The sequence below is a fragment of the Pseudotabrizicola sediminis genome (assembly GCF_004745575.1).
Classification (GTDB): Bacteria; Pseudomonadota; Alphaproteobacteria; order Rhodobacterales; family Rhodobacteraceae; genus Pseudotabrizicola; species Pseudotabrizicola sediminis.
On sequence record NZ_RPEM01000005.1, the window covers coordinates 169,514 to 225,429 of the forward strand.

The window sequence follows — 55,916 nt, forward strand, 5'->3', positions numbered from 1 at the left end:
CGGCGGGGATGCTGGGGCCGTCGGTCATTGGGTCGGGGCTGGCGTTCGATATGGAAATCCGGGTGGGCGCGGGGGCCTATGTCTGCGGCGAGGAGACGAGCCTGCTCAACAGCCTTGAGGGCAAGCGCGGTGTGGTGCGCGCCAAGCCGCCACTGCCGGCGCTGGAAGGCTTCATGGGCAAGCCTACGGTCGTGAACAACGTGATCAGCCTTGCGACCATACCGGTGATCTTTGAACGCGGGGCTGCCGCCTATGCGGCGCTTGGGATCGGGCGGTCGCGTGGGACGATCCCGTTGCAGATCGCCGGGAACGTGGCGCGGGGCGGGTTGTTCGAGGCGGCCTTTGGCATGTCGCTGGGGGGGATTGTGGACGGGTTGGCCGGTGGCACGGCGACCGGGCGGCCGGTGAAGGCGGTGCAGGTCGGTGGTCCGCTGGGGGCTTACTTCCCGCGCGCGTTGTTCGATGTGCCCTTTGGCTACGAAGACTATGCCGGGCAGGGCGGGTTGATCGGCCATGCCGGAATCGTGGTGTTTGACGACACTGCCGACATGCTGGCGCAGGCGCGCTTTGCCTTTGAATTCTGCGCGGTGGAATCCTGTGGCAAGTGCACGCCGTGCCGTATCGGGGCGGTGCGCGGGGTGGAAACCGTGGACCGGATTGCACGCGGCGACGCCAGTGCCATCCCGTTGCTGACGGACCTGTGCGATACGATGAAGGCCGGGTCGCTGTGTGCGCTGGGGGGCTTTACGCCCTACCCGGTGCTGTCGGCGCTGACCCATTTCCCGGGTGATTTCGCCTGTGCAAGAGAGGCTGCCGAATGAAGGATTTCATCATTCCCGACCGCGACTTCGGTACGCCTGCGGCGAAGTCGAAGGTGATGGTCACGCTGACGATTGACGGGTTTGATGTGACAGTGCCCGAAGGTACCAGCATCATGCGGGCGGCGGCAGAGGCGGGGATTTCGGTGCCAAAGCTCTGCGCCACCGACTCGGTGGACGCCTTTGGGTCGTGCCGGTTGTGTCTGGTGGAGATCGAGGGGCGCAGTGGCACGCCCGCCAGCTGCACCACGCCGGTGGCGGCGGGGCTGAAGGTTTCTACCCAGAACGACCGGCTGAAAAAGCTGCGGCGCGGGGTGATGGAGCTGTATATCAGCGACCATCCGCTGGATTGCCTGACCTGTTCGGCCAATGGCGATTGCGAGTTGCAGGATATGGCGGGGGCGGTGGGTCTGCGCGATGTGCGCTATGAGGCTGTGGAGACCCATTTCCGCGCCAAGAACACCAGCGGAGAGGACAATCCGCACTGGGTGCCGAAAGACGATTCCAACCCCTATTTCACCTATGACCCGGCCAAATGCATCGTCTGCAGCCGCTGCGTGCGGGCCTGCGAGGAAGTGCAGGGCACCTTCGCGCTGACGATTGAAGGGCGGGGATTTGACAGCCGGGTGTCGTTCGGGGCCAAGACCGATACCGCGCTGACCAGCGATTGCGTGTCCTGCGGGGCCTGCGTGCAGGCCTGCCCGACCGCGACCTTGCAGGAAAACTCCATCATAGACATCGGCACGCCGGAACGATCAGTCATCACGACCTGCGCCTATTGCGGGGTGGGGTGCAGCTTCAAGGCGGAAATGCGCGGCGACGAGCTGGTGCGGATGGTGCCCTATAAGCACGGCAAGGCGAACCGGGGGCATTCTTGCGTCAAGGGCCGCTTTGCCTATGGTTATGCCACCCACAAGGATCGCATCCTGAAACCCATGATCCGCGAGGCGATCACCGATCCGTGGCGCGAGGTATCGTGGGGCGAGGCGATGGAATTTGCCGCCAATCGGATGAGGGGCATTCAGGAGCAATACGGGCGGCAGTCGGTGGGGGTTATCACGTCAAGCCGCTGCACCAACGAAGAAGCCTATCTGGTGCAGAAGCTGACGCGGGCGGTGTTTCTGAACAACAACACCGACACCTGCGCGCGGGTGTGCCATTCGCCCACCGGGTACGGTCTGGGGCAGACCTTTGGCACCTCTGCGGGCACGCAGGATTTCGACTCGGTCGAGGAAACCGATGTGGTGATCGTGATCGGCGCGAACCCGGTGAATGGCCACCCGGTCTTTGCCAGCCGGTTGCGCAAACGCCTGCGGCAGGGCGCGAAGCTGATCGTGATCGACCCGCGCCGGACCGAGATGGTGGAAGGGCCGCATTACAAGGCCTGCCATCATCTGGCACTGAAGCCCGGCACCAATGTCGCCATTGTCTCGGCCATGGCGCATGTGATCGTGACGGAAGGGCTGATGGATGAGGCGTTCATCCGTGCGCGGTGTGACTGGGATGCGTTTCAGGATTATGCCGAGTTCATCGCCGCCCCCCATCACGCCCCCGAGGCGGTGGAACTGCTGACCGGCGTTCCAGCGGCAGAGGTGCGCGCGGCGGCGCGGTTGTTTGCCAAGGGCGGCAATGGCGCGATCTACTACGGGCTGGGGGTGACGGAACATTCCCAAGGCTCGACCACGGTGATTGCCATTGCTAACCTTGCCATGCTGACCGGCAATATCGGGCGGCCCGGCGTGGGGGTGAACCCGCTGCGCGGGCAGAACAATGTGCAGGGGTCCTGCGACATGGGGTCGTTCCCGCATGAACTGCCGGGCTATCGCCATGTGAAACTGGATGACGCCCGCGCGGTGTTTGAACGGGTCTGGGGCGTGCAGATCGACAATGAACCCGGATTGCGCATTCCCAACATGCTGGATGCGGCGGTCGAGGGCACGTTCAAGGGGCTGTATTGTCAGGGCGAAGACATCCTGCAATCGGACCCCGATACCAAACACGTGGCGGCGGGGCTTGCCGCGATGGACTGCGTGATCGTGCACGACCTGTTCCTGAACGAAACTGCGAATTACGCGCATGTGTTCTTTCCCGGCAGCACGTTTCTTGAGAAAGACGGCACTTTTACCAATGCCGAACGCCGCATCAACCGCGTGCGCAAGGTGATGGCCCCCAAGCAGGGCTATGCCGATTGGGAGGTGACGCAGCTTTTCGCCAATGCGATGCTGGCAAAGACGGGCGGCGCGACGTGGGGCTACACCCACCCAAGCCATATCATGGACGAAATCGCCCTGACCACGCCCAGCTTTGCCGGGGTGTCTTATGAACGGCTGGAAACGCTGGGATCGGTGCAATGGCCCTGCAATGAGGCCAACCCCGAGGGTACGCCCTTGATGCACGTGGATGGCTTTGTACGCGGCAAGGGGCGGTTCATTCGCACCGAATATGTGGCGACGGATGAGAAAACCGGCCCGCGCTTTCCGCTGCTGCTGACCACCGGGCGGATACTGTCGCAATACAACGTCGGCGCGCAGACCCGGCGCACAGCCAATGTGATCTGGCATGCCGAGGATGTGCTGGAAGTGCACCCGCACGACGCCGAGGTGCGGGGCATCCGCGATGGCGACTGGGTGCGGCTGGCCTCGCGCTCGGGCGAGACGACGTTGCGGGCAGAGATCACCGACAAGGTGTCGCCCGGCGTGGTCTACACCACCTTCCATCACCCCGAAACGCAGGCCAATGTCATCACCACCGATTTCAGCGACTGGGCGACGAATTGCCCGGAATACAAGGTGACGGCGGTACAGGTCAGCCCGTCGAACGGGCCTTCGGAATGGCAGGAAGACTATGCCGGGCAAGCAGCCCTTGCCCGGCGTATTCTGCCAGCGGCGGAATGATGCAAGATCATGCGTCCTTTCCGCGCCTGTCATTTTCAGGAGGCGTCGCGCGGGAAAGCCAGCGGGTATTGCCTGCGGAAGTGGCGGTGGCGCTGTCCTATAACGCGTCTACCCATGCGGTGATGATGGCCACCCCCGCCGACCTGACCGATTTCGCGCGCGGGTTTACGCTGGCAGAAGGGCTCGCGGCGCTGGAGGAAATCGAGCGAATTGATGTGGTGGAAACTGCGCTGGGTGTCGATCTGCAGATCTGGCTGACGGAGGGCGCCGCGGCACGCCAACAGCAGCGGCGGCGCAGCATGGCTGGGCCAATAGGGTGCGGGCTGTGCGGGCTGGACAGTCTGGAAGAGGCGGTGCGTGACGCGCCGGCGGTGCAGGGCACGCTGCGGATGTCTCCCGCGCAGGTGATGGCGGCGGTGGCTGCTTTGCCACAGCACCAGCCCCTGCATGACCTGACCCGTGCCGCGCATTGTGCGGCGCTGTGGACGCGCGGCAGTATTGCGCTGTCGCGGGAAGACGTGGGGCGGCACAATGCGGTCGACAAGCTGGTCGGCGCGATGGCGCAACCGGCGCAGGGGGCTGCGCTGATCCTGACCAGCCGGGTGTCGATTGATCTGGTGCAAAAGGCATGCACGGCGGGGTTTCCGGTGCTGATCGCCGCCTCGGCCCCGACGGCGGCGGCGGTGCAGATGGCCGATGGGGCGGGTCTGACGCTGATTGCCAATGCCCGTCCGGACGGGTTTGACTGCTATACCCACCCCCATCGTCTGACCGATTGCAAAGAGGTGGCGCATGTCGCTTGAAACCCATCCCGCCCGTTCTTCGCCACAGGACAAGCTGGTCACCATGGCCAACCAGATCGCGCGCTTCATGGAAAGCAAGCCATATGCCGAGGGACGGGAAGGGCTGGCCAGCCATATCAACGACTTCTGGGAGCCGCGCATGCGGCGGCAATTGTTTGACATGCTGGACGCGGGGGGCGCGGGTTTGCGACCGCTGGTCATTGACGCGGCGCCGCTGATCCGCCGTCCCAGTGCCTGAAACCGCCATCTGCCCCCTTGCCGTCAGATGTTTCGCGCGCGAAGCATTGGGGAACGGGAGGAATCAAAATGTTTGCCATTGTCACAGCCGGGCCATCGGCCATCGGGCGCAGGCTGGTCACGGCGCTGGCCGGGGCCGGGTATGATGTGGCCTTCACCCATCTGAATGCAGCCGACGCCGCCGCCGATCTGGTGGCTCAGGTGCAGGCGCTGGGGCGTCGTGCCCATGCGTGGGAATCGGATGCGGGCGATGAGGGGGCTGTGCACCGCATGCACGCCGAGGCGGCCGACTGGGCCGGGGACGCGCCTGATGTGCTGGTGAACAATGCGGGCATCCAGACCTGGGCGGGCCTGCTGGATCTGCGGGCCGATCAGTGGGACGCGGTGATGCATACCAATCTGCGCGGCACGTTCCTCAACACGCAGGCGGCGGGGCGCGCCATGGTCGCGGCGCGCAAGGGTGGCAGCATCGTTACCCTTGGCTCGGGCTGCAACAAGCTCGCCTTTCCGAAACTGGTGGACTACACCGCCAGCAAGGGCGGGATCGAGCAGTTTACCAAATCGGCGGCCGTGGAACTGGGGCCGCATGGCATCCGCGTCAACTGCATTGCGCCTGGTGCCATCGCGACCGAACGCACGGCGGCAGAGGCGGGCGATTACGCGGCCACCTGGTCCAAGGTCACGCCGCTGCGCCGGGTTGGCACGCCCGATGATCTTGCGGGGCCGTTGCTGTTCTTGTGCTCGGATGCCGCCAGTTTTGTCACCGGGCAGACGATCTGGGTCGATGGCGGGGTGTTTTCGCAAGCGACATGGCCGTATGAGCTGTGATGCGGCCCGCGTGTCAGGCTGTGGCTCCGATAATCCTTGCAACGCGAAAACGCGCGCCTAGATCACGCCCATGACACAAACCGCCCTGATCGTGGCCCACGGCCAGCCTTCCGACCCCGAACCCGCCGAGGCAGCGCTGGCCGCGCTTGCCGCTGATGTTGCCGGGCATCTGCCGGGCTGGCAGGTGGGGTCGGCTACGCTGGCGGCCGAGGGCAGGCTTGCGGCAGCTCTGCTGCGCGCTGGCGATGCGGGCGGGCTGGTCTACCCGATGTTCATGGCCGATGGCTGGTTTACCCGTCAGCATCTGCCGGAACGGCTTGCCAAGGCCTGTGCTGCGGCCCTGTTTGACACGGGGCACTGTGACCGGATCGGCTGCGGCGGCGCGGCGGGATGCGCACGCTGGCGCTGCCTGCCCCCCTTCGGCCTTGACCCTGACGTCCAGAATCTGGCGCTGCGGGTGCTGCATGAGGCCGGGGTGCCGCCGGGGGGCGAGGTTTTGTTGGCGGCCCATGGCTCGGGTCGCAGTTCGGCCCCGTCGGATGTGGCCAATGCGGTTGCCGGGCGGTTGAAGGAAGGCCTTTTGCTGGCCCGATGTGACACCGCCTTTATCGACCAGCACCCGCGACTGGCCGAGGCAAGCGGCTATCGCGCTGACGCGGTCTGCCTACCCTTTTTTGCGGCGGAGGGCGAGCATGTGACCGACGACCTGCCCGCAGCCCTGACAGAGGCGGGGTTTGTGGGCCGTGTCCTGCCAGCACTGGGGCGCGATGCGCGGGTGCCGGGGCTGATTGCAGGTGCCTTGCGCCGTGCGGCACAGGGATCAGGCGACCAGTGATCCGCTGCGTGCGGCCAGGGCCTGCCGGGTCTCTGCCCAGAGCGCGGGCAGGGTTGCAGCCAGCCGCACAGCCTCGTCATGATCGGCACTGCTGATTGCCCGTTCCAGACCCGATAGCGCATCACGCAGGGCGATCGCGCCAAAGATGGTGCAACTGCCTGCCAGATGGTGAGCGATCCGGGCGGTTTCGGCATCGGGCCTGGGCTGCGCGCTGATCGCGACCATTGTTTCATCGCCTTCGGCCAGCATCCGGTCGATCAGAGAGGCCGCAAAGGGTTTTCCCACGCCTTCGGCAAGTGCGTCCAGATCGGTCTGTTCAATCGCAGCACCCACCCCGTTTTCTGGCACTTGTGTATCGCCAGACAACTGTGCCAGCAGCCGTTCACGGCTGACCGGTTTGGTCAGGCAGACGTCCAGCCCCGCTTGGCGGAACGCCTCGACATCTTCGGGCAGGGCATGGGCGGTCAGCGCGATGATCCGGGCCTGCATCGATGCGCCGCCGGCGCGGATGCGGCGGGCGGCCTCGACCCCGTCAAGTCGGGGCATCGAGATATCGGTGATGATCACGTCAAACCGGATCTTTGCCGCGAGGGCAACGCCTTCGATGCCATCCGTCGCCTCGGTGACCCGGTGGTTCAGATCGCTCAAGGTGCGGCGCAACAGAAAGCGGTTGATCTCGTTATCCTCAATCAGCAGGATATCCATGCCCTGTTGGGCGGATGGCAATTGAAGGACAGGTTCGCGCGGGGTCTGTGCCGGCAGCGGGGCCGGGTCGGCGGCGGGCAGCGGCAGGCGCAGCCAGAACAGGCTGCCTTCGCCGGGTTCGCTTTCGGCACCGATAGTGCCTCCCATGGCCTGCGCAAGCCGCCGCGCGATGCCCAGCCCAAGCCCGGTGCCGCCCGCTTCGCGGCCAAACGAGGAATCGACGGTGGCAAAATCGTCAAACACCCGGCCCAGATCGGCCTGGGGTATGCCGATGCCGGTATCAATGACCCGGAATTCGATCATCTGCGTCACAGTATTGCCTGCCCGTTTGAACAGGCGTTCGCTTTCCACAGTAATGGTGCCGTTGCGGGTGAACTTGACCGCATTGCCGATCAGGTTCAGCAATATCTGCTGCAACCGCCCCGGATCACCCCGTACGGTGCCAAGCGGGCCAGACAACTGCACGTGGCGCAGGCTGTTGCCGCCGGTGCGGGCGACACCTGCCTGATTGGCCAGACAATCCTCGATCAACTGATCCAGCGCAAAGGGCGTGTCAGACAGCCGGACCTGACCGGCAGCGGTGCGCGACAGGTCCAGCACGGAATCGACATGACCCAGCAGGATGGTGCCCGACACTTCCATGATCCGCAGCAGTTCCCGCTGATTGTCGTCAAGAGCTGTGTCGTTCATCAGCTCCATCGACCCGATCAGCCCGTTCAGCGGGGTGCGCATCTCGTGGCTCATCACGGCCAGAAAGTCGGCCTTGGCCTTTTCGCCCGCCTGCGCCCGGGTCAGGGCCTCTTCCAGCGCCTGCCGGTCTTCCAGCCGCTGTGAAATATCGCGCAGGAAGCTGACGATCAAAGCCCCCCGGTTCAGGTCACGGATGGCCAGCGACGCCTCCAGCGGAATGGCTTTGCCATCTGCGCGGCGGGCGGTCATTTCAAAGCGTTGCGGGCCGGAGCTGGCCGCAGCAGTCGTGATATCACGCAGACGCGCCTGATAGGCCTCGTGATGCTCTGGCGCAAACAGGATGGGCACGATCTGTCGGCCCAGAACCTGACCGCGTGACAGGCCGAACATCGCCTCGGCCACATGGTTGAACTCGACCACCCAGCCGCCCCGGTTTGTCACCACAATGGCGTCGGGAGAGGTGGCGATGATCAGTTGAAGCCGTTCGCCCGCGATCTGGTTTTCGCGCGCCTGTTGCTGGGTCACGCGGAACAGGCGGGTTGCCATGACAGCCAGCAAGACCAGCAGCAGGATGGTGCCCGCGATGGCCGTGGCCAGAAGCGTCAGGGTTCTCTGGACCGCCGCGCGTGACGCATCCGTGTTTGCCGAAAACATCAGCAGCGAGTCGAGCGACAGATCCCGCGCCAGCTGCTGCACCCGGTCGCTTTGCGCCTCCATTTCTGGCAGGGCCGCAGAAAGCGTCGTATCATCGGCGTCAATCGTGCTGACCCACTGATCGGCATAGGCCTGCATGGCATTCAGCCGGCTCAGGTTCTCGGGCCGCTGGATGAACCAGGCGTAGAGCGGGCTTCGTTCCAGCATCTGCAGGCGGCTGTAAATCACGTTGAACCAACGCCGCACCTCCGCAAGGCTTGCCTGTCCAGCGCGCGCCTTGACGAGGGTGCTTTGCAGCCGCAACACCTCTACTTCGGTCTGCATCATGACCCATTGGCCATTGTCACTGTCGGCCAGATCAAGGTCATCCAGCCGGTGGCGCACATCCAGCGCAAGCGCGCCGATGATGGCCAGCAACCCCAGCACGAGGCCTGCAATCGCCAGGGTGCGCAGCGACGCGAACACCGGCCTGAGCGGAGTGAATGGTGAAATTGTCATCGCAACCCTTGCATCTGTGGGCCAAAGTCAGGCTAGGATACATTCTAGTACACTTTGATGGCAAAGTGACGCCCATGAAAATGCGGCTGTCCGCTGCAGAAAAGGAAAATGCCCCCGTGCGGATGCTTTTGGCTGATGATCATGATCTGTTCCGTGAATCGGTCTCGGCGATGGTGGGGGCGGATGGCGGCATTGTGGTTGTATCGGTCGCCGGGGTGCAGACCGCCCTCGACAGTCTGGCACAACAGTCTTTTGATCTGGTGTTGCTGGATTACCAGATGCCGGGGATGGACGGTCTTGAAGGATTGAAAAAGATCCGCGCTGCTGCGCCGACGGTGCCCGTTGCGGTGATGTCGGGAACCATCCGCCGCGATCTGGCGCAAGAGGCACTTGCCTGTGGCGCTGTCGGCTTTGTGCCGAAAACCCTGGGCATCAAGGCGTTGATCGCCGCCATCAAGCGGATGGCAACGGGTGAGATTTTTGCCCCGATGTCGATGCTGGAAGACCCGCCGCCCCCCAACGCCGTCCTGGAAGATCTGACCCGGCGTGAGCGCGAGGTGCTGGAGGGGATCTGCGACGGCAAATCCAACAAGGAAATCGCCCGCGATCTGGATGTTCAGGAAGTGACGATCAAGCTGCACGTCAAGACATTGGCGCGCAAACTGGGCGCGCGGAACCGCACCCATGCCGCCATGATCGCGCGCAACGCCGGGATGATCCGGCCCTGACCGCGGGGCTGGGGGGGGAAAGGCCAGAGGCCGGGCGAAGGCAGGCGGCGGGACGAATTTCTTCCCCGCCCCCTGCACGGCCCCGGTTGACCCTGACACTGCGATCCTCTATTTCCCACAACAGAGCGCGGGCGTTGTGTAATGGTAAGACCTTAGCCTTCCAAGCTAAAGACGCGGGTTCGATTCCCGCCGCCCGCTCCAGTCACTCTCCCACCGATTGTTCTGCCGCGTTGGTCCTGTTCCAGCGATTGGACGACCACAGCGCGATCCCGATCAGGGTTGCGCCGCCCAGGCCCGTGATCACTTCGGGAATGTGGAACAGCGTCTGCACATACATGATCACAGACAGGATCAGGATCGCATAGAACGCGCCGTGCTCCAGATACCGGTATTGCGCCAACGTGCCGCGTTCGACCAGCATGATGGTCATCGACCGCACATACATGGCCCCGATGCCCAGCCCGATGGCAATGATGAACAGGTTGGACGACAGGGCAAAGGCCCCGATCACGCCGTCAAAGCTGAAGCTGGCATCCAGCACTTCCAGATACAGGAATGCCCCCAGACCGCCCTGCGCAGCCCCCGTCAGCGTTTGCTGGCTGCGGTCCAGCACGCCGCCCAGCACCTCTACCAGCAAAAATGTCAGCAGGCCCCAGATTGCTGCATGAAAGAAGGTCGTTGCATAGGCTGCACCCTTCTGGCCTTCGATCACCTTGGAAAACGCCAGCATCACCACCAGCACAAAGGCAATCTCGATGCCCTTGACCGAAGAATAGGTGGACACTTTTTCTTCCAGCCAGCGAACCCAGTGCACATCTTTTTCATGGTCGAAAAAGAACGACAGCGCCACCATCATCAGGAAGGTGCCGCCAAAGGCCGCAATCGGCAGATGCGCCTCCATCATGATGCGGCTGTATTCCTCGGGCTGGCTGGCGGCCATCACCAGCGCCGACCATGGGCCGACATTGGCGGCGATCACCACGATCAGCAGCGGGAATACAATCCGCATGCCGAAGACCGCAATCAGGATGCCCCAGGTCAGGAACCGCTGTTGCCAGACCGGGGTCATGTCTTTGAGCTTGTTGGCATTGACGATTGCATTGTCAAAGGACAGCGAGATTTCCAGCACCGCCAGCACCGACACGATGAAGAACACCTTCATGGCACCGGCAAAGGTATGTTCGGTGGAAAAGCCCAGCCAGAGGCCAAGGCCAAGGCCGATTGCCGTGACGATGAAGGCCCATGTAAAATAAGACAGGGACGAGCGCTGGGGTGCATCTGTTGATGACATAAGAAGGTGACCGCGCGGCATGTGGCGGTTCAGGTGCCGACATCGCAGGATTGCCGCAAAGTCCTGCCAGAGGGGCCCGGTCACCCGTAGGGGCGAGTCTATGCGCCTAACTGGCCAATCTTGCAAGTATGGGCTTTGAGGGCAAGCAAGGGGCACTTTGCAGCGTGTTACGCACTGCGGTCTCAAAAGAGGGGGCCGCTGCTGCCAGCGGCCCCAAGGGGGCAGATGCCGTTATTTACGGGTGATGCGCCCGTCGAGATAGGGAGTATAGGGCTGGGCCTTGGCCAGATGCTCCGCCATCACATCGGCCAGATCGGGGCCGAAGTCATAGGCGTTGCTGGCATCCACAAACATGCGATATCCATCGCCGCCGCCGCGCATGTAGTTGTTCGACACCACCATGTACTCCGTCGCCGGATCAATCGGCGCCCAGGCGTCGCCGCCGACCACAATCATCACTTCTGACACCCGGCTGCCCACCGGTTGTGCCGGATCAAAGGTGTATTTCATGCCCGCAACCTGTGCAAAGCGGCCCGCGCCGTCTTCCAGCCCGCTGACCCCGTTTTCCAGTGCGGCCACCAGCACCTCTCCGGTCACGGTAAAGGTCGACAGCGTGTTCTGGAACGGCAGCACGCTCAGCGCCTCGCCCATCGTGACCTCTCCGGCGTCAATAGAGCTGCGAAGGCCGCCGCCGTTGGTGATGGCAATGGTCACGCCCTGATCCTTGACCCGGTCCAGCATCGCATCGGTCACCAGATTGCCCATCTGGCATTCGCCCTGACGGCAGGTTTCCCGGCTGCCATCGATCGCCTCGGTTGTCTCACCGATGATCGTCGCTTTCAGTTCTTCGATCGGCCCGGCAAGCTCGGCGACGCGGGCTTCGATGGCCGGGTCGGGGGTGACACTGGCGTCGAGAAGAATCGTATCGCCGCCCGCATGGATCAGCGACCCGTCATCGGCAAAAGTCAGTTCCAGATGGCCAAGGTATTTTGAATAGGCATAGGCCTGCACCACCGGCACCATGGCCCCAGACTCTTGGCTGACCCAGGTCGGATAGGCCCCGGCCCGGTCCGGGTCGGTGGCGGAAAGATAGGTGTGGCTGTGCCCGCCCACCACCGCGTCAATCCCCGGCACGGCGGCGGCAATTTCCAGATCGCGGGTAAAGCCCACATGGGTAACGGCGATGATCTTGGTCACGCCTTCGGCTTCCAGCGTCGCCACATCGGCCTTCAGGCTGTCGATCTCATCCTGAAAAATCACCGATGGGCCGGGGCTGGAGGTTTCAACCGTATCCGTCGCCAGCACCGAGATGATCCCGATCATTTCGCCGCCCACCTCCAGCACAACATGATTCTGCACCCGGCCCGCCAGCACATTCGATTGGCTGACATCAAGGTTGCCGGAGATGACCGGGAAGGTCACCTTGTCGAGAAAGCTCGCCAGCCCCTCGGGGCCGTCGTCGAATTCGTGATTCCCCAGCACCATGGCATCGGGCTGGAGCTGCTCCATGAACTCGGCCTCAACAGCACCCTTATAGGTGGTGTACATCAGGCTGCCCTGAAACTGATCACCGGCATCGACAAAGATCACATTCTGACCATCGGCCGTCAGGCTGTCGCGCAGCTCGTTGACCGCTGTCGCAACCCGGGCGATGCCGCCAAAGCACTTGTTCTCGGCGGCGTCTTCGGCTGAACAGGTGGAATCGAACGCGTTCACAGCCTCGATCCGGCTGTGGAAGTCGTTGATATGCAAGACATGCAGCGTGTAATCGGCCTGCGCCGCCCCCGCCGTCAGCGCAATCGCCGCAGCGGACCCAAGCAAACGGTTTTTCACCAAGTAGCTCCCTTGTTGGTTGATGGGGCAAGCGTGACTCGCGCAAGCGGCGGTGTCAAACCCGTGTCCTGCCCCGGATCGACCCTGACCTTGCGTCAGGCATGCAACGGCGCGGTGACAGGGGGCGGCAGTTTTCCCGCAGTTCCCATTGACCAAGCCTCTTGCAATGTGCATGGAACGTCATGCTGATTTACAAGATCTTCCGCCGCTCCGAATGGGATGCGTTCCGTGCCGCCGGTGAAACTGCCGGGGCTCCTGTCGATCTGGCGGATGGGTTCATCCATTTCTCGACCGCCGCACAGGTTGCCGACACGGCCGCGCGCCATTTCGGCACCGAAAGCGATCTGGTGCTGGTGGCGTTTCGCAGCAGCGCTTTGGGGGCAGATCTGAAATGGGAACCTTCGCGCGGGGGGGATCTGTTCCCGCATCTGTACCGTGCGCTGCGGCTGTCTGATGTGGTGTGGGACAAATCGCTGCCGCTGGGGGCCACTGGGCATATTTTTCCTGAAGGTGTGTGGTGAGCCTGGTCGAACGGGCCGGTCTGGCGGTTTTGCACCGGCTGGATCCCGAAGTGGCGCATGGCCTGTCGCTTCGGGCGCTGAACAGCGGGCTGGTGCCCTTGCCGGGGGTGGTGACATCGCCGCGTCTGGCCTGCACGCTGGCGGGGATGCCGCTTGCCAACCCGGTCGGGCTGGCTGCCGGGTTTGACAAGAACGCAACTGCGCTGGGCGCCTTGGCCCGCGCGGGCTTCGGCTTTCTGGAGGTGGGGGCCGCCACACCGTTGCCGCAGCCCGGCAATCCAAAGCCACGCCTGTTCCGCCTGACCGAAGACCGCGCCGCGATCAACCGGTTTGGCTTCAACAATGACGGGATGGAGGCGATTGCGGCCCGGCTGCGGCTGCGTCCTCGCACCCTGCCCATTGGCCTCAATCTGGGGGCCAACAAAACCTCGCCCGACCGTGCGGCAGATTTCGCGCAGGTGCTTGCGACGTGTGGGCTGCATGTGGATTTTGCGACCGTCAACGTCAGCTCGCCCAACACCGAAAAACTGCGCGACCTGCAAGGCCCTGCGGCCCTGGCGGCGCTTCTGGCGCGGGTGATGGAGGTACAGGCTGCGCTGGAAACGAAGATTCCGGTGTTTTTGAAAATAGCCCCCGACCTGACCCCGGATGAGATCGCCGAGATCGGCGCGATTGCCCTTGGCGCAGGGCTGGCGGGGATCATCGCCACCAACACAACGGTCGCGCGGGATGGCTTGAAAAGTGCAGCCCGCAGCGAATTGGGGGGGCTTTCCGGCGCGCCATTGTTCGAAAAGTCTACGCGCGCATTGGCGCAACTGTCGCTGGCGACCGAGGGGCGGCTGCCCCTGATCGGTGTGGGTGGCATCGGCAGCGCCGAACAGGCCTATGCCAAGATCCGCGCCGGGGCCTCGGCGGTGCAGCTTTATACGGCGATGGTCTATGAAGGCATCGGCATTGCCGCCCGCATCGCCCATGGCCTGGATGCGCTGCTCGCCCGCGACGGGTTCAGCACGGTTGCGGCAGCAAGCGGAACCGGCCGCGCAGACTGGCTCTGACTCAGACTGGCTTTGCCGCTACCAATTGCACCTTTTCCGAATTCTCATTCTGGCACCGGTTCCACCGCCCAGCGGTCCGCCAGGCAGCTCAATTCCCCGCTCTTGAATTTGATCAAATTCCCGGCAATACTGCGGCAACCAGAGGGATACCCATGTCACAGCCAACGATTGCCGGAGTGCCCACCGACCGCCTGACCGCCTTTGCCGCGCGTGAGGCGCAGCGCTATGCGCGGTCACGGCCGAAATCGGCCAAGGCGCTGGCCGATGGGGCAGGGGCGTTTCTGAACGGCGTGCCGATGCATTGGATGCGCGATTGGCCGATGCCGCATTTGCCGCTGGTAGCAAAGGCCAAAGGCGCGAGGATCACCGATATCGACGGCTACGGGATTGATGATTTCTGTCTGGGCGACACTGGCAGCATGTTTGGTCATTCGCCAAAACCGGTGGCCGACGCCATCCGCAAGCAGGCGCGCCACGGGCTGACCTATATGCTGCCCACGATGGCCGCGATGGAGGCGGGTCGTTTGCTGACCGACCGTTTCGGCGCATTCCGCTGGCAGATCGCCACTACGGCCACTGATGCAAACCGCTTTGCCCTGCGCGTGGCGCGGGCGGTGACCGGGCGGCCAAAGGTGTTGGTGTTCCACGGCTGTTACCATGGCACGCTGGATGACACGATGGTGACACTTGACGGCGGCCACACGGTCAACCGGCCCGGGCTGGTGGGGCAGGTGCATGATCTGAGCCTCGGGGCCGTGGTTTGCGAGTTCAACGATCTGGCAGGGGTCGAGGCGGCACTGGCAAAAGGCGACGTGGCGGCCATTCTGACCGAGCCGGTGATGACCAATTCTTGCATGGTCCTGCCTGCGGACGGCTTCCATGACGGCCTGCGCGCGTTGGCGCAACGCTATGGCGCGCTGTTGATCATGGATGAAACCCATACACTGTCTACCGGGCTTGGCGGCTATACCCGTGTGCACGGGCTGTCGCCTGACATGTTCGTGGTGGGCAAATGTGTGGCGGGCGGCATGCCGACGGCGGTCTGGGGGATGACCGAAGATGTGGCCGCGCGTTTCAACGCCTATGACGCCACGCGACCGGCGGGCCATTCCGGCATGGGCACCACTTTGTCGGCAAATCCGATGCAGTTTGCCTGTCTGGTGGCGACCCTGTCTCTGGTGATGACCAAAGACGCCTATGCCCATATGGAAAAAGGCGCGGAGCGGCTTGCCGCGCTATTGCAGGCCGCGATCACTGCGCATGGCGCGCCCTGGCATGTGGTGCGGGTCGGCGCGCGGGTGGAGTTCATCTGTGCCCCCGGTCCGCTGCACAACGGCACAGAGGCCGCCACCGCCCACCAGCCGCAGGTTGAAGCGGCTGTGCATACCGCGCTGCTGAACCGGGGCTGCCTGATTGCACCGTTTCACAACATGATGCTGGTCAGCCCCGCCACCCGACCGCGCCAGATTGACCGTCTGGGTCTGGCGTTTGACGAAATCCTGTCCGAACTTTTTGCCTGAGTGTCCCATGACCGCATTGCACAGCCCCTCCGGCTCGACCGTTGCCGAGGCCGAAGCCTTCCTTGCCGCCCATCCGGAGATCGAGGCCTTTGACATCGTCTTGCACGATTCCAACGGCATTGGCCGGGGCAAGATCATCCGGCGGCACGAGGTGTTGTCCTTTTACAAGAACGGACGGCATTTGCCGATTTCCATCCTTGGCCTGGATATCTGCGGCGAGGATGTGCATGAAACCGGCTTGATCTGGGATCAGGGCGATGGCGATCTGCGGGCCTGGCCGATCCCGGGCAGTCTTGTGGCCTTGCACAACACCAACCCCCCGCGCGGAGAGGTGCTGATGTCGATGTATGATCTGGACGGCAAACCTATGCCGTCAGACCCGCGCCACGCGCTGAAGCGTCAGGTCGATGCGCTGGCCACCGAGGGGCTGTTTCCGGCGGGGGCGTTTGAGCTGGAGTTTTTCCTGCTGGCCAACGAGCGTGGGCCGGATGGCAAGATGCAGCCCGCGCGCGATGTGCTTGATGGGCGCAAATCGTCGAAGACCGAGGTCTATTCGGTAGATCATCTGCATGGCATGCTGCCGCTGTTTTCCGATATCTATGCCGGTGCGGCCAAGGCGGGGATCACTGCCGAGACGATGATTTCCGAATACGCCCCCGGCCAGTATGAGCTGACCCTGCATTACCGCACTGATGTGATGCAGGCGGCTGATGATCTGATGCGCCTGAAGCGCATCGTCCGGGCGCAGGCCCGGGCGCATGGGGTGACCGCCTGTTTCATGGCCAAGCCGAATGAGGATTACGCCGGATCGGGCATGCATTTCCACGTCTCGATGATGGATGCCAAGGGCACGAACGTCTTTGTCGAGGCAGAAGAGGGGGTGTGGAACCCGACCATTCTGCACGCACTTGGGGGCCTGCGTGCGACGATGGGGGAATCGATGCTGGTCTTTGCGCCCCATGCCAATTCCTGGCGGCGCTTTGCGGCCCAAAGCTATGCGCCGGTCAGCCCGACCTGGGGGGTGAACAACCGGTCTGTCGCGTTGCGTATTCCGGCTGGCGATATCAAGGCGCGGCGGATTGAACATCGCCCGGCGGGGGTAGATGCGAACCCTTATCTGGTGGCGGCGACCGTGCTGGCAGGCATCCGCCACGGCTTGCAGCACAAGATCGACCCTGGGCCGGAAACGGTGGGCAATGGCTATGAGGCGGGGCAGGATGCGCCCGCCATTCCGTTGGACTGGCGGCAGGCGATCGAGGCAGCAAAGGCCTCGGCCTTTCTGAAAGATGCTTTGGGGGATGATATGCATCGCACCTTCACTGCCATAAAGGCCGCAGAATATGCGCGGGTGATGCGCACGGTGTCAGAGGTCGATTTCGACCTGTATCTGCACACGGTGTAGACATGAAAAAGCCCGGCCAGACTGCCGGGCTTTTTGGCAAAGGCACAGCGTTTACATGTTTGCGGGTTGCGGAAAGCCTAGCACATGATAGCCGCCATCGACATGGATGACCTCGCCCGTGGTGGCGGCGCCAAAGTCCGAACACAGCCAGGCGGCGGTGCCGCCGATGGCCTCCAGCGTTGCGTTCGCGCGCAGGGGGGCATTTTCTTCGGTATGACGATAGGTGGCGCGGGCGCCCCCAATGGCCGCACCCGCAAGGGTTTTCATCGGACCGGGCGAAATGGCATTCACGCGCACCTTTTGCGGCCCCAGATCATTGGCCAGATAGCGCGTGGCTGATTCCAGCGCCGCCTTAGCCACGCCCATCACGTTGTAATTGGGCGAAACGCGGTTCGAGCCCTGGAAGGTCAGTGTGATCAGGGTGCCACCATCCGGCATCATCTCGGATGCGCGGCGCGCAACGTCGATGAAGGAAAAGCACGAAATGGTCAGCGAGTTCTGGAAATTCCCGCGCGAGGTGTTGATGAAGCGCCCCGTCAGCTCGGTCTTGTCGGAGAATGCGATGGCGTGGATCAGGAAATCCATCGTGCCCCAGCGGTCCTTTAGCGTGGCGAAGCAAGCGTCCATGCTGGCGTCATTTGTGACATCGACATCGACCAGCAGGTCAGACCCGACGGATGCCGCCAGTGGCTGCACCCGCTTGCCAAAAGCGTCGCCCTGATAGGAAAACGCCAGCTCTGCGCCTTCTTCGGCCAGCGTTTTCGCAATCCCCCAGGCGATGGAGCGTTCGTTCGCCACCCCCATGACAAGCCCGCGCTTGCCCTTCATCCAACCGGCCATGATCTGTCCTTATGCGCGATACTTGCTCATCACCAATGTCGCATTGGTGCCGCCAAAGCCAAAGCTGTTGGACAGAACGGAATCCATCTCCACACCCTCGCGATAGGTGGTGGCGATTTCTTCGGGCTTCAGCTCAGGGTCAAGCTGGGTGACATTGGCAGAGGCGGTGATGAAATTGCCCTGCAGCATCAGCAGGGAATAGATCGCCTCATGCACGCCGGTGGCCCCAAGGCTGTGGCCGGTCAGTGATTTGGTCGACGAGATCGGCGGCACCGATCCGTCACCGAACACCCGGCGCACGGCTTTCACTTCGGTCACATCGCCTGCGGGCGTGCTGGTGCCATGGGCGTTGATATAGCTGATCTTGCGGCCTTCGGGCAGGGTGGCAATCGCCTGCCGCATCGACCGCTCACCGCCCTCACCACTCGGGGCGACCATGTCATGGCCGTCGGATGTGGCACCGTAGCCGGTGACTTCGGCATAGATCTTTGCCCCGCGCGCCAGAGCGTGGTTCAACTCTTCCAGCACCACCACGCCACCGCCGCCTGCGATGACAAAGCCATCACGGGTGGCGTCAAAGGCGCGCGATGCGGTTTCAGGCGCATCGTTGTACTTCGAAGACATTGCGCCCATGGCGTCGAACAGGCAGGACAGGGTCCAGTCCAGTTCTTCACCACCGCCGGCAAACACGATATCCTGCTTGCCGAACTGGATCAGCTCGGTGCCATTGCCGATGCAATGGGCCGAGGTGGAGCAGGCCGAGGTGATCGAATAGTTCACGCCCTTGATCTTGAACGGCGTCGCAAGGCAGGCGGAATTCGTCGAGGACATGCCCTTGGTCACACCGAACGGACCGATCCGCTTTGGGCTGCCCGAGTCGCGCACAATATTGTGGGCCTTGAAGAAGGATTTGGTCGATGGGCCGCCGGAGCCGACGATGATGCCGGTCCGGTCGTTCGAGATGTCGGATGCCTCCAGCCCCGAATCTTCGATCGCCTGCCGCATGGCGATGAAGTTATAGGCCGCGCCATCACCCATGAAGCGCAGGTCGCGCTTGTCGATATTGTCTTCCAGCACGATCTGTGGCTGGCCGTGGACCTGGCTGCGGAACCCGCGCTCGGCGTATTCGGGCGCGAAAACGATGCCGGACTTCCCGGCCCTCAGGGATGCTTCAACCTCAGCGGCGGAGTTGCCGATGGGGGAAACGATGCCGATGCCGGTAATGACAACACGACGCATGGGCGCCTCCTTCGTTGGGGATCAGTTGGCCGAGAGGGCCACTTTCATATCGGTCACTTGGTAAATCACTTCGCCATCGGCTTCCACCCGGCCATTGGCCACGCCCATCGTCAGGCGGCGGGTGGACAGTGCCTTGGTGAAATCGACGAAATAGCGCAGCATCCTGCGGTCAGGCCGCACCATGCCGGTCAGCTTCACCTCACCCACCCCCAGCGCATAGCCGCGCCCCTGCCAGCCACGCCAGCCAAGGTTGAAGCCGGTCAGCTGCCACAACCCGTCAAGGCCAAGGCAGCCGGGCATGATCGGGTTGCCGGGGAAATGGCAGTCGAAAAACCACAGGTCGGGGGTGATGTCGAATTCGGCGACCACATGGCCCTTCCCGAATTCTCCGCCATCTTCGGAAATCTCGGTGATGCGGTCCATCATCAGCATCGGCGGCGCAGGAAGCTGGGCATTGCCGGGGCCGAACAATTCACCGCGCGCGCAGGCCAGAAGTGCGTCTTTGTCAAAGCTGGACGGAAAGTGACCCATCGCCGATTGTTCCCCCGTTTTCGTGTCATTCGTTTCAACGCTGTAACACTTGCTGCGAGTCAGAGGCAAGGGTGCCGCGCGCGCCGCCCGGCGGGCAATCTCCCTGTTTTCCATTGAAATCGGGGCGTCAGGCGCTTTATATAGGCGTAACGACAGGATGACACATGCGGATGACGGCACAGGAACGGTCTACGGAATGGCTGGCGCAGGGCGGATTGCGCCCGACGCGACAGCGCTTGTCGCTTGCCAGCCTGCTGGTCGGCGACGGGCTTGACCGTCATGTCACGGCGGAAAGCCTGTTTGCGCTGTCGGTGCAGTCGGGCGACCGGGTCAGTCTTGCCACGGTTTACAACACCTTGCGCGCCTTTTGCGAGGCAGGGCTGATGAACGAAGTGGTGGTGGACGGGTCGAAAAGCTACTTCGACACCCGGATGGATGACCACCCACATTTCTACTGGGAAGACACCGCAGAGCTGACCGATGCGCCCAAAGATCAGCTGGAGATCAGCGGCTTGCCCGATGCCCCTGAAGGGACCGAGATTTCGCGTGTCGATGTGGTGATCCGGCTCAAGCGCGTCTGATCCTCAGGGTTGTGCAGGAACCACGTCAATTTCTTGACGCAACACGCCATCGCGCCCGAAGATCAGAATGCGGTCATCTTCCGTAACCACAGCGATGAAGTCGCGTCCCATCGTCACCGCCGCCGCCCGCGTGCCTTCGGGCAGGGCCAGCTGATCCGGCGTTGCAAGCGGTGAGATATCCGGCATACGGGTGACAAGCAGACCGACCACGGTTATGACACCGACAATCATCGTGGCGGTAAGAATGATCACCAGCCATTTCAGAAGTCTCAGCGAAGGCGGAAGCGCTTCGGTTTCAGGAGTGTTGTTCATGTCAGGCCCTTTTGCCGATGCATCGGAAGACGAAGATATCACCCTGCAGGTGACGATTGCCGATGGCTGCGCTGATCGCCTTGATAAGGCGCTGGCGCGGTCAGTGCCAGAGGAAGCGGCGTTGTCGCGCACAAGGCTGATGAAGATGATCGCCGAAGGGGCGGTCTGGCGCGGGGGCGAGGCGCTGACCGACCCCAAGACCCGCGCCGAGGACGGTGATGTGATCACCCTGTTCCTCGACCCGCCGGTCAGTGTGGATACGCTGGCCGAAGACATTCCGCTGACCGTGATCTATGAGGATGATCATCTGATCGTCGTCGACAAGCCGGTCGGCATGGTGGTGCATCCGGCGCCCGGTACGCCCTCGGGCACGCTGGTCAATGCGTTGCTGGCGCATTGTGGTGATACGCTGTCGGGCATCGGCGGCGAACGCCGCCCCGGAATTGTGCACCGGATCGACAAGGACACCTCTGGCCTGCTGGTGGTGGCGAAATCCGACAAGGCGCATCACGGGCTGGCCACGCAGTTCGAACGCCATGATGTGAACCGCCGCTATCTGGCACTGGTCCATGCTGTGCCATCGGCAGCCGATCCCCGCCTGCGTGGGATCAAGGGTGTCACCTTTGAAACCGGCGGCATCATCAAGATTGCCACCCTGCTGGCCCGCCACAAGACCGACCGCCAGCGGCAGGCCGTGGTCTGGCACGATGGCCGCCACGCGGTCACGCGGGTGCGGGTGCTGGAAGCCTTTGCCGATCAGGCCGCATTGGTGGAATGCTGGCTGGAAACCGGGCGTACCCATCAGATCCGGGTGCATATGGCCCATGCCGGGCACGGATTGCTGGGTGACCAGACCTATGGCGGCAAACGCAAACTGTCGCCCAAGGCACTGACGCCGCTGGCGGCCGATACGGGAAACAGCTTTCCCCGGCAGGCGCTGCATGCGGCCACGCTGGGCTTTACCCATCCGGTGACCGATGAATGGCTGGAATTCACCTCGCCGTTGCCGGAAGACATGGCCGCGCTGCTGGATGCAATGCGCATCCCTCAGGAGTGACATTCACGTGAAAACCCGGTCACATCCCTTCCTTTAAGGAACGGAAATGCCTTCACTTGGCGTTTATTAAGGCATGATAGGCCGTGTCCTTGCAGGAGCGGCACACAGACCTTAGGTAATGTGGTCCCTCGGGGGCTGATGGCACCGGGGCTAACAGGGGGCGAAAGATGAGCACCTATACCAACCTACCCGCACCAAGCCCGGAACAGGGCCTGAACCGGTATATGCAGGAAATCCGTAAGTTCCCGCTGCTGGAACCGGAAGAAGAATACATGCTGGCCAAGGCCTGGGTCGACCGGCAGGACAGCGCATCGGCGCACAAGCTGGTAACCAGCCACCTGCGACTGGCCGCCAAGATCGCCATGGGCTATCGCGGCTATGGGCTGCCGCAGGCCGAGGTGATTTCGGAAGCGAATGTCGGGCTGATGCAGGCGGTCAAACGCTTTGATCCGGAACGGGGCTTCCGGCTTGCGACCTATGCCATGTGGTGGATTCGCGCCAGCATTCAGGAATACATCCTGCGGTCATGGAGCCTTGTGAAACTGGGCACCACCTCCGCGCAGAAAAAGCTGTTCTTCAACCTGCGCAAGGCCAAGGCCAAGCTCGGCGCGCTGGAAGAGGGCGACCTGCGCCCGGAAAACGTGGCCCAAATCGCCAAAGACCTGTCGGTGACCGAAGACGAGGTCATTGCCATGAACCGCCGGATGGCGGGGGCCGATGCGTCGCTGAACGCGACCGTCGGGTCCGAGGAGGGCGGCGCGCAGTGGCAGGACTGGCTGGAAGATGAAAACAGCGATCAGGCCGAGGCTTATGCCGAAAGCGACGAATTGTTGATCCGCCGTGGCCTTCTGGTAAAGGCGATGTCGGTGCTGAACGACCGGGAAAAGGAAATCCTGATGCAACGCCGGCTGGCGGATGAGCCGGTGACGCTCGAAACCCTGTCGGAAAAGCACTCGGTCAGCCGCGAGCGTATCCGCCAGATCGAGGTGCGGGCGTTTGAAAAGCTGCAGGCCAAGATGCGCGAACTGGCCAAGGGCAAGGGCATGGTGGTTCCCGGCTGACCGCGCCCGGTCCGACACTGGAAGGCGGCCCCGGCGTGGGCCGCCTTTTGCATACTGGCTTTTGCCTGTCTGTCGGCCCTTGGCCTTCGCCCTGCAGACCGATAGGACTGCGTGCAGAGGTGGCGGGCATCCGTCGAAGATATGACGTATTTGTTGGCTGATGTGTCGTTTTTGTTTGCCCCCATCCGGCGGGCAGGCTACGTCCTCGGCCATTGGTTGAAAGGATCGGACCAACCATGACCATGCTGGGGACATTTCTGAAGCCGATGCACCCCGAGGGGTACAAATTCGTGGCGATCTTTGCCGCGATCACCCTTGTGCTGTTCTGGCTGTGGGAGCCTTTGGGCTGGATCGGCGTCGGGTTGACGGTCTGGTGCTATTACTTCTTCCGCGACCCCAAGCGGTCGGTGCCACAGGGCGCGGGCATTCTGGTTTCCCCCGCCGATGGCGTCATCAGCCTGATCGAACGCGCCGTGCCGCCGCCGGAGCTGGGCATGGGGCCAGTGGCCTTGATGCGGGTGTCGGTCTTCATGAACGTGTTCAACTGCCACGTGAACCGCGCGCCGATTGCCGGCACCATCGGGGCGATGAGCTACCGGCCCGGCAAGTTCCTGAACGCCTCGCTTGACAAGGCATCGGTGGACAACGAGCGCAACTCGCTGCGCATCGACCTCGCCGATGGCCGCCAAATCGCCGTGGTGCAGATCGCTGGTCTGGTTGCGCGCCGCATCATGTGGTGGGTGGCCGAAGGGCAGGGGATGCGCACGGGCGAACGCTTTGGCCTGATCCGCTTTGGCAGCCGGGTTGATGTCTACCTGCCCGAAGGGGTCAGCCCGCAAGTCGCCATTGGCCAGACCATGGTGGCGGGCGAAACCGTGCTGGCGGTGCTGGGGCGTGACCTGCCGCAAACTATGGCCCGTGTGGAATGACCGAAGAGCCGAAACCGCTGCTGCGGCGTCGGATGCACATTCTGCATCTGCTGCCGAACCTGATTTCCATCCTTGCTCTTTGCGCCGGACTGACCGCGATCCGCATGGCGGTCGAAGGTCGTTTTGGCTGGGCGGTTGCGCTGATTGGCCTTGCCGCTGCGCTGGATGGAATTGATGGCCGGCTGGCGCGGATGCTTAAGACCGAAAGTGCCATCGGGGCCGAACTGGACAGCCTGTGCGATCTGGTGAACTTCGGTGTCACGCCGGCTTTGGTGCTGTATTTCTGGGGCATGCGCGCCGATACCTCGCTGGGCTGGATTGCAGTGCTGATCTACGCCGTGTGCTGCATGCTGCGTCTGGCGCGGTTCAATGTCGGCAACCGTGAGCCGGAGGCTGCGGACAAGCCCAAGGGGTTTGTCGGTGTGCCTTCCCCTGCCGGGGCGATGCTGGCGCTGTTGCCGATCTATCTTGCCTATGGCTTTGACAACGCCCTGCGCTTGCCGCCATGGGCAGTCGCGATCTGGATGGTCTTTGTTGGCGCACTGATGATTTCGCGGATGCCGACGCCCTCTTTCAAAGGGGTCAGGATCTACGCCGAAAATGCCCGCTTCATCCTGGTGGGCTCGGTGGCGCTGATCGCGGCCTTGCTCACATATCCTTGGGTCACATTGCTGTTGATGGATGTGGTCTATCTGGCAGCCATCCTGCTTCTTTGGCGCAAAAGCGCCCGGTCTCTGAGGAGTGTTGTCTGACATGGATATCCGTGCCGTCCGCAAATCCTATGCCCGCTGGGCCCCGATCTATGACGCGACCTTTGGGGCCATCACGAGGGTCGGGCGGCGGCGCGCGGTATCAGTGCTGAACGGCCTTGGCGGCCGGGTGCTGGAGGTGGGGGTCGGCACCGGCCTGTCGCTGCCTGCCTACCGGCCCGAGGTGTCGGTCACCGGCGTCGACGCCAGTGCCGAGATGCTGGAGAAGGCCCAAGGCAAGGTGAACGAACTTGGCCTGACGAATGTCGAGGCGCTGCGCCTGATGGATGCGCGGGCGCTGGAATTTCCCGACAACAGCTTTGACCACATCTCTGCCTTGCACATCATGTCGGTCGTGCCAGAGCCAGAACGGGTGATGGCGGAAATGACCCGTGTTCTGCGTCACGGTGGCACCATTGTCATGGTCAACCACTTTGCCCGCGACCCGCAGGACAAGGGCGCGCTGCCCTGGCTGGAGCGGGTGTTTGCGCCCTTTGCCGACCGGCTGGGCTGGCATTCCGATTTCCGCCGCAGTACCGTCACCGACACGCGCGGGCTGACCCTCATCGAAGAGGTGGCCTTGCCGCCGTTTGGCATGATGACCCTGATGCGGTTTCGCAAGGACTGACACCGGCGTCGAAGTGGCTTCCCCCTGTCGCCCCAAGCCGTTAGGCTGATTGCGCTAACAGGGAGAGACAGCAGATGAAACCAGTTCGTTGGGGCGTGCTCGGCGCGGCCAAATTCGCACGTGAGCATATGGCCCCCGCCATCCACGCCGCCGCGGGGGCCGAACTTGCGGCTCTGGCCACGTCAGACCCTGCCAAGGCCGATGGCTTCCGTGCGTTTTGCCCCGGTCTGCAGCTGCATTCCAGCTATGACGCGCTGCTCGCCGATCCGTCGATTGATGCGGTCTATGTGCCGCTGCCCAACCATCTGCATGTGGAATGGACGCTCAAGGCGCTGGCGGCAGGTAAACACGTGCTGACCGAAAAGCCCATCGCCCTGCGCGCAGCCGAGATCGACCAGATCATTGCGGCACGCGATGCCAGCGGCTTGCTGGCGGCCGAGGCGTTCATGATCGTGCACCATCCGCAGTGGCAACGCGCCAAAGAGTGGCTGGCAGAGGGCAAGATCGGCCAACTGCGCCATGTCGATGCTGCCTTCAGCTACAACAACGCGGCAGAGCCGGGCAATATCCGCAACCGCCCCGACACCGGCGGCGGGTCCTTGCGCGACATCGGGGTCTATACCCTTGGCTCCATGCGCTTTGTCACCGGGGCCGAACCTGTGGATGTGGCGGCACGGGTCATCATCGACGCCGAGGTTGAGGTGTTTGCCGATGTGAATGCCATGATGCAGGGCCCGACGGGGCGGTTCACCTATCGCTCGATGACCTCAATGCGGCTGGCGAACCGGCAAGAGGTGGTGTTTCAGGGTGACAAAGGCATGATCCGCCTAGGCTCTGCCCCATTCAACGCCAATGTGCACGACGTGGCCGAGGCTGAACTGCACCTGCCCGGTCAGCGGGTGATCACTGACCGTTTCCCGACCGATAACCATTACAAGCTGCAGGTCGAAGCTTTTGGCCGCAGCATCCGCACCGGGGCTGCTTATCCGTGCCCGCTTGAATTTGTGCGCGGGACGCAGGCGATGATGGACCGCGCCCTTGATACGGCACAGGAAATTGCGCTTTAGGGCGAAAAACCCAATCATTTCTGCGCCGCAGCATCCTGATGCGGCGCAGATTTCTGCAAAACTTGTCTGGACAGGTTGACACTTTTCGACAACAATTGACCCAAGGACAGGAATCGTCCGGGGGGACCGCCCCGCGTCACAAGGCCCCATCGGCCTAATCAGCGCGCGGCTCAAGATCAAAGTGACCAGACATGGCAACACGTTTTCCAGCGTCATCGGCTGATGCCGACCGCGCATTCCGTTCCGACGGCAAGCGCACCGGGGCTCCGACAGCCAGTCTCCATTCTTTTGCCGAAGAGGTGATCCTGCGCGTCGCGGCACAGGCCCGTCGTGACCGGGTCGAGGCGACGGCCCCGAAGATCGCCCTGCTGAGCAAGGCCCTGTTGTCCGACAACGATGCCTCGGCGGCGGATTTTGTGCGCGACGCGCGGCTGGGGGGGATGACCGCTGATACCTTGTATTATGGTCTGCTGGCCGGCGCGGTGCAGCAGGTCGGAAACACGTGGGCGCGTGACGGGATTGCGATGCCTTCCATGTTGCGTACCTCGCATCGGGTGTGGCGGATCATGAACGATCTGCGCGATGTGTTCGTGCAGATCTCTGACCGCAAGCCCGGACAGCACGCGGTCTTTGCCCCCTGTCCGCAGGAAGGCCATATGATCGGCCTGACCATGACAGCCGATGACCTTCGGCGTCGTGGCTGGGAAATCGAACTGGTGTCAAATGATGATCATGACGGCCTGATCACTGACATCGAACGCCGCGCGCCGATGCGGGTGGCGCTTGGCGCGACCTCGCCTGAAATGACCCTGCCGCTGACCCGGCTTGTGGTGGCGCTGCGGGCCCATATTCCCGGCGTGTGGGTCATGATCGGCGGGGCGATCACCACGCAGGAACCTGATCTGCTGGACCTGACCGGTGCCGATGCCGTTGCCAATTCCGCAGACGCGGCCGAGCAGTTGATGCTCGCCCACCTTGCCAGCCTTGTAGAGCGCCGGTCAAACCGCATGTAACGCGCGGAAAGGGCTTCTGCGATCAAGGTCAGTCCTCCATAGCCTCCAGCTCGTCAATAAAGCCTGCAATCATCGACAGGCCCTTGTCCCAGAATTTCGGGTCTGACGCATCCAGCCCAAAGGGTGCCAACAGGTCTTTGTGGTGCTTCGATCCGCCTGCTTTCAGCATCTCGAAATACTTCGCTTCAAACTCCGGCAGGCCGCCTTCATAGGCCGCGTAAAGCGCGTTCACCAACCCGTCGCCAAAGGCATAGGCATAGACGTAGAACGGCGAATGCACGAAATGCGGGATATAGGCCCAGAAGGTTTCGTAGCCGTCCATGTAATCAAAGGCATCGCCAAGCGATTCTGCCTGCACGCTCATCCACAGGGCGTTGATGTCATCCGGGGTCAGCTCACCTTCCGCCCGCGCCGCGTGCAGCTTGCATTCAAAGTCGTAGAACGCGATCTGGCGGACGACGGTGTTGATCATGTCTTCGACCTTGCCCGCCAGCAGTGTCTTGCGCTCGGCCTTCGTCTTGGCCTGATCCAGCAGCTTGCGGAAGGTCAGCATCTCGCCGAACACGCTTGCGGTTTCCGCCAGCGTCAGCGGGGTCGATGACAGCAACTCGCCCTGACCCGCCGCCAGCACCTGATGCACGCCATGCCCCAGCTCATGCGCCAGTGTCATCACATCGCGCGGCTTGCCCAGATAGTTCAGCATCACATAGGGATGAACGGTGGAAACGGTCGGATGCGCAAAGGCCCCCGGCGCTTTGCCGGGTTTCACCCCGGCATCAATCCAGCCCTTTTCAAAGAACGGCTTGGCAATCTCGGCCATCTCGGGTGCAAAGGCACCGTAAGCGTCCAGAACCGTCTTGGTCGCCTCATCCCAGCCCACAACACGCGGCGTTTCCAGCGCCAGCGGTGCGTTGCGGTCCCAGACCTGCAGCCGCTCCAGCCCCATCCACTTGGCCTTCAGCCGGTAATAGCGGTGGCTCAGTTTCGGATAGGCGGCGACCACCGCATTGCGCAGCGCCTCGACCACTTCGGGCTCGACATGGTTCGACAGGTGCCGACCATGCTGCGGGCTGGGCATCTTGCGCCAGCGGTCATGGATTTCCTTTTCCTTCGCAAGGGTGTTGTGAACCCGGGCAAAGAGCTTGATATGCTTGTCAAAGACCGCCGCCAGCGCCCGCGCCGCCGCTTCGCGCTTTGTGCGGTTTGGATCAGTCAGCAGGTTCAGCGTTGCTTCAAGGTTCAGCTCTTCCTCTTCACCCTCCACCGCGAACATCAGCCCGGCCATGGTCTCGTCGAACAGCTTGTTCCACGCACTGGCCCCCACGACCGATTCGTCATGCAGGAACTTTTCCAGCTCGTCCGACAGCTGATGCGGCCGCATCGCGCGCATCCGGTCAAAGACCGGCTTGTAGCGGGCCAGATCTGCGTTCGCGGCAATCAGGGCGTCGAGGCGCGCGTCTTCCAACCGGTTGAACTCAAGGCTGAAAAACACCAGCGGTGTGGTGAAGGTGGTGATCTTGTCCTGCGCATCGGCCATGAACTTTGCGCGGTCGCTGTCCATGGTGTTCTGGTAATAGCGCAGCCCGGCAAACGACATCAGCCGCCCCGCGACGATGTCGATCTTCTCATAGGCCAGCACGCAGGCAAGCATCGCGCCCGCGTCCAGCCCGGCCAGCTTGCCTTCATAGCTTACCGCGAATTCCGCACAGGCTGTTTCCAGCCAGGCCATATCGGCAGCGAACTCCGACGAATCTGACGACGGATAGAGATCGCGCAAATCCCATTCAGGCAGATTGCCAAATCCGCCAGAAGTGGCATTTGCATCAAATACGGGGCGGGGCATCGGCAGGGTCATCGGCCATCCTTCCAGAATATCTTTCCTCTCAAATAGGGGTGGCCCTACCAAAAAGGCAACCCGCCCCCCTTCATCTGTTCTCAAATATCCTGGGGGTCCGGGGGCAAAGCCCCCGTCCTTCCTTCATCGGCAGGCACATCGGCCGCCCCGGACACCTGCCGCAGCAGATCGCGCAAGCCGTCCAGCGTATCGATCTCGTCCACGGCCTTGTCTTGCCGCCAGCGCAGCATGCGCGGAAAGCGCAGCGCGATGCCGGATTTGTGGCGGGGGCTGGCCTGAATGCCTTCAAACCCGATCTCGAACACCAGTTCCGGCACCACGCGGCGCACCGGTCCGAAGCGTTCCAGCGTATGCTTGCCGACCCAGCGGGTGATTTCGGCAAACTCTGCGTCAGTCAGGCCGGAATAGGCTTTGGTGAAGGGCACCAGATCATTGCCGTCGCGCACCGCAAAGGTGAAGTCGGTGAACAGGTTTGCGCGCCGCCCATGGCCCGCCTGTGCATAAAGCATCACCGCGTCCACCGTGAACGGGTCCAGCTTCCATTTCCACCAGTCCCCCCGCTTGCGCCCGGTGTGATAGGGCGAGGACAGACGTTTGAGCATCAATCCCTCGGCCATCCGGTCGCGCGCGCCGGCGCGAAGGGATGTCAGGGCCGTCCAATCCCCCAGTGCCACCGGCGAGGGCGACAGTGGCAACCCAGGCGGCAAGGCGGCCAGAAGTGCCTCCAGCCGGACGCGGCGCTGCGCCAGCGGGGTGTCGCGCAGATCGATCCCATCGGATTCCAACAGATCATAGGCCAGAAAGTGCCCCGGGGCCTCGGCCAGCAGCTTTTTCGGCACGGTCTTGCGGCCGATGCGCTTTTGCAGATCGGCGAAGGGCAGGGGGGCCGTGCCGCCCCAGGCGACGATCTCGCCATCCAGCACCGTTCCGGGGGGCAGATGGTCCTGCAGCGGCGCAAATTCGGGGAAGCGGTCGGTGATCAGATCTTCGCCCCGGCTCCAGATCGCGAAGGCTCCGCTGCGGGCGATGATCTGGCCGCGAATGCCATCCCATTTCCACTCGGCCAGCCAGTCTGTCGCCGGGCCCAGACTTTCGGGCGCGGCCTCAAGCGGGCTGGCCAGTGCAAAGGGATAGGGCCGCGCAGCGCCTTCCGATCCACCCTCTTGCGTCAGGTCGGCAAAGCGGGTGCGGGCGGGGTCCCAATCCCCCATCAGCCGGTGCGCCATCACCGCCTCTTCCACCCCGGTCGCCTGTGCCAGCGCGCGGGTCATCAATCCCCGGCTGACCCCCATGCGGAACCCGCCGGTCAGCAGCTTGTTGAACAGGAACCGCTCATCCGGCCCCAAAGCCGCCCAGGACGCGCTGACAAACGCCCGGCGCTCGGCTTCGTGGCGTCCGGTCAGAGCGATCAGCGCGCGGATGGTCGCGTCCAGCGACGGGTCGGTTTCATGGGTTGGCAAGGGCAGCAGGCGGGCAATGGTTTCGGCCAGATCGCCTGCGACGTTGTAGGATTCCTCAAACAGCCACAGCGGAACCCCCGCTGCCTCTGCCGCCCAGGTCCGCAGTTCGGTGGCATTGACGGCCCGCTTCGGGCGACGGCCCGACAGCAGGGCGATGGTCCAGACCCGGTCTGCCTCTGGCGCAGTGCGGAAATATTGGGTCAGCGCGGCGGTTTTCTCGCCGGTTTTCGTGGTGGCGTCGAGCGCATTGAACAGGGCGGCGAAGCGTTTCATGCGTGCGGCCCCGTGGCTGTCGTCGCCGGGGGGACTGTCTGGCCGCTGGCGCCTGCGGTCCGCGCCCCCGAGAGTATTTGGGAAAGCTGCAAGATCATAAAAGCTTGCTCTCCACTACGGCTTCACTCTCGGCTGCGGAGTCCGGCTCTGCTTCGGTATCCGTATCCGCCTCATCGCCGCCGAATTCGGTCTGGACAATCCCGGCGTCATAGCCCTGTTCCTCCAGCCAGCGGCGGAAAGGGGTGGTGTAGCCATGCGTGACAAACACCCGTTCGGCCCCGGTGGCGCGGATCGCCGTGTTCAGGCCGGGCCAGTCGGCGTGGTCCGAGATCACGAATCCGGTGTCCAGCCCCCGGCGGCGGCGGATGCCGCGCAGCGCCATCCAGCCGCTGGCAAAAGCCTCGGCCGACGGGCCGAAGCGGCGCGCCCAAGGCGTGCCAAGCGCCGATGGCGGCGCGATAATCAGCGCGCCGGGGTGGGATTTTGCATCTACACCGGCGGTTACGCGAATTGTCGGCGGCAAATTGTAGCCCTGATCGCGCAGGATGCGGGTCGTCTCTTCTACCGCGCCATGCGTCAGGATCGGGCCGGCATCGGGCAGCAGCGTCATCAGACGCTGCGCCTTGCCCAGACCATAGGCGGCCAAGATGGTCGACCGCCCCTCGGCGGCATTCGCCACCCACCATGCAGCCAATTGCTGCGCTATCACCGCCTGTGGCTGCCAGCGAAACAATGGCAGACCGAAGGTGCATTCGGTGATAAATGTATGGCAGGGCACCGGAACAAAGGCCTCGGACAACCCGTCATCCTCGACCTTGTAGTCGCCCGAGACCACCCAGACCTCGCCGCCGCGTTCGACCCTGATCTGCGCCGAACCCGGCACATGGCCGGCCGGGTGAAAGCTGACCTGCACCCCGCCGATCTGCCGGGGTTCACCATAGGCGATACCCTCGGCGAAGATATCGCCCAGCCGGTGCCGCATCACCGGCAGCGCCTGCTTGGTAGACAGATAGTGGCCATGGCCCCATCTGGCATGATCACTGTGGCCATGGGTGATCAGCGCCCGGTCGACCGGGCGCCACGGGTCGATGTAGAATCCGCCTTCGGCGCAATAGATGCCGCGATCGGTAAAACTGAGCAATTCTGCGGACATGAGCAGAGCCTAGCACGCCCCGTCCATGGGGAAAGGGTCATAGGACACATTCGCTGCGCACAAAATACGGGCGAATGGGGGGAATACGGGCAGGAAATGCAGGCTCCCCCTTTCGCAGTTGGAAATGGGCTGATTAACTGGCCCTTAAGAACGAGGGCACGGGGGCCGTTTGTGACAAGTTACTTCAATGAGATGTATCAGGGCAGCGCCGTGCGCGCGCCCTATGCGCGTTTGCAGGACTGGATGACTGCCATGCCTGCCGAACTGCGGCAGATGAAACAGGCCGAGGCCGAGGCACTGTTTCGCCGCATCGGCATCACCTTTGCCGTGTATGGTGAGGGCGGCGATCCGGACCGGCTGATCCCGTTCGACATGTTTCCGCGCGTGTTTTCCGGGGCGGAATGGGCAAAGCTGGACCGTGGTATCAAGCAGCGCGCGCGGGCGCTGAATGCCTTTCTTGTCGACGTCTATGGCCGGGGGGAAATCGTGCGTGCAGGGCGCATTCCGGGCCGGTTGGTCTATTTGAACGAGGCCTATGAAAAATCAGTGGTGGGCTTTGTTCCGCCAAAAGGCGTGTATTCCCACATCGTCGGCATCGACCTTGTCCGCACCGGGCCGGACGAGTTTTTCGTGCTGGAAGACAATTGCCGCACCCCATCTGGCGTCAGCTACATGCTGGAAAACCGCGAAATCATGATGCGGATGTTCCCCGACCTGTTCCGCGAAAACCGGATCGAGCCGGTGGACAGCTACCCCGAAATCCTGCGCCGCACGCTGGCGTCGGTGGCCCCCGCCAAATGTGACCGCGATCCCACCGTGGTGATCCTGACGCCCGGGCATTTCAATTCCGCCTACTATGAACATTCTTTCCTTGCCGACCTGATGGGCGTGGAACTGGTCGAAGGGCAGGATCTGTTTGTTGAGGGCGAGTTTGTCTTCATGCGCACCACCGAAGGCCCGCGCCGGGTGGATGTGATCTACCGCCGTCTAGACGACGCCTATATCGACCCGCTTTGCTTCCGCCCCGATTCCATGCTGGGAATTCCAGGGCTGATGGACGTTTACCGTTCCGGGGGGGTCAGTATCTGTTCGGCGCCGGGGGCCGGGGTGGCCGATGACAAGGCGGTCTATACCTATGTGCCCGAGATGATCCGGTTCTATCTGGGCGAGGAACCGATCCTGAAAAACGTGCCAACCTGGCAATGCGGCAAGGAGGATGACTGCAAATATGTGCTGTCGAACCTCAAGGATCTGGTGGTGAAAGAAGTCCACGGCTCGGGCGGCTATGGCATGCTGGTGGGGCCCAAGGCTTCGGCGGATCAGGTGGAGATGTTCCGCGCCCGCATCACCGCCAACCCGCACAATTATATCGCCCAGCCCACGCTGGCGCTGTCCACTACGCCGACCTTTGTGGCGGAAGGCGTCGCCCCCCGCCATGTTGACCTGCGGCCCTATTGCCTTGTGGGCGAACGCATCGAGCTGGTGCCGGGGGGCCTCACCCGCGTGGCCCTGACCGAAGGGTCGCTGGTGGTGAACTCGTCGCAGGGCGGCGGGGTCAAGGATACCTGGGTGCTGGCGGAGTGACCGGAACATGCTGAGCAGAACCGCAGACAATCTTTTCTGGCTTGCCCGCTATCTGGAGCGCGCCGAAACTTCGGCCCGGCTCTTGGAGGTTGGCGCGCGCATCGCGTTGATGCCTTCCGCCGCGGGCTATCGCAATGAATGGGAATCGCTGCTCCATGCCAGCGGCACCGCCAACGGGTTCGCCAAAAAATACGGCGACGCCGTGCAGCGCAATCTGGAAAGCTGGTTCTTTTTCGATGCCGACAATGCGTCATCCGTCATGTCCTGCATCACGGCGGCGCGCGAGAATGGGCGCATCGTGCGCACCGCGCTGACCACGCAGGTCTGGGATGCGCTGAACTCCGCCTTTCAGGAATTGCGCCAGCTGGAACGCCGCCCGCGATCCGAACTGGACCTGTCACTGCTGACCGACTGGACTATGCGCAACACAGCGTTGGTGCGCGGGTCCATTGATGCCACGCTTCTGCGCAATGATGGCTGGGATTTCCTGAACCTTGGTTATTATCTGGAACGCGCCGACAACACCGCCCGGCTGATGGATGTGAAATACTATGTCCTGCTGCCCAAGATCGAATTTGTCGGCTCGGGGCTGGACAATTACCAATGGACCACGCTCTTGCGCGCCATGTCGTCGCACCGGGCCTTTCATTGGGCCTATGGCGGCGAGGTGACGGCCCCCAAGATCGCGCATTTCCTGATTCTGAACCCGCAATGCCCGCGCAGCCTGATCACCTGTGTCGAAGGCATGACCAACCACCTGGACCGGCTGGCGCGCGGCTATCAGCGCAAGACGCTGGCGCAGGAAAAAGCGCGCGGCATTCAGGCCGAACTTGCTGAATTGCGGGTCGAGGATATTTTTGAAGAGGGGCTGCACGAGTTTCTCAGCCGCTTCATCGGGGATATGGCACGGGCGGGCTCGGTCATCCGCGACTGTTATCTGAATGGGGATGTGCGCTGATGTTGCTGAGTGTGGATCATGTCACCCGCTATTTCTATGACCAGCCGGTGCGCGGCGTGGTTCAAAGCCACCGGCTGATGCCGTCGCAATGCGCCGGGCAAAAGCTGGTGACCTGGAAGGTCAGCGTCAGCGATGGCCAGATGGGCGGCGGGTTCCGCGATGGTGCTGGCGATTGGGTGCAGGGCTGGACCGTGCTTGGCCCGGTGAATGAAATCACGGTGCGGGTGACCGGCCAGATCGAGACGGTCGATATGGCCGGCGTCCTGCGCGGCCACAAGGAACTGACGCCGCCCGAGGCCTATCTGCGCAGCACCCACCCCACCGAGGCCGATGCGGCCCTTGCCGCGCTGGCGGATGGCCTGACGCCTGCGCAGGATGCGCTGGCGGCGGCCCATGATATTTCGGCGCGGGTGTCGGATGCGATTGTCTACACCTCCGATACCACCAACGCCCATACCACTGCCGCCGAAGCCTTGGCACAGGGCACTGGCGTGTGTCAGGATCAGGCCCATGCGGTGATCGCCATTGCGCGCCACATCGGCCTGCCGGCGCGCTATGTCTCGGGCTATCTGCTGGTTGGTGTCGATGGTGCCGCTGCCGAGGCCGCCCATGCTTGGGCCGAGGTGTTCATCTCCGGACTTGGCTGGGTGGGGTTCGATCCTGCCAACCGCTGCTGCCCGGACGACCGCTACATCCGGCTTGGGTCAGGTCTTGATTCGCCGCATGCAGCGATGATCCGGGGCATCGCGCGCGGGCAGGGCGAGGAAAGCCTTGATGTCTCGGTCACGGTGCAGGCGTCGCAAACCCAGTCGCAGACGCAGCAATAGCAGCGGCTTTGCAGTAAATTCCCTTATTTTGCCGTGGTCTTGCCACATCCTTTGGGCAGCGTCCCGTCAGCGAGGGGATCGCGAGGGGTGAACCATGGCCTTGGCCTATGACTTTGACATTTTCAGGATAGTGCCTGATTTCGGACCATCAGACCCGGGGCTTGCCGGGCTTCTGAAGGATGTGAGTTTCGCAGAGCAGCATGAGGCCGCAACGGTTGCCTTGTTTCGTGACCCGCGCACCGCAGGGGCGCTGCGCCGCGCGCCGTCAGGCCTGCGCAGCTATCTGCTGGACTCTGGCTTCGGGCTGAACACCTATTCATCGGGTGCTCCCGCTGGTCTCTATCCGGCCAGCGATGAAGCGGCGCGGCTGGACCTGATCCAGCGGCTTGCCGAAAATGCCCATCGCTTTGCCTTGCCCCGGCCCGAAGACACCGCCGAAGGTGGCGATGTGTTTCGTCTGGGCGCCTTTCTGCAGGCATTGGATGAGTCCCAGCCGGTCGATATGTCTGGCGCAGACGCAGTGGTGCAAGACCAGAACACCGATCAAAGCGCCGGCCCGGTTGTTCCCCGCCAGCGCGCTTTGCCACCCCTGTTCGAAACCGAGCCCTTTGCCGATGCCTCGCCAGTGGCCCCCACGATCCCGACCCGCCGCAAATTCTGGCAAGGCCGCTTTTTCCGCATCGGTGCTGCCGCCGTTCTGGTGCTTGGGGCCATGCAGATGGTCAGCGGCCCGGCCCTGACCGTCATCGCCAGCCTGTGACCCGCGTGCCGTAACGGCGCGCAGCATCATCGCCCCTTTCCATCCCCGCGCCCCGGCGCTAGCGTGCACCCGGAATGTCATGGGGACTTTGAAATGACCTATTGTGTCGGCCTGTTGCTGAATGAAGGGATGGTGCTGCTGTCAGATACGCGCACCAACGCCGGTCTCGACAACATCGCCACCTATCGCAAGATGTTCCATTTTGAGAACCCGGGCGAGCGGATCATCACGGTGCTGACCGCAGGCAGCCTGTCGGTCACCCAGACCACCATCGCGCGCCTGCGCGATGCCATCGACAGCCCCGATGCCACCCCACAAACTTCGGTCCTGCTGGCACCGACCATGCTGGCTGTGGCCGAAATCATCGGCGATGTGCTGGCACAGGTCCGGCGCGACATCGACGAGAAATTGTCGATGGCTCAGGGGGCCAGCGCCACCATGATTGTCGCGGGCCAGCGCAAGGGCGGCGGCATGCGGATGTTCCTGATCTATCCGGAAGGCAACTTCATTGAGGCCACCGAAGACACGCCGTTTCTTCAGATCGGCGAGCACAAATATGGCAAGCCCATTCTTGACCGGGTGGTGAAACCCACCACTTCGCTGAGCGATGCGCAAAAAGCGGTGCTGTTGTCGATGGATTCCACCCTGCGCTCTAACCTCTCGGTCGGAATGCCGCTGGATCTGTGCGTCGTTAACCGCGATGAATTCCGCATCGACACCCTGCGCCGGATCGAGGCGGGGGACGAATCCTTCCGTGCCATGAGCGACGCCTGGTCCCACGCCCTGCGCGACGGGTTCAGCCAGATTTCGATCTGACCTGCGCGCCTTGCTGTTTCAGCGATTGGCGTCGAACAGCTCTGCCGTAAGGTCAAAGAACCGCTGCCGCCGCTCTGGGGTTTCCATCGGGATCTCATGCTCTGCGCCGGTAAACATTTCCAGCCGCCCGCCGCGCCATCCGGCCATCCGCAGATGCACCGGGGCCAGGTCCACCACCTTTTCCGCCGTGCCCAAAGCCGTCAGCGCCGGACAATCGGGGGCGGGTGCCAGCGACATATCACGGCACTCGGCCAGTGCGGTCTGCAGCCAGCCCATGCTGGGCCCGGCCAGCGCCAGTTCCGGACGCTCGACCACCTGCCGCTTCATATAGCGCCACATGTCGGGATCAGTGGTCAGCACATTGCCGCCAAAGTCCGCCTCTGCCACATAGCTTTTGTCCGATGTGCTGGGCGCAAGCCGGTGGGACTGACCGAACCAACCCGATATCTGCGCCATCGGCTGCGCAAAGGGCCGCATCCAGGCAGCCATGGCAATGCCCCACATCGGGGCCGAAAACGAGGCGGCCTTGACCGGCAGGCCGCGCATCAGGGACCGCAAGGCGATGGCTCCGCCCATAGAATGCGACAGCAGATACAAGGGTTCGGGCAACTCCAGCCGCCGGACCAGCGCCAGAACCGCCTGCACATCCAACTGATAATCCTGAAACTGGACGACATGGCCCAGCATGCGGTCGGGCAGCAACCGGTCGGCAAGCCCTTGCCCGCGCCAGTCGATTGCCACGGTTGCATACCCGCGCGCCTGCAGATCCGCGGCTGCCAGCCCGTATTTCTCGACATATTCGGTGCGGCCGGGAAACAGCAGCACGGTGCCTTTTGCCCCTACCGGCCAGACACCGGCGCGAATGCGCAGCCTGTCTTCGGTGGTCAGCCAGAACGCCTCCCCGCCCTCGGGGCCAAGGGCGAGGTCGGCATAGAAGGGTGCGGTAAGAAGCGGTGCCTCTGTCACCCCAGAACCGATCCCAGCTTCATGGCCAGACCCATGCTGCCATCCACAGCCAGTTTGCCCTGCATGAAGGCCATCGTCGGGTTCAGATCGCCGTCCAGGATGCGTTTGAACACATCGGCACTGGCGGTCATCGTCACCTCAGCCGGTTCGTCGCCTGCGCGCACGCCGGTCGGGTCCAGCATGATCGCACCTTCGCCTTCGATCACGAATTTCGCGACACCGTCAAAGCCGCCAGACAGCTTTTTCGACAGCACTTCGACGGCTTCTGCTACCACGTCGCTCATGTAACGTCCTCTCTGCCTTGTGACGGCTTGGATATGGTGTTCTTGCGACAATGCGCTACCATCATCATATGAAAGTTCATCGTCGGTTTCTCAATCCTACCGTAGCGGCACTTGTCGCAGTTTTTCTGCTGGCGACGCCAGCTGTCGCGGACGAACCGCTTGATGGGCTGTTCGACAAGCTGAAATCTGCCGATGCCCGCGCCGCCGCGCGGTTGGAGCGGGAAATCTGGAATGAATGGTCAAAAAGCGGTTCGCCGGCGATGGATCTTTTGTTGCAGCGCGGGCGTGATGCCCTCGCCGCAGGCAACACTGGCGAAGCGATCAACCATTTGACAGCGCTGACCGATCACGCCCCCGATTTTGCCGAAGGCTGGAATGCGCGGGCCACCGCCTACTATCAGGCGGGTCAGTTCGGCCCCTCGATCTCGGATATTGCGCGTGCGCTCACCCTGAATGACCGGCATTTCGGGGCAATGGCAGGGCTTGGCGCCATGTATGAAGAACTGGACAATCCGCAAAAGGCGCTGGAGGTGTATCGTGCAGCACTTGCTATACATCCCAACCTGCGCGGCGTATCAGTGGCGGTGGAGCGGCTGGAGGCAAAGGTCGCAGGCACGGATCTGTAACGGCAGGGCGTAAAGGCACCTAAAGCATGAGCGCGACCACCGGCCGGGTCACGGCGGTCCTTGGGCCGACCAACACCGGAAAGACGCATTACGCCATTGACCGGATGCTGGGCCACCGCACCGGGGTCATTGGCTTGCCCCTTCGCCTGCTTGCGCGTGAGGTGTATGACCGGATCGTTGCGCTGCGCGGTCCATCCGTGGTGGCGCTGGTGACGGGTGAAGAGCGCATCGTGCCCGACCGTACGCAATATTGGGTCTGCACGGTGGAAGCGATGCCTTTGGAAATCGGCGCCGATTTCGTGGCGATCGACGAGATCCAGCTATGCGCCGACCCCGACCGTGGCCATGTCTTTACCGACAGGCTTCTGCGCGCGCGCGGCCTTGTCGAGACGCTGTTCCTTGGGGCCGAAACCATGCGCCCGGCGATTGCCGGGCTGGTGCCGGGGGTCAGTTTCCTCAAGCGCGAACGGTTCAGCACTCTGACCTACACAGGTTCGAAAAAGATAAGCCGAATGCCGCCGCGTAGCGCTATTGTCGGGTTTTCGGTTGAAAACGTCTATGCCATCGCCGAGCTGATCCGCAGGCAAAAGGGCGGCTGCGCGGTCGTCATGGGCGCGCTTTCCCCCCGCACCCGCAATGCGCAGGTGGCGCTGTATCAGAATGGCGATGTTGACTATCTGGTGGCGACTGATGCCATTGGCATGGGCCTGAACCTTGATATCAAGCACATCGCCTTTTCCGCCACCGCCAAATTCGACGGCCGCCGGATGCGCGCCCTATATCCGCAGGAACTGGCGCAGATCGCGGGCCGGGCCGGACGGCACACCGAAAACGGCACTTTCGGTGTAACAGGAGAAGCGCGGCCCTTTGATGAGGAAATCATCGAGGCGATCGAAAACCACCAGTTCGCCCCGGTGCGCAAACTGATGTGGCGCAACCATGCACTGGATTTCGGCACTGTGGACCGGCTGATCCGCAGCCTTGAGGAACATACGTCCAACGAGTGGCTGACCCGCGCCCGCGATGCCGATGATGTGCTCGCCCTCAAGGCGCTGGTGGATATGGCAGAAGTGCGCGACCGCCTGACCAGCCCCAAACGCGTGCAATTGCTGTGGGATGTCTGTCGCATCCCCGATTTCCGCGGGTCAAGTGACAGCGACCATGCGGGGCTGCTGGCGCGAATATTCGAGTACTTGTGTGGCCGGGGTCTGGGCGGGGGCAGGGTGCCTTCGGATTGGATCGGCAAGGCCGTTTCCCGCATCGACCGGACCGATGGCGATATTGATGCCATTTCCAAGAGATTGGCTTTTATTCGCACCTGGACCTATATTGCGCAGCGCAAAGGCTGGGTCGATGACGAAAGCCATTGGCGCGACGAGACGCGCGCTGTAGAAGACCGCCTGTCAGATGCGTTACACGCACGACTGACGCAAAGATTTGTAGACCGGCGGACAAGTGTGTTGCTTCGCCGGTTGAAGCAGAAGGAGACCCTCGTGGCCGAGGTGAATGACAAAGGCGAAGTGACGGTAGAGGGCGAGTTTGTCGGCAAGCTGGAGGGATTCCGGTTTCGGCAGGATGCCAGCACGTCACCTGACGAGGCGAAGGTGATGGCGCAGGCCGCCGTTCAGGCGCTCAAGCCCGAATTCCACCTGCGGGCGGACCGTTTCTACAACGCGCCCGACACCGAGATGGATTTCACCGAGCAGGGGGGCCTGATGTGGGGCACCACCGCTGTCGGCAAGCTGATCAAGGGAGCCGAGGCCCTGCGCCCTTCGGTCGAGGCTTTTGTCGATGACGAAGCCGGGTTCGAAGTGGTGGAAAAGGTCCGCCGCCGGTTGCAGCATTTCATCGACCGCAAGGTGGCCGCGCAGTTCGAACCGCTGGCCGCGATGAGCCGGGACGAGACGCTGACCGGGCTGGCGCGTGGCTTTGCCTTCCGGCTGGTCGAAGGTCTGGGCGTCCTGCCGCGCGACGTGGTGGCCAATGATGTGAAAGAGCTTGACCAGGAGGCGCGCGGTGCCTTGCGCAAGCATGGCGTGCGTTTTGGCCAGTTCACGATCTTCCTGCCGCTGCTGCTGAAACCCTCGCCCACCCGCTTGCGTCTGGTCTTGTGGTCGCTGTGGAACGGGTTGGACGAATTTCCCGAAAGTCCGCCGCCCGGTCTGGTGACCATCCCCAATGTGGTCGAAGTGCCTAAAGCGCATTACACGCTGGCGGGCTACCATCCCGCCGGCAGCCGTGCGATCCGCATCGACATGCTGGAGCGTCTGGCCGATATCTTGCGCCAGAAAGACAGCCGCGCCGGGTTTGAGGCAACGCCCGACATGTTGTCGATCACCGGTATGACTCTGGACCAGTTTGGCGACCTGATGGCCGGTCTGGGCTACAAGGGCGAAAAGGCGGAACGCGCCAAGGTCAAGGCAGCAGAGCCGGTAGCGGTACTGCCCGCCGTTGATCCCGACGTGCCGCAAAACCCGATCCCGGAAGAGGTCTCGGTGCTTGCCCCGGTGCCAGAGGCCGAACCGGTGGAGCCTGACGCAGAACCCGCAGCGCCCGAGATGGAGTCGTTCTACACCTTCACCTGGGCTCCGAAACCGCGCAACGCCCGTCCCGAACGCGGCCCTCGTCCGCAGGGCGAACGGCGTGACCGGCCACAGGGCGACCGTCCGCAAGGCGAGCGTCCGCAAGGCGAGCGTCCGCAAGGCGAGCGTCCTCAGGGCGAACGGCCACAGGGTGACCGCCCGAAGAGCGACCGGCCAAAGTCTGATCGTCCACGCGGTGACAAACCGCAGGGCGATCGGGGGCCGCGTCCGCAGGGTGACGGCAAACCTTACGGGAAGGGCGATCGTGGCAAGGGCAAGGGCGACCGTCCTGACCGCAACGACAGCAACAAGCCGCGTCAGTTTGAGGCCCGCCCGCAGCGCGCTGACAAACCGATCGACCCTGACAACCCCTTTGCCGCGCTGCTGGCGCTGAAGGGCAAGGTCTGAGGCTTGGCGGGGCCGGGTGCCAAGCCCGCGCCCGACACCCGGCCGCGTCTGCGGCTGGACAAATGGCTGTGGCAGGCGCGGTTTTTCAAATCGCGCGCCCTGTCCGCAGAGGTGATCGAAAGCGGCCATTGCCGCGTGAACGGTCAGCGCACCCGCAAACCCGGCCACGGTATCTGCATCGGTGATGTGCTGACCTTTGTGCAAGGCCAGCAGGTCCGGGTGATAAAGGTTCTGGCGCTTGGCCTGCGGCGCGGCCCGGCCGCCGAGGCGCAGGCGCTTTATCTCGACCTTGACCCGCAACCGTTGCCAGAGGCGCTTGAATGATCCCCCGGCTTGCTCTAGCTAGTGACCCGACCCAGCCAAAGGCCTGATCTGATGACTTATGTGGTGATTGATAACTGCATCGCCTGCAAATACACCGATTGCGTCGAAGTCTGTCCGGTGGACTGCTTTTACGAAGGTGAAAACATGCTGGTCATTCACCCTGACGAATGCATCGACTGTGGCGTGTGCGAACCTGAATGCCCCGCTGACGCGATCCGTCCGGACACTGAACCGGATATGGATGCCTGGGTGTCCTTCAACCGCAAGTATTCCGAGATGTGGCCAGTGATCACCGTCCGCCGCGATCCGCTGCCCGATGCCGAGGCGCGGGATGGCGAAAAGGACAAGCGCGAGAAGTATTTCTCCGAAGCCCCCGGCGAAGGCAGCTGAGGCGGCAGAAGCTGACAGGGGCGTTACAGCACCGCCCTGACAAAGATTGATTCGGCAACATCGGGATCTAGATTCGGCGTAGCCATAAAAAAACCAGTGATTTCAATGCCAGGTGCCGGGCTTGCCCCAATTCGCGGCAGTTGGAATCAGGTGAATTTTGTGCTATACATATGTGACAAACAACCATGGACGCCTGACATCCGCTCGGCGCTGCTCGCCTGAGGTGGACATTCTTGTGACATCTGCCACCGCATCGCCGGGCCTTTTCAGGTCCGGGCGGTTCTTTTGTCGCCAGAGGGCCTCCGCTGTTAGGAAGCGACTGAATGACCAAGTCCAAACGACCCGAGTTCCGCCCGAATGAATTCGTTGTATATCCCGCCCATGGCGTGGGCAAGATCATGTCCATCGAAGAGCAGGAAATTGCCGGGTTCAAGCTGGAGCTGTTCGTCATCACCTTCGAGAAGGACAAGATGACGCTGCGGGTTCCCACCCACAAGGCCACCGAAATCGGTATGCGCGCCCTGTCGGCACCCGATGTGGTGTCCAAGGCGCTGGATACGCTGAAAGGCAAGGCCAAGGTCAAGCGGGCCATGTGGTCACGCCGCGCACAGGAATATGAGCAAAAGATCAACTCCGGCGATCTGATGGCCATTGCCGAAGTGGTGCGCGACCTGCACCGCAGCGATGATCAGCGCGAACAATCCTATTCCGAGCGTCAGCTGTATGAAGCGGCACTCGAACGCCTGACCCGCGAAGTCGCTGCCGTTTCCGGCGTCGATGCAGGATCTGCGGCCAAGACCGTCGATGACGTTCTTGTCAGCCGGGCTGCCTGATTTCAATGTGCCCTGACACAAAAGGCGGCCCCACCGGGCCGCCTTTTTTCATGCCAGCATGGCTGCTGCAGCGGAAAGCGCTGCCAGACCCGCCATTTGCTGACTGGCCCCCAGAATATCGCCGGTCTGTCCGCCGATCCGCGCCTTTGCAAAGAGGGCAACCATTAATGCCGCAACCGCGGCGGCCCCGCTCATCACCCCGGCCACCAGCCCGAGCGGCCCTGTGATCAGCATTGCCACAGCCACTGCACACAGCGCCGCCAGCCCCGATGGCCGCCCCACGGTGCGCGATAATCCATCCGCCCTTGCGTGGGGCAGGACAGCCATGATGACCGCCATCGGCGCGCGTGACATCACCGCTGCCGCCACGATCGCAGGGAACGCCCCTGCCGCCAGCAAAGCTGTCAGCGCCGACCACGCCGCCAGCGTTACCAGCAGCAGGGCCAGCGTGCCATAGCTGCCGATATGGCTGTCCTTCATGATCTCCAGCCGCCGGTCACGCGTCCAGCCGCCGAACAGCCCGTCGGCGGTATCGGCCAGCCCGTCCTCGTGCAGTGCGCCGGTGGTCATCGCGCCCACCGCCAGCACCAGCGCCGCCGCCAGCCCGACAGGCAGGCCAATCGCCATCGCCCCCCAGCCCGCCACCGCTGCCATCGCGCCCACCACCAGCCCCACCAACGGCCAGGCCCAGCAGGCCGCTGGTCGGTGATGCCGGGTTTGTGGAAAGGGCAGACGGCTCAGTAGCCCGAAGGCCGAGGCCACGTCGGCCAGAATCCACACAGGTCTGTCGCGTTCGGTGTTCACCCTGTCCCTTCCCGGCTGGAATGTTGCTGCAGCTGTCTGTAGCCAAGGACCCAGCCCCTTGCAACGCAGGACCCCAACATGACCCCGCCCTTCACCTCGCTCGACAGCTTCCGCGCCGTTCTGGCCGCGCAACCCGACGTCGACACGTCTGCCCGCACAGCAGCGGCGGCGCGCAATGGCCAGTTGACCAAACCGCCCGGCGCTTTGGGGCGGTTGGAAGATCTGGCGATCTGGCTGGCCGGTTGGCAGGGGCGCGAGAAGCCAAAGGCCGATGCGCCACAGGTGGTGATCTTTGCTGGCAATCACGGCGTTGCCGCGCGCGGCGTGTCGGCCTTTCCGCCCGAGGTGACGGCACAGATGGTTGCCAACTTCCGCCACGGCGGGGCCGCCATCAACCAGCTGTCGAAAGCCTTTGGTGCTGCGATGACCGTTCATGCGCTTGACCTTGACCACCCCACCGCCGACTTCACCCAAAGCCCGGCGATGACCGAGGCAGAGTTGACAAAAGCCCTGACCACGGGTTGGAACGCGGTGGACCCGCAGGCCGATCTGCTGGTGACGGGCGAGATGGGCATCGGCAACACCACCTCTGCCGCCGCCATCGTCGCTGCCCTGCTGGGTGGTGCCGCAGAAGATTGGGTGGGCCGGGGCACGGGCGTGGATGACCATGGCCTTGCCCGCAAGGCAGCGGCTGTCCACGCCGGGCTTGCCACCCATGCGGCCCTCCTGTCAGATCCGTTGCAGGTGTTGCGCTGCCTTGGAGGGCACGAGATTGCCGCCATGGCGGGGGCCATCGCCCGCGCGCGGGCCGAGCGGATTGCGGTGGTGCTGGATGGCTTTATCTGCTGCGCGGCGGCGTTGGTCCTGCAGCGGGCGCGGTCGGGTGCGCTGGACCACTGCCTTGCTGGCCATGTCAGCGCCGAGGCGGGCCATGGCCGCCTGCTTGCAGCGCTGGACAAACAACCGCTGCTGAACCTTGGCCTGCGCCTTGGCGAAGGTTCGGGCGCGGCCTTAGCCTTGGGGATCGTTCAGGGCGCGGTCGCCTGCCATTCCGGCATGGCCACCTTTGCCGAGGCGGGGGTCAGCGGGGCCTGAGCCCCGTTGGCCAGACTTCAGCCCTTGGGCATTGCAAGGGCCAACATCCGTCCGCCCTTTTGATACCGCACTTCCGATGCGGTGATTGCCTGCACCCGGCCACCATCAAGATTGTCGCCGACACTGACCTTGCGGTATCGGCCATTTGCCTGACGCACCAAGGCATAGCGCTTGGATTGCGTGCCATAAACGCCGATCAGATTGATCTTCGACAGGTTGATCGCATTCACAAAGGTAGCCTGCTTGGCGACATTCGCGCGAGTCGGAATACGCGGGACGGCGGCAGCGACTTCCGGCTCGTCATCGGCCTCATCCGCAGAGGGGCCCGAGCGGGCCGCAGGGGCCGCCGTTGAGGCAGAGGCCAAGGCATCCGGCGCGGCCCGGCGGGTCGCTGCGGCCACCGCCGCCTCGACGGCGCGGCTCAGATCGCGCGGGCGCGGGGCGGGCACGCGCGACACCGATACGGCCAGCGGGCTGATGCTCCCGTCACTGGCCGCCTCGGCTATGGCCATCTGCACCGCCAGCGACGCCGACTCAGAGGCCTGCCGCGCCGCCTCACCTGCGGCGAGAATCGCCGCGGGGCGCAAACGCGGGCGCAGACTGGCAAACCGGCTGTCCTCGGCCGGGGCAAGCGAGGCATCATCCTCACCCGAGGCTTGCGGAGCAAGTCCTTCGGGGCGGGAGCGCGGGCGTGCCGTTGCCAGCGTGGGGTCAGCGGCAAAGGTTTCGACGGGCAGCAGATCGCCGTTTGGAGCTGGGGCTGTTGCTTCGGCAACGGCCCCGGTGATTGCGGCTGCCGAAGCATTCGCTGCCTCGGCCGGGGCAACGACGGCCGTCGCTGTCTCGATCAAAGCCGCTGCCGCAGCGGGGCGCGGCGGCGGCACAAGGGCCGGTCTGCCTGCTACCAGCCGCACCCCTTCGGGGGTCATGATCCCCTCGGCGGTCGGCACGATGCGGCCATCGGCGTCGAACTGATACACCGTGCCGAACGGCGGCGGTGGCATCTGGGCTGCGGGTGGCGCATCGCCCTGCGCGGCGGGCGCGGGCAACACCAGCGGATCGCTCAGCGCGGGCGGCGCATCCATGCCGGCCAGAAAAATCTCGTCCTGATTGGCCGGGTCGGGCTGGATCGCCTCGGCCACCACATCCTGCATGCCGGTCTGCGGCGCGGGTTCCGCGACGACGGGATCAGCAGCGGCAACCTCCTCGGCAGGCGCAGTTTCGGCCACAACCGCTTCCACTTCTGCGGTGGGCGCGACATCAACCGCCTCTTCGGTCGCGGTCAGATCGACATCCACCGGCAGATCCGCAGGTTCCTGCAGATCGGCCAGCATCTCGGCCTCTGCATCCGGCAGTTGACCATCCGCAAGCGCTTCGTCGTCGACCGCGGCAAACTGCACTTCGGTCGCCGGATCATCGCCAGCGGCGATGATGAAGGACGACCAGGCCGCAACCAGCGCCAGCAGCAACAAAAGCACAGCGGTCAGGATCAGCCCCAGATACTTTGGCTTGCCCCGCTGTGGCATCGCCCGCGCGCTCAGACCCTTGGCAATCGCATCCGGCGACACCGGCTGCTGGCGCGCCAGCGATTGTGATGCCGCCCGGACCGTGGCGGCAGATCCGTCAAGCGGTGCTGCCAGGGTCGACCCTGTGGACAAACCCGCAGGCCGGACCGCGCCGGGTGCCGCACCATTCAGCGCAGGCTTTTTCTTGCGGGTGCCGGGAATGCTGGGGGCGGTGACAAGCCCGCCAAGGCCGCGAAACCCCTTGCCGGTTTTGCCTGCCACAGCCGCCGAAGGCATCGGCGGGTCGCCGGGAAGCCGGGGGGGTGGCGGCACCGGATCGTCATAGCTGAACTTCGGGGCAGGGCGGGCGGCGGCGGGCCGCTCTACAACCGGCTTTGGCGGTGCAGCGGGGCGCGGGGCTGCCGGTTCCATCGGCCGTGCCGTGCCCGCGTCAGACCCGGTTGCCGCCCCCAAAGGGCGTGGCAGGCCTTCTTGTCTGCGGCTGGCAAAGGCCGTCAGCGCCGCTGCCGAAGGGGGCGGCGGCAGGTCGTCGGCAGGGGGCGTCCGGGACGCCAGCGACGAGGATCGCACACCAGGCGGCATCGGTGGCACGTCATCCACCCCGTCCTCGGCTGGCACGTCCACCGCCATCGGGGCCTCGGGCTCATCTGCCGTGGCCTTTGCCAACACGTCGCCCCGATGGCTTTGTTGTTCCGGCGTAGCGGGGGCAGTTGACGCTGGCGGTGCGTCCGGGGAAACTCTTGCAGCCTGCTCTGAGCGCGCAAAATCGGGGCCTGCCGGAGGAAGCGGCGGCAGGTCCGGCTCGGTCACCGGCATGTCTGGCGGGGTCACGGGGGGCGTCACGGGTTGCGACGGCGGCAGATCAGGCTCTGGCGCAGGGCCGGGCAAGGGCTCGGGTGTCGGCACCGGGTCGGGTTCCGGCAGGCCGGGGTCTGGCATCTCCGGCTCTGGCGCGGTGGGGCCCGGCATCTCTGGCCCTGGCAGATCCGGAGCCGCCAGCAGCGCTGTGTCCGCGACTGGCGTATCCGGTGCCGGAGTCTGTGTGAACACCGGTTCAACCGGCATCGGCCGCACAGGGGCGGCTGCAAAGTCCGCCGCTTCTTCGGCAAAAGCTGCCACGTCGGCGCGCGGCTTTTCCTGTTTGATGATCTTGACGGGCACCGCATCCGGCTCGACCTGCTCACCCGCCTTCAACAGGCTGGGGGCCAGGGCCGAGGGGCCAAAAAACGGCTCTTTGTCAAAGCCGGTATCCGGGCTGGCGACAAAGGCGACCGGATTGAACTTGTGCTCGGTCGCAAAACCTTCTGCCTCGCTCAATGTCTCGCGGGCCACCACGGCCACGGTCACGACCGGGCCGGTGCCCGACCAGTCATAGATCAGTTCGTCCAGCGCATAGGGCGTGCGCCCGTCCAACGCCGCTTCGATCTGCGTGCGGCGGCTGGCCTCATCCGGGCCAGATGCCTCGATCTGCAGATACAGGATCTGCGACTCGGGGATGATCAGCTTGGTGGCAATGCCCTTGGGGGACAACCCCTCAGCCGTGGCGCGCAAATCGCTTAGCGCCGCCGACAGATCGGGGGTGTCAAAGGCCACAGTCCCCACATCGCGCCACCCCCGGGAAGTCCGGTGCAGGAGCGTGATGCTGTCTTCAGTCAGATTCAGGGCAAAACTGGGTGTCATGTTCGGCGTCTAGCATGAGGATACAAGCTGCGGATACCGCCTCTTGCTGGCTAAGTCTTTCCTACAGCAGCTTTCCGCCGAAAGAAAGAAAAAGCCCCGTGATGCGCCAAGGATCGCCTTGCGCCCTGCGTTTCATAGCCGGAAACTGATTGCATCCGAAGGAGAAGACCCCATGCGCATCCTGCACGCCGTTCTTGTCGCCACCCTGCTGTCGGCCACCGCGCTGACAGCGGTTCAGGCCCAGACCGCCCCTACGACCGCCGCGCAGATTACCGTGACCGGTGAAGGCGTTGTCGACGGCATTCCCGACATCGCCACCCTGTCGCTGGGTGTCACCACGATGGGCGAGACGGCGGCAGCCGCCATGGCCAGCAATACCGAAGCGCTGACTGCCGTGATGGCCCGGCTGAAAGCGGCAGGGATTGCTGACCGCGACATGCAGACCACCAACCTGTCGATCAATCCGAACTGGACCGGCTATGACAATGGCGCGCGTCAACGCATCGACGGCTACACCGCCTCGAACCAGCTGACAGTGCGCATCCGCGAACTGGAGGGTCTTGGCGCTGTGCTTGACGCCGCCATTCAGGATGGGGCCAACACCCTGAACGGGCTGAGTTTTGGCCTGTCCGAACCGCGCCCTGCGATGGATGCCGCGCGCAAGGCGGCGGTGGAAGATGCCCGCGCCCGCGCGACGCTGCTGGTCGAAGCCGCCGGGGCCAGCCTAGGCCCCATCGTGTCGATCACCGAAGGCGGTGGTTACATGCCACCACAGCCGATGTTCCGCCAGTCTGCTGATTCTGCCGGCGCGGTGCCGGTGGCGGCGGGCGAAGTCGCCACCACCGCCTCGGTCACCATCGTGTTCGAGATCGCGCAGTAGGCGCGCATCGTGCCCTGCCGGGCGATCCTTTTGGTGCGCCCGGCAGAATGACTTAGGATCATCATGTTGTGAGCCAAAGCTCAGGCAGTGGCTGCCGTCATCGCCTGATCCAGATCGGCAATGATATCGGCTAGATCCTCGATCCCTATCGACACCCGCACCACATTGGGCCCGGCACCTGCCTTGATCTGATCCGCCTCGGCCAACTGGCGGTGCGTGGTAGAGGCCGGGTGGATGATCAGGCTGCGCGTATCGCCCAGATTGGCGACATGGCTGAACAGTTTCATGTTGTCGATCAGCTTGACGCAGGCGTCATAGCCGCCCTTCAGCCCAAAGGTGAACAGGGCACCAGCGCCTTTTGGGCAGATCCGCGGGATGCGGTCGGCATAGGGGTTGCTGTCCAGCCCGGCATAGGTGACCGTTTCCACACGAGGATCAGCCTCCAGCCAGCGGGCCACGGCCACGGCATTTTCAACATGCCGCTGCATCCGCAGCGCCAGCGTTTCGATCCCCATCAGCGTGTAATGTGCGCCTTGTGGGTTCATCGTCATCCCCAGATCGCGCAGGCCAACGGCGATAGAGTGGAAGGTGAAGGCCATCGCCCCAAGCGCCGGATGGAAGGCCAGCCCGTGATAGGCGGGCTCTGGCTCCGACAGCGATGGGAACTTGCCGCTGGCCGACCAGTCGAACTTGCCCGAATCGACCACCACGCCGCCGGTGACCGTGCCATTGCCGGTCAGGTATTTGGTGGCCGAATGCACCACCAGCGTCGCACCATGCTCGATGGGTTTGCACAGGTAGGGTGTGGCCGTGGTGTTATCCACGATCAGCGGCAGGCCGACCTTGTCGGCAATGGCGGCAATCGCATCCAGATCGGTGATATAACCGCCCGGATTGGCAATCGTTTCGCAGAAAATCGCGCGGGTGTTGTCATCCACCGCCGCCTCAACCGCCGCCAGATCGTCGAAATCGACGAATTTTGCTGACCAGCCAAAGCGTTTGATGGTCTGGCTGAACTGCGTGAGCGTTCCGCCATACAGCCGGGTAGAGGCCACGATGTTCAGCCCCGGCCCCATCAGCGGAAACAGCGCCATGATCTGCGCCGCATGCCCCGATGAACAGCAAACCGCCCCGGCCCCGCCTTCAAGCGCGCAGACCCGGTTTGCCAGCGCCGACACGGTGGGGTTGGTCAGGCGTGAGTAGATGTACCCGACCTCCTGCAGGTTGAACAGTTTGGCCGCATGATCCGCATCGCGGAACACATAGGCCGTGGTCTGGTAGATCGGCACCTGCCGCGCGCCGGTCGCCGGGTCCGGTTCGGCCCCCGCGTGAATGGCCAAAGTGTCAAAGCCATAGCTGGTTGTGTCAGTCATCTGCTGTCCCCCCTCGGAAATCTGCGCGGAAACTAGCCGCGATTGATGCGCCCATCAACTGCCGCTGTTTCCGGAACCGTCCGGAACGGGCTGGCACTTCTGTCATGCCCGTTGATCCTTTGCGCTGCCCATCACCACGAACGTGGTGATCGACTGAACCTGGGGCAGGGTGCCCAGCACCTCGGTATGCCAGTGCTTGTATCCTGCCAGATCCGCCGCCTCGACCCGCAGCAGGTATTCGACGGTGCCGGTCACGTTATGGCATTCGGTGACCTGTGGGGCACGGATGACGGCGCGTTCGAAGGATTCCTGCGCGGCCTTGGAATGGGCATTCAACCCGACCGTGACATAAGCGATGAACCCCACCCCCATGGCCGTCGGGTCCAGCACCGCGCGGTATCCTTTGATGATGCCGCGCCGTTCCAGTTCTTGCACCCGGCGCAGCGTGGCGGAAGGCGATAGGCTGATGCGGGCGGCAAGGTCCAGATTGGATTGTCGGCCATCGCGGGTCAATTCGCGCAATATCTTTTGGTCTGTCTGATCTATCTTCGTCATTTGTTGCACAACTTGGCAGAGGACGCCGCACATTGCAATTTCATGCTGTGGGCAACATGGCAGTGTCGCGCCATGACATATGATCTTCTTACCGCACTTGTCGGCTTTGCCTTTGTCACCTCGGTCACGCCGGGGCCGAACAACATGATGCTGCTGGCGTCGGGTGCAAACTTCGGCTTTCGTCGCAGCCTGCCGCATATGCTGGGGATCAGCCTGGGCCATGCGCTGATGGTCTTGCTGCTGGGTCTGGGGCTGGCGCAGGTGTTTGTGATCCTGCCATCGCTGGGGCTGGCACTGAAGATCGCCTCTGTCGTCTATATGCTGTGGCTGGCGTGGAAGATCGCCCATGCTGCCGCCCCGAAAGAGGGGGTCGTGGGCGGGCATCCGTTCAGCTTTCTGCAGGCGGCGGCATTCCAATGGGTCAACCCCAAGGCCTGGGCCATGGCGCTGACGGCGGTGACCGTATACGCGGCCGGGCAGGGGGCGTGGGCGATGCTGACGGTGGCCGTGGTCTTTGCGCTGGTCAACCTGCCCTCGGTCTCGGTCTGGACGGTTGCTGGCCAGCAGTTGCGGCGCTGGCTGACCACCAACCGCCGGTTGCAGGTGTTCAACTGGACCATGGCGGTGCTGCTGGTGGCATCGCTCTGGCCCATCCTGCAGCTTTGACGCAGCCTCGTTCAGCGCAGCCACAACCCTTCACGTTTCAGCGTATTGCGGATCACCTGTTCGCGGTGGGGCAAATTGGCGCGGTCAAACAGCGCCCGCGCCCGGCGGCCCTGATTTTGCAGCACCATCGCCTTGACCGGCGGATGGTCACGCAGCACCCGGCGCAGCGGGGGGTCTTTGGCCACCGCCTCCAGCACTTCAACCGCGCGGTCGCTTTCACGGGCGTAAAGCAGCGGCAAGGTGCGATAGTGGCAGGTCACAGCGCCATCAAGTCCCGCAAGTCCCAAACCGGGCCGACCGCCGCCAAAGGAATGGATCACCAGCGGCAGCGCCACCTGATCCAGCCAGGGGTCAAGCTCTTGCAACGCCAGCTCTGGCGGCGGGTCATCGCGGATCGACTTGGCATAGGTCAGGAACCTTGTGCCAAACCTGCGCGGGCTGTCGTGAAAGAACCAGCCGGCGTTGAAATACAGATAGCGCCGCCAGTATTCATCGGGCTGGCTCCGGTCCAGCGATGTGGCAAAGTTCAGCCCGAAGCGGTCATACAGCGATTTCCAGATTGCGCCGTAGCCCGGCCCGTACAGCTCGATCTTTGGCCATGTCCCTTCCCGCCGCATGCTGGCGGAGGGGCAGGTAAAGTCGAACTCCAGCCGGGCCAGATCACCGGTGATCAGCGTATCTGTGTCCAGAAACAGGAAGGGCGCATCGGGCAGGGCGGCCAGCGCCTCGATCTTGTTGCCATAGGGGTAGTCCTGCCCGAAGACCCGCGACTCGAACGGCAGAATGGTCGCGCCCAACCCTTCCAGCACCGCGCGCGCCCCGGCGGTCATTCTTGGATCGGTCTGCCACAGCGGCCCCGGCTGCGGCTCGCAGATCACCAAGCGGCCCGCAAACCCCGGGTTGGTCAGCCGCAGCGACCCTGCCAGCAGGATCGCCTCATATTGCAGCCGCCCGGCCTGACCGATGGCCATGACGGTGTAAGCCTGTCGCTGCATCGGGTCGGGGTCGGGGTCGGGCATCGGGGTTTCCAAAGACTGCATTGCCTGCACCGCAGGCAGCTTTTCCTGTGTCTAACGGGGTTTGCAGATCTGGGAAAGCCTGCCCCGGACAGGTGCGCGATCTGTGACGGGTTCCGATATTGCGAATGGTTCGCAAAACTATTGACATTGAGAATAATTCGCATATATTTCAATTCACAAAAAAGCACCTGGACAGGACACCTTTCATGCTGGCGCGACGCAGATTTCTAGGGCTGATGGCAGGGGTCCTGGCCCCCGGTTTGGCCCTTGCCCCCCGCTTCGCCCTTGCCAGTACGCCGGACGCGCCCAGCATTGTGGCCACCACCGGCATGATAGCCGATGCCGCCCGCGCGCTGACCGGCCTGCCTGTCACGGCCCTTATCGGGCCGGGGATGGACCCGCATGGCCACCGGCCCACCCGCAATGATATTCTGACGCTGTCGCGCGCCGATCTGGTGCTGTGGCACGGGCTGAATCTTGAGGCGCAGTTTGCCACGCTGATGGCGGGCCTGTCGCAAAAGACCACCGTACTGGCTGTGGCGGAAACCCTGCCGGCCGATCTGCTGCTGACCGATCCGGCCTATCCTGACCGCCCTGACCCGCATATCTGGTTTGATCCCGTGCTCTGGTCGCAGGCGACCGAAGCCATGGAGCCGACGCTTGCCGCCCTCGCGCCTGACGTGGCGGCCCGGGGGGAGCAATACCGCGCCGAAGTCGACGCTATCGCGCGGTATGCCAAAGAGGTGCTGGACACCATTCCGGCCTCATCACGCCTGCTGGTCACCGCGCATGACGCGTTTGCCTATTTCGGTCAGGCCTTCGGGCTGGAGGTTGAAGGTGTGCAGGGTATTTCCACCGATTCCGAGGCCGGGCTATCGCGCATTGCAGATCTGGTCGATCTTCTTGTCGACCGGCAGGTGCCCGCAGTGTTTGTCGAAAGTTCGGTCTCTGACCGTGCCCTGCGTGCGCTGATTGAGGGGGCTGGGGCCCGGGGCCACACCGTGCGGATCGGGGGCGAATTGTTCTCGGATGCCATGGGTTCGGAGGGCAGTTATGAAGGCACCTGGGTCGGCATGATGGATCATAACGCCACGACCATCGCCCGCGCGCTGGGCGGCACCGCGCCAGAGCGTGGGGCATCAGGGGCGTTGGCCGCCCATGGCTGATGATGGCGCAGGCAACCGGCCGGTACAGGCCAAAGACCAGACCGCGCTCATGGTGCAGGGCCTGACCCTGCGTTACAATGATGTGCTGGCGCTGGACGGTGCCTCGGCGCAGTTCCCCATCGGCAGCATGACGGCCATCATCGGCCCCAATGGCGCGGGCAAGTCGACCTTTCTGAAATCCGTGCTCGGTCTGGTCGCGGCAGAGGGCACGGTTTTGGCCTTTGACGGGCCGGTGGCACAGGCCATGGCGCGCATCGCCTATGTGCCGCAGCGCGCGGCGGTTGACTGGAGCTTTCCGGTCCGGGTGATCGACGTGGTGCTGATGGGGTGCTACCGCAAGACCGGGCTTCTGGGCCGGATCGACCGCCGTATGACGGCGCATGCCATGGCGGCGCTGGCGCGGGTCGGCATGCAGGATTTTGCCCGCCGCCAGATCGGTGCGCTGTCGGGCGGCCAGCAGCAGCGGGTGTTTTTGGCTCGGGCGCTGGCGCAGGGGGCGGATCTGTTCCTGCTCGACGAACCCTTCGCCGGGGTTGATGCCGCGACCGAAGCCGCAATCATCTCGGTGCTGAAGTCCTTGCGCAATGATGGCGCGACGATTGTCGCCGTGCATCACGACCTGACAACCGTGGCCGCCTATTTCGACAGGGTGCTTTTGATGAACCGCCGGACCGTTGCCGAAGGCCCGGTCGCCGCAACCTTTACCCGTGCAGCGCTTGCCCAGGCCTATGGTCCCGCCCTGATGCTGGACCCGACCGGGAAGCTCGGCGAAGAGCCCTCCGAAAGACCTGCCGCATGATCTGGCAGGCCCTTATGCTGCAAGCCGGTTACAATGCCGCGCTGGTCAGCCTTGGGGCCGCCCTGCTGGGCGCTGCTGCCGGGGCGGCGGGTGCGTTTCTGACCCTGCGCCGCCGGGCGCTGATGTCGGATGCGATGGCGCATGCCACGCTGCCAGGCATTGGCCTCGCTTTTCTGGCGATGGTGGCGCTTGGCGGCGATGGCCGCTTTCTGCCCGGGCTGATGCTGGGCGCGGCCCTGACCGCAGCCGCAGGCCTTTGGGCGGTGCAACGCCTTGCCCGCCAGATGCACGAAGATGCGGCCACGGGGGCGGTGCTGGCCAGCTTTTACGGTGCGGGCATTGTTATTCTGACGCTGATCCAAGGCCTTGGCACTGGCCGCCCGGCGGGGTTGGAAACCGTGCTTCTTGGCTCAACCGCCGGGATGCTGCGCGCCGACGCGCTGGTGATCGGCTTTGGCGGTCTGGCGGTGACCTGCGCGCTCTGGGCGCTGCGCCGCCCGCTGGCGATGGTGGCCTTCGATCCGCTGCACGCCCGGATGATGGGCGTGAGCCCGCGCCGGATGGATGCGGCCCTGATGGCGCTGGTGCTGGCCGTGGTGCTGGTCGGGCTGAACGTGACAGGGCTGATCCTGATCGTGGCGCTGCTGGTCACGCCCGCCGTGACGGCAAGGATGTGGAGCACGACCGTTATCGGCACCGCCATGCTCTCGGCACTGATCGGGGCGGTCTGCGGCTATACCGGGGCTGCCATCTCGGCCGGGGTGCCCGACCTGCCCACCGGCCCGGTGATCGTGCTGCTGGCGGCGGCCGTCTTCGCACTCACGCTGCTGATCCGGGGACAGCGCGATGGATGAATTCCTGCTGTTTTCGCTGCCGCCGATGATGATCGCCTCGCTTGCCGCCATCGCTTGTGTGCTGCCCGGCAACTTCCTGCT

53 protein-coding genes and 1 tRNA gene (2 of these 54 running past the window's edge) are annotated in these 55,916 nt (G+C 63.6%); 37 read left to right on the forward strand and 17 right to left on the reverse strand.

What is annotated here, in order from left to right; genetic code table 11:
• The 6 genes from EEB11_RS09125 to EEB11_RS09150 all read left to right on the forward strand — a co-directional run.
• On the forward strand, positions 1-821 hold the 3' portion of the coding sequence (locus EEB11_RS09125) for a formate dehydrogenase beta subunit (protein WP_135430480.1). 697 nt of this gene lie to the left of the window's left edge; the window shows 821 of its 1,518 coding nt (coding positions 698-1,518); its start codon lies beyond the left edge, outside the window; it ends in the stop codon at positions 819-821.
• Complete coding sequence (gene fdhF / locus EEB11_RS09130) at positions 818-3,712, forward strand: formate dehydrogenase subunit alpha (RefSeq protein ID WP_135430481.1); 2,895 nt, start codon at positions 818-820, stop codon at positions 3,710-3,712. The genes EEB11_RS09125 and fdhF overlap by 4 nt, the downstream gene beginning before the upstream one ends.
• Positions 3,709-4,515, forward strand: a complete 807-nt coding sequence (gene fdhD, locus EEB11_RS09135) for a formate dehydrogenase accessory sulfurtransferase FdhD (RefSeq protein WP_435531102.1) — start codon at positions 3,709-3,711, stop codon at positions 4,513-4,515. Before fdhF ends, fdhD begins: the two co-directional genes overlap by 4 nt.
• Entirely contained in the window at positions 4,505-4,753 is a 249-nt protein-coding gene (locus tag EEB11_RS09140; protein WP_135430482.1) for a formate dehydrogenase subunit delta, read from the forward strand. The genes fdhD and EEB11_RS09140 overlap by 11 nt, the downstream gene beginning before the upstream one ends.
• Positions 4,754-4,821: 68 nt before the next feature.
• The gene (locus EEB11_RS09145; protein ID WP_245298837.1) at positions 4,822-5,580 is read left to right on the forward strand and encodes an SDR family NAD(P)-dependent oxidoreductase; all 759 of its coding nucleotides are present in this window, start codon (positions 4,822-4,824) and stop codon (positions 5,578-5,580) included.
• A 70-nt stretch (positions 5,581-5,650) separates the two neighbouring features.
• Complete coding sequence (locus EEB11_RS09150) at positions 5,651-6,415, forward strand: CbiX/SirB N-terminal domain-containing protein (protein ID WP_135430483.1); 765 nt, start codon at positions 5,651-5,653, stop codon at positions 6,413-6,415.
• Here EEB11_RS09150 and EEB11_RS09155 read toward each other — a convergent pair.
• Positions 6,401-8,962 carry an ATP-binding protein gene (locus EEB11_RS09155; protein WP_135430484.1) on the reverse strand — a complete coding sequence of 854 codons (2,562 nt, stop codon included), beginning with the start codon at positions 8,960-8,962 and terminating at the stop codon, positions 6,401-6,403. The two genes, EEB11_RS09150 and EEB11_RS09155, sit on opposite strands and share 15 nt — an antisense overlap.
• Before the next feature lie 74 nt (positions 8,963-9,036).
• On the opposite strand from EEB11_RS09155, the gene EEB11_RS09160 reads away from it, so the two are divergent.
• Positions 9,037-9,690: a response regulator gene (locus EEB11_RS09160; RefSeq protein WP_245298838.1), complete on the forward strand. Its 654-nt coding sequence runs from the start codon at positions 9,037-9,039 to the stop codon at positions 9,688-9,690.
• A gap of 127 nt (positions 9,691-9,817) precedes the next feature.
• Positions 9,818-9,891, forward strand: a tRNA-Gly gene (locus EEB11_RS09165).
• 1 nt (position 9,892) lies between these two features.
• On the opposite strand, the gene EEB11_RS09170 is transcribed toward EEB11_RS09165, so the two are convergent.
• Both EEB11_RS09170 and EEB11_RS09175 read right to left on the reverse strand, forming a co-directional pair.
• Positions 9,893-10,981, reverse strand: coding sequence for a DUF475 domain-containing protein (locus tag EEB11_RS09170; protein WP_135430485.1), 1,089 nt, complete (start codon positions 10,979-10,981; stop codon positions 9,893-9,895).
• A gap of 231 nt (positions 10,982-11,212) precedes the next feature.
• The gene (locus tag EEB11_RS09175) at positions 11,213-12,814 is read right to left on the reverse strand and encodes a bifunctional metallophosphatase/5'-nucleotidase (protein WP_135430487.1); all 1,602 of its coding nucleotides are present in this window, start codon (positions 12,812-12,814) and stop codon (positions 11,213-11,215) included.
• A gap of 182 nt (positions 12,815-12,996) precedes the next feature.
• On the opposite strand from EEB11_RS09175, the gene EEB11_RS09180 reads away from it, so the two are divergent.
• The 4 genes from EEB11_RS09180 (at position 12,997) to EEB11_RS09195 (ending at position 17,312) form a co-directional block, all read left to right on the forward strand.
• Entirely contained in the window at positions 12,997-13,335 is a 339-nt protein-coding gene (locus EEB11_RS09180) for a DUF952 domain-containing protein (protein ID WP_135430488.1), read from the forward strand.
• The gene (locus EEB11_RS09185) at positions 13,332-14,390 is read left to right on the forward strand and encodes a quinone-dependent dihydroorotate dehydrogenase (RefSeq protein ID WP_135430489.1); all 1,059 of its coding nucleotides are present in this window, start codon (positions 13,332-13,334) and stop codon (positions 14,388-14,390) included. Before EEB11_RS09180 ends, EEB11_RS09185 begins: the two co-directional genes overlap by 4 nt.
• A 152-nt stretch (positions 14,391-14,542) precedes the next feature.
• The gene (locus tag EEB11_RS09190; protein ID WP_135430492.1) at positions 14,543-15,910 is read left to right on the forward strand and encodes an aspartate aminotransferase family protein; all 1,368 of its coding nucleotides are present in this window, start codon (positions 14,543-14,545) and stop codon (positions 15,908-15,910) included.
• Positions 15,911-15,917: 7 nt separating this feature from the next.
• Positions 15,918-17,312: a glutamine synthetase family protein gene (locus EEB11_RS09195; RefSeq protein WP_135430495.1), complete on the forward strand. Its 1,395-nt coding sequence runs from the start codon at positions 15,918-15,920 to the stop codon at positions 17,310-17,312.
• A 51-nt stretch (positions 17,313-17,363) separates the two neighbouring features.
• Here the strand turns inward: EEB11_RS09195 and EEB11_RS09200 are convergent, their stop codons facing one another.
• From EEB11_RS09200 to fabA, 3 genes are read right to left on the reverse strand one after another with little or no spacing between them, the layout of a single operon-like run.
• Entirely contained in the window at positions 17,364-18,152 is a 789-nt protein-coding gene (locus tag EEB11_RS09200) for an enoyl-ACP reductase FabI (RefSeq protein WP_135430498.1), read from the reverse strand.
• Between the two features lie 9 nt (positions 18,153-18,161).
• Positions 18,162-19,391 carry a beta-ketoacyl-ACP synthase I gene (gene fabB, locus EEB11_RS09205; RefSeq protein ID WP_135430500.1) on the reverse strand — a complete coding sequence of 410 codons (1,230 nt, stop codon included), beginning with the start codon at positions 19,389-19,391 and terminating at the stop codon, positions 18,162-18,164.
• A gap of 21 nt (positions 19,392-19,412) precedes the next feature.
• Entirely contained in the window at positions 19,413-19,922 is a 510-nt protein-coding gene (gene fabA, locus EEB11_RS09210) for a bifunctional 3-hydroxydecanoyl-ACP dehydratase/trans-2-decenoyl-ACP isomerase (protein ID WP_135430504.1), read from the reverse strand.
• 164 nt (positions 19,923-20,086) lie between these two features.
• On the opposite strand from fabA, the gene irrA reads away from it, so the two are divergent.
• Complete coding sequence (gene irrA / locus EEB11_RS09215; protein WP_135430507.1) at positions 20,087-20,503, forward strand: iron response transcriptional regulator IrrA; 417 nt, start codon at positions 20,087-20,089, stop codon at positions 20,501-20,503.
• Between the two features lie 3 nt (positions 20,504-20,506).
• On the opposite strand, the gene EEB11_RS09220 is transcribed toward irrA, so the two are convergent.
• Positions 20,507-20,815 (reverse strand): DUF6476 family protein, encoded by a 309-nt coding sequence (locus tag EEB11_RS09220; RefSeq protein ID WP_135430511.1) that lies wholly within the window; start codon positions 20,813-20,815, stop codon positions 20,507-20,509.
• Here EEB11_RS09220 and EEB11_RS09225 point away from each other — a divergent pair.
• From EEB11_RS09225 to EEB11_RS09255, 7 genes are all read left to right on the forward strand, one after another.
• Positions 20,814-21,872 (forward strand): RluA family pseudouridine synthase, encoded by a 1,059-nt coding sequence (locus tag EEB11_RS09225; RefSeq protein WP_135430514.1) that lies wholly within the window; start codon positions 20,814-20,816, stop codon positions 21,870-21,872. The two genes, EEB11_RS09220 and EEB11_RS09225, sit on opposite strands and share 2 nt — an antisense overlap.
• Positions 21,873-22,039: 167 nt before the next feature.
• Positions 22,040-22,933 carry an RNA polymerase sigma factor RpoH gene (gene rpoH / locus EEB11_RS09230; RefSeq protein WP_135430516.1) on the forward strand — a complete coding sequence of 298 codons (894 nt, stop codon included), beginning with the start codon at positions 22,040-22,042 and terminating at the stop codon, positions 22,931-22,933.
• Between the two features lie 236 nt (positions 22,934-23,169).
• Positions 23,170-23,862 carry a phosphatidylserine decarboxylase gene (locus EEB11_RS09235; RefSeq protein WP_135430519.1) on the forward strand — a complete coding sequence of 231 codons (693 nt, stop codon included), beginning with the start codon at positions 23,170-23,172 and terminating at the stop codon, positions 23,860-23,862.
• A complete protein-coding gene (gene pssA, locus EEB11_RS09240; protein ID WP_135430521.1) occupies positions 23,859-24,614 on the forward strand; it encodes a CDP-diacylglycerol--serine O-phosphatidyltransferase in 756 nt (251 codons plus the stop codon). Before EEB11_RS09235 ends, pssA begins: the two co-directional genes overlap by 4 nt.
• A gap of 1 nt (position 24,615) precedes the next feature.
• Positions 24,616-25,239 (forward strand): class I SAM-dependent methyltransferase, encoded by a 624-nt coding sequence (locus EEB11_RS09245; protein WP_135430524.1) that lies wholly within the window; start codon positions 24,616-24,618, stop codon positions 25,237-25,239.
• Positions 25,240-25,313: 74 nt separating this feature from the next.
• On the forward strand, positions 25,314-26,306 hold the full coding sequence (locus EEB11_RS09250) for a Gfo/Idh/MocA family protein (protein ID WP_135430526.1): 993 nt from the start codon (positions 25,314-25,316) through the stop codon (positions 26,304-26,306).
• Between the two features lie 191 nt (positions 26,307-26,497).
• Positions 26,498-27,319 carry a cobalamin B12-binding domain-containing protein gene (locus EEB11_RS09255; protein ID WP_135430528.1) on the forward strand — a complete coding sequence of 274 codons (822 nt, stop codon included), beginning with the start codon at positions 26,498-26,500 and terminating at the stop codon, positions 27,317-27,319.
• Positions 27,320-27,347: 28 nt separating this feature from the next.
• Here the strand turns inward: EEB11_RS09255 and EEB11_RS09260 are convergent, their stop codons facing one another.
• The 3 genes from EEB11_RS09260 to EEB11_RS09270 form a co-directional block, all read right to left on the reverse strand.
• Entirely contained in the window at positions 27,348-29,174 is a 1,827-nt protein-coding gene (locus tag EEB11_RS09260) for a M3 family oligoendopeptidase (RefSeq protein ID WP_135430531.1), read from the reverse strand.
• Positions 29,175-29,254: 80 nt separating this feature from the next.
• Positions 29,255-30,907, reverse strand: a complete 1,653-nt coding sequence (locus tag EEB11_RS09265; protein ID WP_135430536.1) for an ATP-dependent DNA ligase — start codon at positions 30,905-30,907, stop codon at positions 29,255-29,257.
• A 94-nt stretch (positions 30,908-31,001) separates the two neighbouring features.
• Positions 31,002-32,060 carry a ligase-associated DNA damage response exonuclease gene (locus EEB11_RS09270; protein ID WP_135430539.1) on the reverse strand — a complete coding sequence of 353 codons (1,059 nt, stop codon included), beginning with the start codon at positions 32,058-32,060 and terminating at the stop codon, positions 31,002-31,004.
• Positions 32,061-32,252: 192 nt separating this feature from the next.
• On the opposite strand from EEB11_RS09270, the gene EEB11_RS09275 reads away from it, so the two are divergent.
• From EEB11_RS09275 to EEB11_RS09295, 5 genes are all read left to right on the forward strand, one after another.
• Entirely contained in the window at positions 32,253-33,644 is a 1,392-nt protein-coding gene (locus EEB11_RS09275; RefSeq protein ID WP_167852713.1) for a circularly permuted type 2 ATP-grasp protein, read from the forward strand.
• Positions 33,645-33,651: 7 nt separating this feature from the next.
• Positions 33,652-34,602: an alpha-E domain-containing protein gene (locus EEB11_RS09280; RefSeq protein ID WP_135430544.1), complete on the forward strand. Its 951-nt coding sequence runs from the start codon at positions 33,652-33,654 to the stop codon at positions 34,600-34,602.
• Positions 34,602-35,429: a transglutaminase family protein gene (locus EEB11_RS09285; RefSeq protein ID WP_135430548.1), complete on the forward strand. Its 828-nt coding sequence runs from the start codon at positions 34,602-34,604 to the stop codon at positions 35,427-35,429. Before EEB11_RS09280 ends, EEB11_RS09285 begins: the two co-directional genes overlap by 1 nt.
• Before the next feature lie 94 nt (positions 35,430-35,523).
• Positions 35,524-36,189 carry a hypothetical protein gene (locus tag EEB11_RS09290; RefSeq protein ID WP_135430552.1) on the forward strand — a complete coding sequence of 222 codons (666 nt, stop codon included), beginning with the start codon at positions 35,524-35,526 and terminating at the stop codon, positions 36,187-36,189.
• 93 nt (positions 36,190-36,282) lie between these two features.
• Positions 36,283-37,005, forward strand: coding sequence for a proteasome-type protease (locus EEB11_RS09295; protein ID WP_135430553.1), 723 nt, complete (start codon positions 36,283-36,285; stop codon positions 37,003-37,005).
• Between the two features lie 18 nt (positions 37,006-37,023).
• On the opposite strand, the gene EEB11_RS09300 is transcribed toward EEB11_RS09295, so the two are convergent.
• Entirely contained in the window at positions 37,024-37,971 is a 948-nt protein-coding gene (locus EEB11_RS09300) for an alpha/beta fold hydrolase (RefSeq protein WP_135430557.1), read from the reverse strand.
• Positions 37,968-38,255 (reverse strand): SCP2 sterol-binding domain-containing protein, encoded by a 288-nt coding sequence (locus tag EEB11_RS09305; protein ID WP_135430560.1) that lies wholly within the window; start codon positions 38,253-38,255, stop codon positions 37,968-37,970. Before EEB11_RS09305 ends, EEB11_RS09300 begins: the two co-directional genes overlap by 4 nt.
• A gap of 68 nt (positions 38,256-38,323) precedes the next feature.
• On the opposite strand from EEB11_RS09305, the gene EEB11_RS09310 reads away from it, so the two are divergent.
• The 5 genes from EEB11_RS09310 to EEB11_RS09330 all read left to right on the forward strand — a co-directional run bounded on the left by EEB11_RS09310 (position 38,324) and on the right by EEB11_RS09330 (position 43,418).
• Positions 38,324-38,881: a tetratricopeptide repeat protein gene (locus tag EEB11_RS09310; protein WP_135430790.1), complete on the forward strand. Its 558-nt coding sequence runs from the start codon at positions 38,324-38,326 to the stop codon at positions 38,879-38,881.
• A 26-nt stretch (positions 38,882-38,907) separates the two neighbouring features.
• A complete protein-coding gene (locus EEB11_RS09315; RefSeq protein WP_245298839.1) occupies positions 38,908-41,871 on the forward strand; it encodes a helicase-related protein in 2,964 nt (987 codons plus the stop codon).
• 3 nt (positions 41,872-41,874) lie between these two features.
• Positions 41,875-42,195 (forward strand): RNA-binding S4 domain-containing protein, encoded by a 321-nt coding sequence (locus EEB11_RS09320; RefSeq protein WP_354002091.1) that lies wholly within the window; start codon positions 41,875-41,877, stop codon positions 42,193-42,195.
• Positions 42,196-42,246: 51 nt separating this feature from the next.
• Positions 42,247-42,585 (forward strand): ferredoxin FdxA, encoded by a 339-nt coding sequence (gene fdxA / locus EEB11_RS09325; RefSeq protein WP_135430564.1) that lies wholly within the window; start codon positions 42,247-42,249, stop codon positions 42,583-42,585.
• Between the two features lie 323 nt (positions 42,586-42,908).
• On the forward strand, positions 42,909-43,418 hold the full coding sequence (locus EEB11_RS09330) for a CarD family transcriptional regulator (protein WP_100197925.1): 510 nt from the start codon (positions 42,909-42,911) through the stop codon (positions 43,416-43,418).
• 48 nt (positions 43,419-43,466) lie between these two features.
• Here EEB11_RS09330 and EEB11_RS09335 read toward each other — a convergent pair whose 3' ends face one another.
• The gene (locus EEB11_RS09335) at positions 43,467-44,222 is read right to left on the reverse strand and encodes an adenosylcobinamide-GDP ribazoletransferase (RefSeq protein ID WP_245298840.1); all 756 of its coding nucleotides are present in this window, start codon (positions 44,220-44,222) and stop codon (positions 43,467-43,469) included.
• A gap of 78 nt (positions 44,223-44,300) precedes the next feature.
• Between EEB11_RS09335 and cobT the strand changes: the two genes are divergently transcribed.
• Complete coding sequence (gene cobT, locus EEB11_RS09340) at positions 44,301-45,317, forward strand: nicotinate-nucleotide--dimethylbenzimidazole phosphoribosyltransferase (RefSeq protein ID WP_135430568.1); 1,017 nt, start codon at positions 44,301-44,303, stop codon at positions 45,315-45,317.
• A gap of 17 nt (positions 45,318-45,334) precedes the next feature.
• Here the strand turns inward: cobT and EEB11_RS09345 are convergent, their stop codons facing one another.
• Positions 45,335-48,523: a hypothetical protein gene (locus tag EEB11_RS09345; protein WP_135430572.1), complete on the reverse strand. Its 3,189-nt coding sequence runs from the start codon at positions 48,521-48,523 to the stop codon at positions 45,335-45,337.
• A 172-nt stretch (positions 48,524-48,695) separates the two neighbouring features.
• On the opposite strand from EEB11_RS09345, the gene EEB11_RS09350 reads away from it, so the two are divergent.
• Positions 48,696-49,403, forward strand: coding sequence for an SIMPL domain-containing protein (locus EEB11_RS09350; protein WP_135430575.1), 708 nt, complete (start codon positions 48,696-48,698; stop codon positions 49,401-49,403).
• Positions 49,404-49,483: 80 nt separating this feature from the next.
• Here EEB11_RS09350 and EEB11_RS09355 read toward each other — a convergent pair whose 3' ends face one another.
• Positions 49,484-50,776, reverse strand: a complete 1,293-nt coding sequence (locus EEB11_RS09355) for an O-acetylhomoserine aminocarboxypropyltransferase/cysteine synthase family protein (RefSeq protein WP_135430579.1) — start codon at positions 50,774-50,776, stop codon at positions 49,484-49,486.
• A gap of 102 nt (positions 50,777-50,878) precedes the next feature.
• The gene (locus EEB11_RS09360; protein WP_135430582.1) at positions 50,879-51,331 is read right to left on the reverse strand and encodes an Lrp/AsnC family transcriptional regulator; all 453 of its coding nucleotides are present in this window, start codon (positions 51,329-51,331) and stop codon (positions 50,879-50,881) included.
• Positions 51,332-51,403: 72 nt separating this feature from the next.
• Here EEB11_RS09360 and EEB11_RS09365 point away from each other — a divergent pair, with 72 nt between their 5' ends.
• On the forward strand, positions 51,404-51,997 hold the full coding sequence (locus EEB11_RS09365; RefSeq protein WP_135430585.1) for a LysE family translocator: 594 nt from the start codon (positions 51,404-51,406) through the stop codon (positions 51,995-51,997).
• 11 nt (positions 51,998-52,008) lie between these two features.
• Here the strand turns inward: EEB11_RS09365 and EEB11_RS09370 are convergent, their stop codons facing one another.
• The gene (locus tag EEB11_RS09370; protein ID WP_210134400.1) at positions 52,009-53,016 is read right to left on the reverse strand and encodes a GT-B fold glycosyltransferase domain-containing protein; all 1,008 of its coding nucleotides are present in this window, start codon (positions 53,014-53,016) and stop codon (positions 52,009-52,011) included.
• A 206-nt stretch (positions 53,017-53,222) separates the two neighbouring features.
• Between EEB11_RS09370 and EEB11_RS09375 the strand changes: the two genes are divergently transcribed.
• The 4 genes in view from EEB11_RS09375 to EEB11_RS09390 are tightly spaced (each overlapping or abutting the next) and all read left to right on the forward strand, a layout consistent with a single transcriptional unit that may run on beyond the window.
• On the forward strand, positions 53,223-54,182 hold the full coding sequence (locus EEB11_RS09375; RefSeq protein WP_135430588.1) for a metal ABC transporter solute-binding protein, Zn/Mn family: 960 nt from the start codon (positions 53,223-53,225) through the stop codon (positions 54,180-54,182).
• On the forward strand, positions 54,175-54,981 hold the full coding sequence (locus tag EEB11_RS09380) for a metal ABC transporter ATP-binding protein (RefSeq protein ID WP_135430591.1): 807 nt from the start codon (positions 54,175-54,177) through the stop codon (positions 54,979-54,981). The genes EEB11_RS09375 and EEB11_RS09380 overlap by 8 nt, the downstream gene beginning before the upstream one ends.
• The gene (locus EEB11_RS09385; protein ID WP_135430594.1) at positions 54,978-55,835 is read left to right on the forward strand and encodes a metal ABC transporter permease; all 858 of its coding nucleotides are present in this window, start codon (positions 54,978-54,980) and stop codon (positions 55,833-55,835) included. Before EEB11_RS09380 ends, EEB11_RS09385 begins: the two co-directional genes overlap by 4 nt.
• A protein-coding gene (locus EEB11_RS09390; protein ID WP_135430597.1) for a metal ABC transporter permease crosses the window boundary here: on the forward strand, positions 55,828-55,916 show its beginning. The gene runs 781 nt beyond the window's last position; 89 of the gene's 870 nt are visible here — the first part of the coding sequence; it begins with the start codon at positions 55,828-55,830; the stop codon falls past the right edge of the window. Before EEB11_RS09385 ends, EEB11_RS09390 begins: the two co-directional genes overlap by 8 nt.

Bases quoted from the DNA above. Each gene is read 5' to 3' on its own strand.
- fdhF (WP_135430481.1), top strand. From the start codon at position 818: ATGAAGGATTTCATCATTCCCGACCGCGACTTCGGTACGCCTGCGGCG.
- fdhD (WP_435531102.1), top strand. From the start codon at position 3,709: ATGATGCAAGATCATGCGTCCTTTCCGCGCCTGTCATTTTCAGGAGGC.
- EEB11_RS09140 (WP_135430482.1), top strand. From the start codon at position 4,505: ATGTCGCTTGAAACCCATCCCGCCCGTTCTTCGCCACAGGACAAGCTG.
- EEB11_RS09145 (WP_245298837.1), top strand. From the start codon at position 4,822: ATGTTTGCCATTGTCACAGCCGGGCCATCGGCCATCGGGCGCAGGCTG.
- EEB11_RS09150 (WP_135430483.1), top strand. From the start codon at position 5,651: ATGACACAAACCGCCCTGATCGTGGCCCACGGCCAGCCTTCCGACCCC.
- EEB11_RS09155 (WP_135430484.1), bottom strand. From the start codon at position 8,962: ATGACAATTTCACCATTCACTCCGCTCAGGCCGGTGTTCGCGTCGCTG.
- EEB11_RS09160 (WP_245298838.1), top strand. From the start codon at position 9,037: ATGAAAATGCGGCTGTCCGCTGCAGAAAAGGAAAATGCCCCCGTGCGG.
- EEB11_RS09170 (WP_135430485.1), bottom strand. From the start codon at position 10,981: ATGTCATCAACAGATGCACCCCAGCGCTCGTCCCTGTCTTATTTTACA.
- EEB11_RS09180 (WP_135430488.1), top strand. From the start codon at position 12,997: ATGCTGATTTACAAGATCTTCCGCCGCTCCGAATGGGATGCGTTCCGT.
- EEB11_RS09190 (WP_135430492.1), top strand. From the start codon at position 14,543: ATGTCACAGCCAACGATTGCCGGAGTGCCCACCGACCGCCTGACCGCC.
- EEB11_RS09195 (WP_135430495.1), top strand. From the start codon at position 15,918: ATGACCGCATTGCACAGCCCCTCCGGCTCGACCGTTGCCGAGGCCGAA.
- EEB11_RS09200 (WP_135430498.1), bottom strand. From the start codon at position 18,152: ATGGCCGGTTGGATGAAGGGCAAGCGCGGGCTTGTCATGGGGGTGGCG.
- fabB (WP_135430500.1), bottom strand. From the start codon at position 19,391: ATGCGTCGTGTTGTCATTACCGGCATCGGCATCGTTTCCCCCATCGGC.
- fabA (WP_135430504.1), bottom strand. From the start codon at position 19,922: ATGGGTCACTTTCCGTCCAGCTTTGACAAAGACGCACTTCTGGCCTGC.
- irrA (WP_135430507.1), top strand. From the start codon at position 20,087: ATGCGGATGACGGCACAGGAACGGTCTACGGAATGGCTGGCGCAGGGC.
- EEB11_RS09225 (WP_135430514.1), top strand. From the start codon at position 20,814: ATGTCAGGCCCTTTTGCCGATGCATCGGAAGACGAAGATATCACCCTG.
- EEB11_RS09220 (WP_135430511.1), bottom strand. From the start codon at position 20,815: ATGAACAACACTCCTGAAACCGAAGCGCTTCCGCCTTCGCTGAGACTT.
- rpoH (WP_135430516.1), top strand. From the start codon at position 22,040: ATGAGCACCTATACCAACCTACCCGCACCAAGCCCGGAACAGGGCCTG.
- EEB11_RS09235 (WP_135430519.1), top strand. From the start codon at position 23,170: ATGACCATGCTGGGGACATTTCTGAAGCCGATGCACCCCGAGGGGTAC.
- pssA (WP_135430521.1), top strand. From the start codon at position 23,859: ATGACCGAAGAGCCGAAACCGCTGCTGCGGCGTCGGATGCACATTCTG.
- EEB11_RS09245 (WP_135430524.1), top strand. From the start codon at position 24,616: ATGGATATCCGTGCCGTCCGCAAATCCTATGCCCGCTGGGCCCCGATC.
- EEB11_RS09250 (WP_135430526.1), top strand. From the start codon at position 25,314: ATGAAACCAGTTCGTTGGGGCGTGCTCGGCGCGGCCAAATTCGCACGT.
- EEB11_RS09255 (WP_135430528.1), top strand. From the start codon at position 26,498: ATGGCAACACGTTTTCCAGCGTCATCGGCTGATGCCGACCGCGCATTC.
- EEB11_RS09260 (WP_135430531.1), bottom strand. From the start codon at position 29,174: ATGACCCTGCCGATGCCCCGCCCCGTATTTGATGCAAATGCCACTTCT.
- EEB11_RS09265 (WP_135430536.1), bottom strand. From the start codon at position 30,907: ATGAAACGCTTCGCCGCCCTGTTCAATGCGCTCGACGCCACCACGAAA.
- EEB11_RS09270 (WP_135430539.1), bottom strand. From the start codon at position 32,060: ATGTCCGCAGAATTGCTCAGTTTTACCGATCGCGGCATCTATTGCGCC.
- EEB11_RS09275 (WP_167852713.1), top strand. From the start codon at position 32,253: ATGTATCAGGGCAGCGCCGTGCGCGCGCCCTATGCGCGTTTGCAGGAC.
- EEB11_RS09280 (WP_135430544.1), top strand. From the start codon at position 33,652: ATGCTGAGCAGAACCGCAGACAATCTTTTCTGGCTTGCCCGCTATCTG.
- EEB11_RS09285 (WP_135430548.1), top strand. From the start codon at position 34,602: ATGTTGCTGAGTGTGGATCATGTCACCCGCTATTTCTATGACCAGCCG.
- EEB11_RS09290 (WP_135430552.1), top strand. From the start codon at position 35,524: ATGGCCTTGGCCTATGACTTTGACATTTTCAGGATAGTGCCTGATTTC.
- EEB11_RS09295 (WP_135430553.1), top strand. From the start codon at position 36,283: ATGACCTATTGTGTCGGCCTGTTGCTGAATGAAGGGATGGTGCTGCTG.
- EEB11_RS09305 (WP_135430560.1), bottom strand. From the start codon at position 38,255: ATGAGCGACGTGGTAGCAGAAGCCGTCGAAGTGCTGTCGAAAAAGCTG.
- EEB11_RS09310 (WP_135430790.1), top strand. From the start codon at position 38,324: ATGAAAGTTCATCGTCGGTTTCTCAATCCTACCGTAGCGGCACTTGTC.
- EEB11_RS09315 (WP_245298839.1), top strand. From the start codon at position 38,908: ATGAGCGCGACCACCGGCCGGGTCACGGCGGTCCTTGGGCCGACCAAC.
- fdxA (WP_135430564.1), top strand. From the start codon at position 42,247: ATGACTTATGTGGTGATTGATAACTGCATCGCCTGCAAATACACCGAT.
- EEB11_RS09330 (WP_100197925.1), top strand. From the start codon at position 42,909: ATGACCAAGTCCAAACGACCCGAGTTCCGCCCGAATGAATTCGTTGTA.
- cobT (WP_135430568.1), top strand. From the start codon at position 44,301: ATGACCCCGCCCTTCACCTCGCTCGACAGCTTCCGCGCCGTTCTGGCC.
- EEB11_RS09345 (WP_135430572.1), bottom strand. From the start codon at position 48,523: ATGACACCCAGTTTTGCCCTGAATCTGACTGAAGACAGCATCACGCTC.
- EEB11_RS09350 (WP_135430575.1), top strand. From the start codon at position 48,696: ATGCGCATCCTGCACGCCGTTCTTGTCGCCACCCTGCTGTCGGCCACC.
- EEB11_RS09355 (WP_135430579.1), bottom strand. From the start codon at position 50,776: ATGACTGACACAACCAGCTATGGCTTTGACACTTTGGCCATTCACGCG.
- EEB11_RS09360 (WP_135430582.1), bottom strand. From the start codon at position 51,331: ATGACGAAGATAGATCAGACAGACCAAAAGATATTGCGCGAATTGACC.
- EEB11_RS09365 (WP_135430585.1), top strand. From the start codon at position 51,404: ATGACATATGATCTTCTTACCGCACTTGTCGGCTTTGCCTTTGTCACC.
- EEB11_RS09370 (WP_210134400.1), bottom strand. From the start codon at position 53,016: ATGCCCGACCCCGACCCCGACCCGATGCAGCGACAGGCTTACACCGTC.
- EEB11_RS09375 (WP_135430588.1), top strand. From the start codon at position 53,223: ATGCTGGCGCGACGCAGATTTCTAGGGCTGATGGCAGGGGTCCTGGCC.
- EEB11_RS09380 (WP_135430591.1), top strand. From the start codon at position 54,175: ATGGCTGATGATGGCGCAGGCAACCGGCCGGTACAGGCCAAAGACCAG.
- EEB11_RS09385 (WP_135430594.1), top strand. From the start codon at position 54,978: ATGATCTGGCAGGCCCTTATGCTGCAAGCCGGTTACAATGCCGCGCTG.